Genomic DNA, 48,092 nt, shown 5'->3' with positions numbered 1-48,092 from the left:
CGAAACAAACGTAGGAGCGAGCGCAGCTCGCGATGCGCCGCGCGGGCGGCGCTCGATCTCAAAGGCGCTGCACCTCTACCGCCATCCCCCTTGCGCCACTCACCACTACCGCCCCTTAGGCCATGCACTTCTCAGCCATCTCTCGGCATATTTCTTTTCTTTTCATTCTTGAATTTTTTTATTAAGTCAAGAACCACCCTGTTCAAATCCCTCCGAGCGTGCTACAACCTGATTAAGCAATGATCTAGCTGCTTGATAACGAAGGGAAAAATATGACGAAGTCGGAGCTGATCGAACGTATTGTCACCCATCAAGGGCTGCTTTCGTCCAAGGACGTGGAGTTGGCCATCAAGACCATGCTTGAACAAATGTCCCAATGCCTGGCTACTGGCGATCGCATCGAGATCCGTGGCTTTGGCAGTTTTTCCCTGCACTATCGCGCACCGCGCGTTGGTCGCAACCCCAAGACCGGCCAGTCGGTGGAGCTCGAGGGCAAGTTCGTGCCCCACTTCAAGCCAGGTAAAGAGCTGCGTGACCGGGTCAATGAAGAAGAGCACGAGCACCCTTGAGTTATAAAAAGGAGCAATTCTGATGCGTAACCTCAAGCGCGCCCTGGCGGCGTTGTTCGTGCTGCTGTTGGCGGCTGTGGTGCTGTTCTTCGTGTTGGAGAACCAGCAACCGGTGGCGCTGGTGTTGTTTGGCTGGGCTGCACCAGAAATGCCAGTAGCAGTGCCAGTTCTGGCCGCGCTGGTGGTTGGCCTAGCGGTCGGCCCGCTGCTCGGTGCCTACGGTGTACAGCGCAGCAAGCGCAAAATTCGCGCCTCCGCTCGCCAGGCAGCATTGAGCCAGAATTGATGATTAGTCCTACAACCATGTAGGAAATCTCCTCCTAGGCGTCCGCGCTCTGAAATGAAGTAATAGGCGCTTCATTTCTGCCCTAGGCGAGCGCGCGACAGCATGCAATTTCCCGCCCTATCCCATCATGGTGGTACTCGAAGTGTCACCGGCTCGTGCCATCAGCTTCACCTAAGCCCAGCCACTAGCCTGCTTATCGACTTTGGCCTTGAACAGGGTGGCGAGGCGGCGCCTGGCGCTGAATTTGCGCCTATCGGCTTTGACATCGCCGGCATTGAGGCTCTGATCATCACCCATGTGCACATGGATCATGTGGGGCGCATCCCGGCACTGCTGGCTGCCGGCTTCCGTGGGCCCATCATCTGCAGCGTGCCGTCGGCCAAGCTTTTGCCCCTGGTGCTGGAAGATGCGTACAAGCTCGGCGTAAGCTCAGACCCCGTTCAGGTCGAGCGTTACCTGGCGCTGTTGCAGCGTCTTGTCGTGCCGCTCGCGTATGAGCAGTGGCATTGCGTGGTCGAGCAGGGCGGGCTTGCCTGTAACATTCGCCTTCAGCGTGCCGGCCACCTGCTTGGCTCTGCGTACGTAGAATGCGATGTACGCATCGATGGGGCGCAATCTGCTTCGCGTATCGTTTTCTCGGGTGACTTGGGGGCCCCGGGCAATCCCTTGTTACGCCCAGTTCAGTCACCAGAACGCGCCGATATTCTCGTGCTGGAAAGCACCTACGGCGACCGGCTGCACTCGGGGCGCAGCGACCGTCAGCAACGGCTCGAGGCGGTGATCGATCGGGCGCTGGCTGATAACGGCACCATATTGATACCGGCATTCAGCCTAGGGCGCACCCAGGAGCTGCTGTACGAAATCGAAGACATCCTTCACCGCAAGGCATTGCTCAACGATGGGCGCCAGTTGCCTGGCGACGACCCATTACAGGCGATCGACTGGTCGCGCTTGCCGGTCATCCTCGACTCGCCACTGGCGCAACGCATTACCAAGGCCTACCGCGAACTGCACGAGTTCTGGAATGACGAAGCTCGGCAGCGGCTGGGCGAGGGCAGGGGGCCGCTGGCCTTCGACCAGTTGGTGTGTGTGGACACCCATGTCAAGCATCAGGCTGTAGTCAACCACCTCAAGAGTACCGGGCGGCCGGCGATCGTGATTGCGGGTAACGGCATGTGCTCCGGTGGGCGCATCGTCAATTACCTGAAAGCGATGCTGGGGGACCCTCGGCACGAAGTGGTGTTCGTCGGGTATCAGGCCATGGGCACGCCGGGGGCAGTGATCCAGGCTAGCGAAGGGGCGGAAGGGTTTGTGCAGATTGTGCTCGATGGTGAGCTGTTTGAGATACGGTCAAAAGTAATGAGTGTGAGCGGTTATTCCGGGCATGCCGATCAGGCGGGGTTGGTAGAATTCGTTCAGGCTATGCCGAGCCCGCCTCGGCAGGTTGTATTGGTGCATGGCGAGCCGCGTGCGAAACGTGCGTTACAGCGCGCCTTGGACCAAGTACTGGTGCAAAGTAATGCATCGACGAGTGTTTTTATTGCACTTTAACGCGTACTTTGACTGAACATTGACGAACACTGTTGTCTTATTCCCGCCGGGGCGTGTCGCGGTGCAATTACACATTGCTGGCGACATGCCCACAACCCCGCTGCAAGCCCCGGTTCTTGCGCTGGCTGGGCAAGCTACAGCGAAAAAACTCTGGTATTCTACTGGCCGAAGCTTGCGTCTTGAGCCTATGGAATGGCCAGGGAATAAATACGCTGGGCGCGTACATTTAGCGCCGGCGCGATCATCGCGGCGGCGGTCAAACACAGACACATGCAGGTTCCCTGAGGTTGATGACTTCAAGTGGCCGTTAAGGACTCGATTATGGAATTGATCCCGGTAATTCTATCCGGCGGCGTTGGCAGCCGATTGTGGCCAGTATCTCGTGAGGCTCACCCCAAGCCATTCATGACCCTGCCAGACGGGCAGAATCTGATCCAGAAGACCTTCCAGCGCGCTGCGCGCCTCGAGGGCGTGGTCGAAGTGCTGACCGTCACCAACCGCGATCTGCTGTTCAAGACCGAGGACGAATACCGCAGCATCAATACCCGTGGCCACGCCCAGGGCTTCATTCTCGAGCCCTTCGGTCGCAACACTGCAGCTGCAGTGGCTGCAGCTGCGCTGCAGCTGCGCCAGACCCACGGCCCGCAAGCCTACATGCTGGTACTGGCAGCGGACCACTTGATCCAGAACGAAACCGCCTTCGCCGATGCAGTCGCTAAGGCTGTGCACCTGGCCGAGCAAGGCTGGTTGGTCACTTTCGGCATCAAGCCTCAATACCCTGAAACAGGCTTCGGTTACATCGAGGCTGCCACCGGCGGTGTACTGGCCGGCGGCTTGAAAGTCGAACGCTTCGTCGAAAAGCCTGACCTGAAAACTGCCGAGTCCTACGTGGCAGCGGGTAACTATTTCTGGAACGCCGGCATGTTCTGCTTCCAGGTTGGTGCAGTGATCGCAGAGTTCGAGGCCCATGCGCCAGATGTGCTCGAAGCCGTCACTCAAACCCTCGATGCCTCGCGCTGCTCCACCTCCAAAGGCTACAGCTGCCTGGCGCTGGACGCTGATAGCTTTGCCAAGGTACCGGACATTTCCATCGACTACGCCCTAATGGAGCGTTCACGCAAGGTTGCCACCGTGCCTTGCGACATCGGCTGGAGCGATATTGGTTCGTGGAATGCAGTCAGCGAGCTGACCTGCGCGGACGAGCAAGGCAACCGCTTCGAAGGCGAGGTAATGGCCTATAACGCCAGCAACAACTACGTCAGCACCGAGGACCGCTTGGCGGCGCTGGTTGGCGTACAGGACCTGCTGGTGGTCGATACCCCAGATGCGCTGCTGATTGCCCACAAGGACCACGCGCAAGACGTCAAGCATATCGTCAAACGCCTGAAAAGCGATGGCCACTCGGCCCACCTGCTGCATCAGACCGTGCACCGCCCTTGGGGTACCTACACCACCCTGGAAGACGGTGAGCGCTTCAAGATCAAGCGCATCGTGGTCAAGCCGAAGGCCTCGCTTTCGCTGCAAATGCACCATCACCGCAGTGAGCACTGGATCGTGGTCAGCGGTATGGCCGTTGTGGTCAACGATGATCAGGAGCTGATGCTCAACACCAACGAATCGACATTCATTCGTGCGGGCCACAAGCATCGTTTGCAGAATCCAGGTGTCATAGACCTGGTCTTGATCGAAGTGCAGAGCGGCGACTACCTCGGCGAGGATGATATCGTCCGCTTCGAGGACAAATACGGTCGTTGCGACGGCTAGATCAAGCCTTTCTCGTCGGCCCTGCGTGCTTGTGCAAAGCACCGGGCCGATCTTAATGCGGCAAACCATTCGCCGGTCATCCCCTTCCAGTCGGCGCACGCCTATGCGGCGCCGCACCGAGAGAGATGTATGTACGCTCCTATTCAGACCCGCTGCTTCAAAGCCTATGACATTCGCGGCCAAGTGCCGACCGACCTGAACGACGATATCGCCTACCGCATTGGCCGTGCCCTGGTGGCCCAACTGGGTGGGCGCAGTTATGTGGTAGGGCGTGACATGCGCCTGGAAAGCCCAGGTCTGTCCCGCGCCCTGATGAAAGGCCTGACCGAAGGCGGCGCCGATGTAATCGATATCGGCCTGTGCGGCACCGAAGAAGTGTATTTCGCTACCAGCCATTATCAGGCCGATGGCGGCATCATGGTCACCGCCAGCCATAACCCCAAGGGTTATAACGGCATGAAGCTGGTGCGTGAGCAGTCGCGCCCGATCAGCGGTGATACCGGCCTGAACGACATTCGCCAGCGTGTCGAAGCCGGCGACCTGGGCAACCAGGCCGCTCAGCCAGGCACCATCCGCGAGGCGTTCGACAAAACCGCATACATCGACCACTTGCTTACCTACATCGACCTCGCTGCGCTCAAGCCCCTGAAAGTGCTGGCCGACCCGGGTAACGGTGCAGTTGGCCCCGTGCTGGAATTGCTGAAAGCTCGCCTGCCATTGGATATCACCATCATCAATGGTGAGCCGGACGGCAATTTCCCTAATGGCATTCCCAACCCGTTGCTGCCAGAGAACCGCGACCTGACCCGTCAGGCCGTGCTCGATACGAATGCCGATATGGGCATCGCTTTCGACGGCGACTTCGACCGCTGCTTCTTCTTCGATAACCAAGGCCGCTTCATCGAAGGCTACTACGTGGTCGGCCTGTTGGCCGAAATGCTGCTGGCCAAGCACCCTGGCAGCAAGATCATCCACGACCCGCGCCTGACCTGGAATACCATCGAACAGGTCGAGGCAGCCGGCGGCGTAGCCATCCAGAGCAAGACCGGCCATGCCTTTATCAAGGAGCGCATGCGCGCCGAAGACGCCGTATATGGCGGCGAAATGAGCGCCCACCACTACTTCCGCGACTTCGCCTATTGCGACAGCGGCAATATCCCGTGGCTGTTGGTGGCCGAGCTGATGAGCGTGACCGGCAAGACCCTGGCCCAGCTGGTGGACGAGCGTATCGCCAAGTTCCCATGCAGCGGCGAGATCAACTACGAAGTGGCCGATGTGAAAGGCACGATCGACAAGATCCTGAACCATTACCTGCCGCAAAACCCCAGCGTCGACCGTACCGACGGCATCAGCGTGGCTTTCGCCGGCTGGCGTTTCAGCCTGCGCGGCTCCAACACCGAGCCGCTGCTGCGGCTGAACGTGGAGAGTCGCGGCGATGAAGCGCTGGTGGCGCAGCACGTCGCGCAAATCGCGCGCTTGATTCAAGGATAACTATGTTAGGCATGTTTCGGGGCGTCTGGGATTACCGGGGCTTCATCCTCACGTCCATCAAGAACGAGTTCATCTCGCGCTTCGCCCGTAGCAAGCTAGGCGGCCTGTGGATGATTATCCACCCTCTGGCGCAAGTGGCGATCTACGCGTTGATCCTGTCCAACGTGCTCGGCGCACGCCTGCCCGGTATCGACAACAAATACGCCTATGCGCTCTACCTGATCGCCGGCATCCTGGCCTGGAACCTGTTCGCGGAGATCGTCGGGCGATGCCTGACGGTGTTCATCGAACAGGGCAACCTGATGAAAAAGATGCGCTTTCCGCGCATTGCGCTGCCGGTGATCGTGGTGGGCTCGTGCCTGCTCAACAACCTGTTGTTGTTCATCGCAGCGATGATTATTTTCGCCTTGTTGGGCCATGCTCCCAACGCCCAGATGCTGTGGCTGCTGCCCCTGACCCTGGTTGTGGTGGCCTTCGCCGTCGGTTTGGGCCTGGTGCTCGGTGTTCTGAACGTGTTTTTGCGCGACATAGGCCAGGTTGTGCCGATTATCATGCAGGTGTGGTTCTGGTTCACGCCGATCGTGTACTCGGTCAATATCGTTCCCGACTATCTCAAAGGCACCCTGGATATCAACCCGATGTATGCCATCGTTACCGGCTATCACAACGCGTTGGTTTACAAGCTTGCCCCGAATATCGCCGAGCTGGGCGTCACGGTTGCCATAGCCTTGGGCCTGATGGGGCTGGGGCTGTTCTTGTTCCGCAGGGCTTCTGCCGAGATGGTGGACTCGCTATGACATTGATGTCCGTTACCAATGTAGGCAAGGCCTACCGTAGCTACCGCTCCGAATGGCAGCGCATCGCACGTTGGTGCTACCTGCCGGTCAAGGCCAGCAGCGAGCACTGGGTGCTCAAGCACATCAGCTTCAATATTCAAGCCGGGGAAGCCATCGGCTTGGTAGGGCAGAACGGTGCGGGCAAGTCCACCCTGTTGAAGATGATTACCGGTACCCTGCAACCAAGCGAAGGTACGGTGCGCGTCAATGGCCGCATCGCCGCCATTCTGGAGCTGGGCATGGGCTTCAACGCCGAGCTCAGCGGGCGCCAGAATGCCTATCATGCCGCGGGGTTGATGGGCTTCTCCACCGAACAGATCGATAGCGTCATTGACGACATCGAGGCGTTCGCCGAAATCGGCGAGTACTTCGACCAAACCGTGCGCACCTATTCCAGCGGCATGCAGATGCGAGTGGCGTTTGCCGTAGCCACCGCCTTCCGCCCAGAAATCCTCATCATCGACGAAGCCTTGTCGGTGGGTGACAGCTACTTCCAGCACAAGAGCTTTGGCCGTATCAAGGAATTCCAGCAGGCAGGCACCACGCTGCTGATCGTATCCCACGACCGCGCAGCCATTCAGGCCCTGTGCAACCGGGCCATATTGCTGGACGGCGGCACCGTCATCAAGGACGGTCCACCCGAAGAGGTGATGGATTACTACAACGCCCTGATCGCCCAAAAGGAAAACGCCACCGTCGCGGTACAAACGCTGGAAAACGGTGCTGTTCAGACCCGCTCGGGCAGTGGTAAGGCCAGTATCGAAGGTGTCTCGCTGTTCAACGCACAAGGCGCTGCTGCCGAATACGTGACAGTGGGTGAGGACATTTGCCTTGAGATAGATGTGGCTATCAACGCCCCGTTGCCTGAGCTGGTGGTGGGCTACGTGATCAAGGACCGCCTGGGCCAGGACGTTTACGGTACCAATACCCATCACCTGGGGTGTGCCCGCAAGGACCTGGCGCAGGGTACGCAGCTGTCGTACCGTTTCCGCTTCCCCGCCAACCTGGGCGTGGGCTCTTATTCCGTCGCCGTCGCACTGCATGCGGCCGATGCCCACGTGGTGGACAACTACGAGTGGCGCGACCTGGCATTGGTGTTCAACGTCGTCAACGTTTCGCAAAGTACGTTCGTAGGCCTTGCCTGGATACCTCCGACCGTGGAGTGCAGTAATGGATAGTCGATTCTACCGGGCGTTCGAAGACCGCCACCGCGGCTCGCGGGCGCTGATCGCCGGCCGGCTCGAAGTGTACCTGCCGTTCCTGGCGCCGCTCAAAGCCAGGTATCCTCAGGCAGCCGTGCTGGACTTGGGCTGTGGGCGCGGCGAATGGTTGGAGATGCTGGTTCGAGAAGGTTACGACGCCATCGGCGTCGACCTGGACGAGGGCATGCTCGAAGCCTGCCGCGAACTGGGCCTACCAGTGCGCACCGATGATGCCCTCAATGCGCTGCGCCAGTTGCCCGATGCCAGTCTGGTCGCCGTCAGCGGCTTCCATATCGCCGAGCACATCCCCTTTTCCGTGTTGGAAGAAGTGGTCGGCGAAGCCATGCGGGTACTGCAGCCAGGCGGCTTGCTGATTCTTGAAACGCCCAACGCCGAGAATGTGGTAGTCGGTACCAACAATTTCTTCGTCGACCCCACACACGACCGCCCGATCCCCCACCTGCTCTTGTCTTTCCTGACCGAGTTCAAGGGGTTTGCCCGCTCCAAGGTGCTGCGCCTTCAGGAAGCGCCAGACTTGCACGAGCCTGAGCGCAAGCTGGGTGTGATGGACGTACTGGCGGGCACTAGCCCAGATTACGCCGTAGTGGCGCAAAAGCAGGCGGCGGCTGATGTGCTGGCTGAGTTCGACGAACCCTTCGAGCAGGAGTATGGCGTGGCGCTGGATGAACTGGCCTCGCGTTATGACCAAGCTCTGGAAGGCCGATTAAATACTTTAGAGAACCAAATGGCTACCGAAGTACACGACTTACTCGGCGCCCTGAAAGCTGAACAGGCTGAACGCGTCCAGTTGCTCGAAGCAAGTTTTGCGCAGGAGCGCGAGCGCTTGCAGGGGCAACTGGTGAGCGAACTTGAGCGCTTGCAGACACAACTGGACAATGAGCGAGTGCGCGCGCAGTGCGAGCTGGAAAAGGCGTATGAGCAGGTCGATCAGCTACGAACCGAACTCAACACTTCGCTCGGCAACGCTCACAACTGGTACCTGCGTGCCACCGTTCTGGAGCAGCAATTAACGGAGCTTCGCAGCAGTACGGTGTGGCGCGCGACAACGCCAATGCGCCAAGTAGGTCACCTGGTCAAAAACCCGCGCAATGCAACAACGGCCGCTAAGCAAGGCCTGCGGCGTATCGCGCCCCATGCCCGGTTATGGCTAGCGCGCCGCCCTGCCATTGAACGCAGGGTCAGGTCCCTAGTGCAACGCAGCCCATGGCTCACTGGCGCTCTACGTGATCTGTTGAAAGTAGAAGCGCCTGCAATGCCTGTAGAGGCCAACGACCCACAGCACGGTTTGATCGACCATGCTCCATTGACCCCACGGGGGCGCAAGATCGAAAGCGCCCTGCGTGCTGCCGTGACGAAGGGCCAGAAGTAATGCGTATCGTAATTGACCTGCAGGGCGCGCAGACCGAGAGCCGTTTCAGAGGAATTGGTCGATATAGCATGGCGTTGGCCCAGAGCATCGTGCGCAATCGCGGCGAGCATGAAGTCTATTTGGTGCTCAACGGCATGCTGCACGACAGCATCGAGCCTATCCGGACGGCGTTCATCGGATTATTGCCGCAAAGCCATATCCGAGTGTGGTACGCCGAAGGCCCCGTTGCAGACAGCCACCCAAACAACATGGCGCGTCGTCAGACGGCGGAGTATGTCCGCCAGGCGTGCATCGATGCGCTCGAGCCGGATGTGATCCACGTGACCAGCTCCGTGGAGGGTTACATTGACGACGCGGTGATAGGTAGCGCCACATTGCATCGGGGGGCGTTGGTGAGTGCGACGCTCTATGATCTGATTCCGCTGGTAAGCCCTCAGCAATATCTCGATGGCAACCCCGCCTACAAAAGCCATTACCTGGCCAAAGTCGCGGACTTCCAGCATTACAATTTGCTGCTGTCGATTTCCGACTTCGCCCGCCAGGAAGCGCTATCCCTGCTGCCATTGGACGAGGCGAAAGTCGTCAACGTATCCACTGCTGCAGATGACGTGTTCTACCCGGTCACATTGGCGCACGAAGAGCGGTCGGCGTTGCTCGAGAAATTCGGTTTGCGCGAACCTTTCGTTCTGTATACCGGCGGTGCAGATGAGCGCAAGAACCTGCCTCGCCTGATCGAGGCTTTTGCATCGGTCAAGCCCAACATCGGTAACACGCAGTTAGTATTCGCCGGCAAAATGCCGCAGTACCATCTAGATCTTTATCGTCAGCATGCCCTGGACCAGGGATTGGACGCGGACGATCTGGTCTTCACCGGCTTCGTCACCGATGCAGAACTTCGCAGCCTGTACAGTATCTGCGAGCTCTACGTGTTCCCCTCCTGGCACGAAGGCTTCGGTCTGCCGCCGCTGGAAGCCATGAAATGTGGTGCCCCCGTGATCGGTGCCAACGCCTCCAGCATACCGGAGGTGATTGGCTGGGATGCCGCAACATTCGACCCGCACGATCTGGCGGCAATCGCCAGCAAGCTTGAGCAAGCCTTGCTGGACGATGCTTTCCGCAAAGCACTGGCCGTTCACGGGGCCGACCGGGCCGAATACTTCTCATGGGATCGTACTGGGCAGGCTGCCATCAAGGCCTTTGAATCCGCCTTGGCCGAGCGCGAAATTGGCGAAGGGGATATCGAGCCTCAGCGCGATCATCTCCAGCAATTGATCGAAACCCTGAGCGCAATTGCCCCATTGCAGAACGCAGAGGTTAGCGTAGAGCGCTTGGCCAAGGCCGTTGATTACTCGATTCAGCCCCCAACAGATGTTCCCAGCTTGTTCGTCGACATTTCAGAGCTGTGCAAACACGATGGCAAAAGCGGCATCCAACGTGTAGTGCGTAGCATCTTGCTGGAGTGGCTGGTCAACCCGCCCCCCACGTACAAGGTCGTACCGGTGTATACGAAGGCGGGAGAGCCCTTCTACCGTGAGGCATCGGTATTTACGGCCAAGTTCTTGGGCCAGCTGCCAGCCGAGACGCTGCAGGACGAAGTGATCAGCTACCGGGCCGGTGACGTCTACCTTGGCCTTGATCTGTTGATGGATGTGCTCCCGCACAAAAAGGCCTACTTCAACGCGATGCGCGACCACGGCGTCAGCATCCTGTTCGTTGTCTATGACTTGCTGATTCTGCAACTACCGCACTGTTTCGTCGAAAGCTTGCATGAACACTACGCGAAGTGGATCCAGACAGTCGCCGAATACGACGGCGCCATCTGTATTTCTCAAGCCGTAGCTGATGAGCTGAATGACTGGCACGTGGAGCACATGCCACCCCGTAAGCGACCGTTCCACATCGGTGCCTTCCACCTGGGTGCCGATCTTGACCAGTCTGTGCCTTCGCTGGGGTTCCCTGAAGACCCTGCCATGCGCCTGGAGGCATTGGAAGCCAATCCCACGTTCCTTATGGTAGGCACCCTGGAGCCCCGTAAAGGGCATGCGCAGACGCTCGATGCGTTTGAACAGCTATGGGCCGAAGACGTACGAGCCAATCTTGTCATCGTAGGTAAACATGGTTGGCTGGTCGATGAACTGGCGCAGCGGCTTACTCACCATCCAGAGCGCGGCAAGCGCCTTTTGTGGCTCTCTGGAGCAAGCGACGAGTACCTTGAACACCTGTATCAAAAGTCCGACTGCCTAGTAGCTGGCTCGTACGGAGAGGGGTTTGGCCTGCCATTGATCGAGGCCGCCCAGCACAAGCTGCCGATCATTGCCCGTGACCTTCCGGTATTCCGGGAAGTCGCTGGTGATTATGCTTGGTACTTCGAGGGCACGCATACAGAAGAAATTGCCCAGAAGATCAAACAATGGCTGGGGTTGTTCGAAAAGGGCGAGCACCCTCAGTCCACCAACATGCCATGGTTGACATGGAAGGCCAGCGCACAACAGCTGGTTGCTGCAATAGATAAGTGCGCGTTCTAACGCGCCTGTAAAACACAGACTGGGGCGTTTGCAATGGATTCAAGGTTGGGTTCCACGGGGAGGACGGGCCTGGCGTTAGCTTTGGCTATCGCTGTCTGGTTCGTGTGGCATCATTTTCCTTCAGGTTTTATCGCCGGTACATCTTCGTATTGGCAGTCGGAGGTCGACGACGTTACGCAATACATCTCTGGCTTCCATGCATTTTTCAGTGCGCCTTTCGGGTATCCGCTGCTGGCATTCGACAGCATCAACTACCCGCAGGGCACGCGCGCAACGTTCATGGATACCATTCCGCTGTATGCGCTTATTCTCAAACTGGTGGTGCCGGCGTCCTACGCACCGTTCAACCCGTATGGCGTTTGGGTGGGCCTTGCATTTATAGGCCAGGCCGTGTGCGCCTGGTGGATACTGCGCGAGCTTCAGGTCAAGTCTTGGTTGGCGTTGATTGCGCTGGTCGTCTGCTTACTGATCTTTCCGGCGTTCACTGCGCGCGTGGCGCATATTTCGCTAATGACGCACTGGATCATCTTGGCTGCGATCGCGCTTTATCTGCGCGGCCAACGCCTTGAGCGGGTACCCCTTGCAGGCTGGACTGTATTGTTGGTAGCTGGTTTCTACATAAACATCTACCTGTGCGTCATCGCGAGCGCGATCTATGTGGCGAACTGGCTCGCCAAGCCAAGGCATTACCACTGGGTGGATGTGCCTCGAGCGTTCTTGCCCTTCTTGATCATCGGCGTCAGCCTTTGGGTAACCGTGTTTCCCATGGACTCGACAAACGTAGCCAAGGAAACAGGTTTCGGCACATTTTCCATGAACTTGCTGGCACCCTTTGCAGGTGGCAAGTTCTTCCCCATCGCAAACGCAGAAATGCCAGGGCAGTACGAAGGGTTCAACTACCTGGGCCTAGGGGTGCTACTGGCATTGTTGGCAGGCCTGACATTGGGTGGTGGTAAGGCCCTGAGGTGGGCGGCCAACAACTGGCCGCTGGTTCTGGTGATGCTAGGCTTCACTCTGTATGCGCTTTCCGACACGATATACTGGGGAACCCACCAAGTACTGGTTTTGCATTACCCAGCGTTCATGGAGCCTATCACCAGCCAGTTCCGAGCATCTGGCCGGTTCTTCTGGCCGGTGGGGTATGCGCTGACCATTGCAGCCATCGTGCTGTTGTACCGCAGGTTGCCAAAACCAGTTTTCGCGTTGGCGATGCTGGTGATGATCGTGGTTCAGGTAACTGACATGTCCATAGAGCGCCACCGTTTGATCGATGACGCCAAACGCCCAGCGACGCCGATCTTGAACCAGGCTGCATGGGATGCCCAGATAAAGGACGACATCCGGTACCTGTATTTCTTCCCCAAGTTCCGCTGCGGGCGCTCTGACATGATCCTGAGTACGCTGATGCCGACAATGCGTTATGCCGTCGAGCATGGGCTCAAGATCAACACCGGCTATGTGGCACGCGCCAACTCCGACTGCGCAGTGGAAAGCACCCAAGCCGAAATAGCTAATACGGATACGCGCCACTCGCTGTATGTATTCGTCAAAGGCGATTTTCCTGAGGTGAGCCAAGCGCTGGCGCTTTTCCCCGCCGATAAGCGGCCTAATTGCATCGAGCTCGATTACGCCCATGTGTGTAAGTTTCAGGTGGACAAGGAGCGCCCATGATGAGCGAGCCCCGGCGCCTGTTGTCGCTGATTTCTCCGTTTTACAACGAAGAGCCTGGTGTTTGCGCATTCTTCGAACGTGTGGACGCGCTGTACCAAACGTTGGCGGATCGTTACGACTTCGAGGTTATCGCGATCAATGATGGCAGCAGGGATCGCACGTACGAAGAACTGCTCAAGGCCCAAGCGACTCACTCGTATGTCACAGTCGTCGACTTGTCGCGAAATTTCGGCAAAGAAGCGGCGCTTTCAGCCGGCCTGGACTTCGCCAATGGCGATGCAGTCGTGCCTATCGATTCCGACCTCCAGCACCCCCCAGAAGTAGTACTCGAACTCGTCGCCAAATGGGAGGAGGGTGCTGAAGTGGTGCTGGCCAAGCGGGTTGATCGACGTACCGATCACGCCGTGCAGAAATTCACCGCCAACGGCTTCTACAAGTTGCACAACTCCATCTCGGACATTCACATACCTGCTGATGTAGGTGATTTCCGCTTGATGGATCGTAAGGTCGTCGATGCGCTGAAACAACTTCCCGAAAACCGTCGCTTCATGAAGGGGCTGTTTGCCTGGGTAGGTTTTCGCACCGCCACCATCGAATACCATGTGGCGCCCCGCAGCACCGGCAAGACCAGCTTCAACACTTGGAAACTCTGGAACTTTGCCATCGAAGGTATCACCAGCTACAGCTCGGCACCTTTGCGAATATGGACATACCTTGGTGGTGCGGTCTCGGCCATGGCCCTGCTGTACGCAGTCTACCTTCTGATCAAAACCCTATGCTTTGGCGTGGATACGCCGGGTTATGCCTCGTTGATGATTACCATTCTGTTCGCCAGCGGCGTACAGCTCATCGGGATAGGGGTGTTGGGGGAATATGTGGGACGCATTTTCGTCGAATCGAAGCGTAGGCCCGTGTACATCGTACGCGAAGTGATCAAGCCCCACAGATGATCATTTCAGCCAAGTACTACCAGTTTCTACGTTTTGCCATGGTCGGCATAGCCAACACGGCGGTGCATGCTGGCGTTGTAATTGGGCTCATGGAAACGCTGGCGCCTCCTGCGGCAGTGGCCAATGCGTGTGCATTCATCGTGGCCAACCTCATGTCCTACTGCATCAATAGCCGGTTTACCTTCCGGGTGCCTATGAGCTGGCTGGGATACCGGCGCTTCTTGCTGGTCTCACTCGTGTCGCTGGGACTGACACTACTCATAACCTCCTGGGTGGAGTACATGGGTTGGCACTATGGCTTGGGCCTGGTGATGGTGATCTTCATCGTACCGGTGCTGAATTTCATGGTCATGAGGCTTTGGGCATTTGCCCCGGCCAGATCATGAAAACCGCCCGACAAGCATCCTTTTAAGCGCGAATTTTTCTGGAATACGTAACAGGTACTCGAACTATGACAATTGGCCAGCAAGAACACCTTTCGCCTGGCAGCGTGCAACCTAGCGAAGATCGCTCTACCAGCATTGCCGTCGTGATCCCTTCCTACAAGGTGACTGCGCATATCCTGGGGGTAATAGCCGATATCGGCCCGGAAGTTCAGCGCATCTACGTGGTGGACGACTGCTGCCCGGATGGTTCGGGTCGCTTTGTGGAAGAGCACGCCACCGACCCGCGAGTGGTGGTACTGCGCAACCCTGAAAATCAGGGCGTGGGCGGTGCTGTAATGACCGGATATCAAGCCGCTATCCAGGATGGCATGGAGATCATTGTCAAGATCGATGGTGATGGCCAGATGGACCCAGGCCTGCTGATGAACTTCGTTACGCCCATTCTTGAAGGCACGGCCGATTACACCAAGGGTAACCGGTTCTACGACCTGGAAGAGATCCGGGCAATGCCCAAGATCCGCCTATTCGGCAACGCCGTACTGTCCTTCATGACGAAGTTTTCGTCGGGTTATTGGGATCTGTTCGACCCCACCAACGGCTACACAGCTATTCACCGTGACGTTGCCCGCCACCTGCCGTTTTCAAAGATTAGCCGTCGTTACTTCTTCGAAACGGATATCCTGTTCCGGCTCAATACCCTGCGTGCGGTCGTCGTCGACGTACCCATGGACGCCAAGTACGGTGATGAAGTCAGCAATCTGAAAATTTCCAAGATCGTGGGCGAGTTTCTGGCCAAACACGTGCGCAACTTCGGCAAGCGGATCTTCTACAACTACTACCTGCGGGACATGTCGCTGGCCTCGCTTGAGCTGCCTGCGGGGCTACTGCTGCTCGTGTGGGGACTGGTCTTCGGCTTGTCTCACTGGGCCTCTTCCATTTACACCGGGGTCGCCAATTCTGCTGGCACCGTGATGTTGTCCGCCTTACCGATCTTCCTGGGTATACAACTGATTCTCGCCTTCCTGGGGCAGGACATTGCCTCGGTTCCAAGAAGGCCGTTCCACCTTTCGCGGTTGAAGTCCAAGTTCAAAGCAGGTAAACGCCCATGATGTATGCCATCGCGATTCTATGTGTCGTGGGTATTGCGACCGGTCAGATCATGTTCAAGCTCAGCGCCAGTGCGCTGCAACGCGCCGGGACAATCTTCGACCTCAAGACCCTGATGATTCTGGGCTCTGCGTTCGCGCTCTACGGTGTGACCACCATCGCTTGGGTATGGGTGCTGCAAAAGATCGAGTTGGGCAAGGCCTACCCGCTGATGGCGTTGGCTTTTGTACTCGTTCCCATTGGTAGTCATTTCATTCTGGGTGAGCGGTTTCAGGTTCAGTATTTCATTGGCGTCGCATTCATCATGTTCGGCATTGTGCTGGCCGTTAAGTCCTGATTGGAAGCAAATGCATCAGATCATGGAAATGAACAGCAGTAGAAAGGATAGGGGAGTATGAAGTTGATAGACAGGTCGCACCTCAACGCGACTATGGCGGTAGCGGCAATCATGGCACTGGCCTTCGTGCTTCTGCTGATGCGTTCAAGCGGTATTTACCCGACCGTCTTCGGCGATGAATACACGTACAGCTCAATGGCGCGTGTCTTGCCGCTTTCAAGTGCATCGATACCCAACTACCTCTATCTGAGCATCTACAAGTCGACGTTGATGTGTGGCGATGGGTTCGTCGGTTGCAGCAAGCTGCTCAATGCCCTGTTCTTCGTATGTGCCTCACCTTTTATCTTCATGGTGGCGCGCCGGTATTGCAGCGCACGGGTATCGGTATTGATCGTGGCCTTGAGCATGCTCGGGCCTATCAACGGCTATACCACGTACTTCATGCCGGAGGCGTTATTCTACCTGACGTTCTGGATAAGCACCTGGTACTTCCTGACCCTGGCCTCGAACGCGCCATGGCAACGTTGGGCGCTACTCGGTGTGATGATGGGATGCTCCTCCCTCGTCAAGCCGCATGCGCTATTCGTTATCCCTGCCTTCTGCTTGTGCATCGCATATTTTGCCTACAAAGATCAGAACCGTTGGTTCGTCGCAGCGGTAAAAAACTCAGCTGTGTTCATCGGTGTGATGTTGCTCACCAAATTCGGCTTCAGCTACTTGGTCGCCGGCAAAGCAGGATTGACACTGTTCGGCAACTTCTACGCCACCACGCTGGAGTCCAGCGCTTCCAGCCTTGATCGGTACTTGGCTATCCTGAAAGCTGCGCCAACCATCGCCGCCGGGCATCTGCTGGGCAACGCCGTAATGTTCGGCTGCGCCCTAGCCATCATTACCGCAACCGCCATAGCCACGTTGAGAACCCGGGCCATCGGCGAGGCCGGCAAGTTTGCTTTCTTCACGCTGTTCCTTCTGCTGAACCTGATTGCCGTGGTGGCATTGTTCTCGGCCTCCGTGGCAGGTACCAACGCTGTGGAAACCGCGTTGCGTCTTCATATGCGCTATTACGATTTCCTGTTCCCGCTGCTGTTCATCGCGGCAGGTGCAGAACTGGCAGGCTCCAAACTTATGGCGCATCGCTATGTGCGGTGGGGCGTGGCGATCGTGATCATGGGGGCTGTACTGTATGCAGGCATCACACGCATGCATCCCTTCACATTGAGCTTCATCGACAACCCTGAACTGCGCGGCTTTACCTTCCACAAGAAAATCTTCGTTGCATTAGCGTTGCTCTCGCTGATCAGCTTGGTGCTGTGGTGTATTAGGCCTCGTAAGAGCATGCAGCTGTTTCTGTTCATCTACCTGCCTCTCTCCATCCTTGTCAGCACGGTTTACGCCAGTATTTCCTTGCTAGAGCGCACGGATGCAGACGCGTATGACAAAGCCGGCATGTTCGCTCGCCAATATCTGCCCGTGAGCGAGCGCCCGCATCTGCTAGTGGTGGGGGATAACCCCGCCTCGATTCTGCGCGCATTGTTCTGGGTCGAGGATCTGAATGCTGGCCCAGACTTGTCATATAAGCCAGGCGAGATCTACACCGCTGCCCAGTCGCCAGCGGACAAAAAATGGATTTTGGTGGTAGGAGATGTCGAGTTCGCCGAGGGTGACTTCAAGGTCCTCAGGCTTAATGGTTTCTCTCTGGCAAAAAAACTGCCCAAGGCGAATCCGCTGCTGCTAGATTTCCGCTCAGACATCCAAGCTGAGTATGTAGACGTGCTGCGCGGCCTTTCCCATGCCGAAAGCTGGGGAGCCTGGTCTATTGCAGACACGGTGACTTTGCAATTCGCCCGGCCGCTGCCCAGAGCTTTCACACTAGAGATCAATGCCAAAGCCTTTGGTCCTAATCAGGGCCAGGCTTTTGAAGTCAATGTTGATGGCCGCCGATACCCGTTGAAACTCAGTGGTGACGTAGAGCCTTATAGCTTGAGAATCGAGAACCCCGACGAAGTCAGCAAGCTGACCATCAAGGTGCCCCAGCCGATTTCGCCCGAGCAACTAGGCATCAGCGGCGACAAGCGACCATTGGGTATTGGTATCCGACAGATTGTAATCCGGGAAGAAAAGTAGAACACCGTGACGGTACCTATGCGTTGAAATCAATAGGTACCGTCTAGGTTGGACCCAGAGCATGCTGTCAAGGGCGAGCCGTTCGATTGGCCATCCTAGCCTCCCACACTAGTAGTGAGTTCTCGTTCACCGAGTCGCTGATGGTTAGTCCATGCATGTAACCATCAGCTCGGACGCTTGAGCATCGAATGCTCCCAGTGTGCCTATCTAGCTACAGACCAGCGGGTTCGGTTTTGCTGTGTGCCTTGGGCGAACTCGGGCTTACCGCAGCGGTGAAGCCGCGAGGTTGTCAACTCTCTTTGTCGAAGCGGGTTTTTGATGAGCAACGAATGGTTGAGCGTAGCTTTGCTCGGTGGTAGCGCCAAACGAAAAGAAGCGGTGGGAGTGTGTATGAGAGTGGACTACAGAAAGCGGTAAACATCGATCCAGAGGCTGACTGGAGTGATATCCACATCTTGGGAACAACACCGCTGGCCCTTATCCACAGGCGCGCCGAACAGTGCGGCTAAGATTATTGATTTCGCATCTCAGTCGACAAGGCCAAGCCCTACAAGGCTTGGCCTTGTTTGAGAATTACTCGAACACTTCAGCGTTAGCTAACGCTCCGCCAAGTTGATCCTTGCCCGACAAGCTCGGGCTAAAATCGATCGGCCATTCGATACCGATCTCTGGGTCGTCCCACGCGATGCAACGCTCACTGGCTGGCGAATAGAAGTCCGTGGTCTTGTACAGGAATTCAGCCGTTTCGCTCAGCGTGACAAACCCGTGTGCGAACCCCGGCGGAATCCACAGCTGATTCTTGTTCTCGGCAGAAAGCACCGCGCCCACCCATTTACCAAAGGTAGGGGAGGAGCGACGGATATCGACCGCGACGTCGAACACTTCGCCTTGGACCACGCGCACCAGTTTGCCCTGGGCGCGTGGAGGCAGTTGGTAATGCAGACCTCGAAGCACACCTTTCACGGAGCGGGAATGGTTGTCTTGAACGAAGTCGGTGCGCAGGCCGGTGACTTCTTCGAAGACATTGGCATTGAAGCTCTCGTAAAAGAAGCCGCGGTCATCGCCGAAGACTTTGGGAGTGAATTGAAAGACACCGGGAATGGCCAGAGGGATCGCGTGCATCAAAAAGCCTTATCTTTAAGCAGGTTACGCAGGTACAGGCCGTAGCCATTCTTCAGCAATGGCTGTGCCAAGCGCTCGAGTTGTTCGGCATCGATCCAGCCTGCACGGAAGCAAATCTCTTCAGGGCATGCAACCTTGAGCCCTTGGCGGCGTTCCATGGTTGCGATGTACTGGCTGGCATCGAGCAGGCTGTCGTGGGTGCCTGTGTCCAGCCATGCATAGCCGCGCCCCATGATCTCGACATGCAACTGCGCTTGTTGCAGGTACAGGTTGTTGAGGTCGGTGATTTCCAGCTCGCCTCGGGCAGATGGCTTCAGGCTGCGCGCCAGCTCGACGACCTGGTTGTCGTAGAAGTAAAGGCCGGTAACCGCATAGTTCGACTTCGGCTGTTTTGGTTTTTCTTCGAGCGATAGCACCCGCCCGGCCTTGTTGAATTCGGCTACACCGTAACGTTCAGGGTCGTTGACGTGGTAAGCGAACACAGAAGCGCCTGTTTCGCGTTGCCCCGCGTTCAACAGCAGCGACTGGAAGTCATGGCCATAAAAGATGTTGTCACCCAGCACCAGCGCAGAGGTGTCGTTACCAATGAAGGCCTCACCAATAGTGAATGCCTGAGCAAGGCCGTCAGGGCTTGGCTGGACGGCGTATGTCAGATTCAGGCCCCATTGGCTACCGTCACCCAGCAACTGCTCGAAGCGAGGGGTATCTTGCGGAGTAGAGATGATCAGGATATCGCGGATCCCGGCGAGCAGCAGGGTGCTCAGCGGGTAGTAGATCATCGGTTTGTCGTATACGGGTAGCAGTTGCTTGGACACCGAGAGCGTTGCGGGGTGCAGGCGTGTGCCTGAGCCACCTGCCAGAATAATTCCTTTACGAGCCATGGGAATCCCTAGTTATGGATTTCGTCTAGCATGCGTTTGACGCCTTGCTGCCAGGACGGCATTTTCAAGTTGAACGTGCTTTCGAGCTTGCCCAGCGCGAGCCGCGAATTTCGCGGACGCGGTGCGGGTACAGGGTAAGCGTCGGTATTGATCGCAGAGACTTGATCAGCGTTCACTTTAAGCGATATCCCCCTGCTTAGGGCGTCTTTCAGCACAAATTGCGCATACTGATGCCAACAAGTTTCACCCGACGCTGCCAGATTATAGACCCCGGCAAGCTGGTCGTCCGCTGGTTGCTTGGCTAGCTGCCGAACGATATGGGCTGTAACGTCCGCAATCAATTCCGCACCGGTTGGTGCGCCGAACTGGTCCGCGACCACGTTCAACGCATCCCGCTCTTGAGCGAGGCGCAGCATGGTTTTCGCAAAGTTACTTCCGCGAGCAGCGTAGACCCAACTGGTGCGCAGGATAACGGCCTTAGCACTGCTGGCTTCGATTGCATGCTCACCTTGTATTTTGGTGAGGGCATAGACGGACAGGGGGCCCGTAGCTGCGGTTTCCTGCCAAGGTTGATCCCCGCTGCCGTCATACACGTAGCCGGTGGAGTAGTGGATCAACCAAGCACCTAGACGAGCTGCCTCTCTCCCGAGCACGGCAGGGGCTTGCGCGTTGATAAGCGTGGCGGAATGTTGGTCGTTCTGGGCTTCATCTACTGCAGTATGGGCTGCCGCGTTGATGATCACATCAGGCGCGATAAGGCGCACCGTAGTCGCCAATGCATCCAACTGGCTCAAATCGCCGCAAAGCTCTCCATCACCCTGACGATCAAGCGCGATTACTTCGCCGAGTGGTGAAAGCGCCCGCTGCAACTCCCAACCTACTTGGCCGTTTTTCCCCAGCAGCAGGATTTTCACCCTTCATTTGACCCGTACTGCTTAGCGACCCAATCACGGTACGAACCGTCCATCACACCCTGAACCCATTCCTGATTGGCAAGATACCAGGCGACAGTCTTTCGAATGCCGGTATCGAAGGTTTCTGCAGGTTTCCAGCCTAGCTCACGCTCGATCTTGCGCGCATCGATGGCATAACGGCGGTCGTGGCCGGGGCGGTCGGTCACATAGGTGATCAGCTCAGCATAGTTTTGCACGGGGGTGCCGGTTTTTTGATTGACCACATTGCGCGTTGCAGCGGGCGCCAGCTCATCAAGCAGAGCACAGACAGTGCGAACGATGTCGATGTTCGCTTTCTCGTTCCAGCCACCGATGTTGTAGGTTTCACCCGTTGTGCCCGCTTCCAGTACGCGTCGGATACCCGAGCAATGGTCCTCTACGTACAACCAGTCCCGGATTTGCTGGCCGTCACCGTAGACAGGTAGCGCTTTACCCGCGAGTGCGTTGACGATCATGAGCGGGATCAGTTTCTCAGGGAAGTGGAACGGCCCGTAGTTGTTGGAACAGTTAGTGGTGAGCACTGGCATACCGTAGGTATGGAAATAGGAGCGCACCAAGTGATCACTGGCAGCTTTACTAGCCGAGTACGGGCTATTGGGGGCGTAGGGTGTCGTTTCCGTGAAGGCCGGATCGTTTGGACCGAGTGTGCCGTACACCTCATCCGTTGAAACATGCAAGAAACGGAAAGCCTCTTTTTCCGGCCCCTCTAGGCCGTTCCAGTGCGCACGCGCGGCTTCCAGTAACCTAAAGGTGCCCATGACGTTAGTCTGGACAAATGCCTCGGGACCAGTGATGGAGCGGTCTACATGGGATTCGGCCGCGAAATGGACCACTGCCCTTGGGCGGTGCTCAGCCAACAGCTGGGTCAAGAGCGAGGCATCGCAGATATCGCCTTGGACGAAGCGGTGCTGGGTGTTGTGTTGAAGGGACTGCAGGTTGGCTAGGTTGCCTGCGTAGGTGAGGGCGTCTAGGTTGAGGACGGATTCCTCGTGGCGCGCGCACCATTGCAGAACGAAATTTGACCCGATGAAGCCGGCTCCGCCTGTTACTAGAATCATGAGTTGGACCTAAACCAAAATTTTGAGTACGGGGTTGTGTGCTTAAGATTGCATGATTGGGAGTGGACAGCCAATCATGACGTTTTCTTGTCATGTCTCGTGCTGAGTGATATGCACGAATGCGGGTATCCGCTCCTTGAGCGCCACATTCCAACCAGATTATTGATGATCGACGCTGCTATCCAAATTTCCCTCCGAACCGTCCACTATGGTGCGACCAAGCAACAAAGTCGAAAGTTCTATCTTTACCCAAACCCTGTAGATGTTCAAAAATCTTTTATTCGACTCACGCTGGTCGAGTTGGATCACAAGGACGCCTTTAAGACCGCATGCTTCGCCGACAGGGCCCGTAACCGCATCAAGCTAGTGTTTTCCGACCACACTGGCTGCCTCGTCTGGCCGAAGAGCCTGGAAGGCGAGCCTTTCAAGGCGTCGGCTAAGCTCTGTAGCGAAGACGTTGCCCTGACCGTTTTTTTTGACTCAATTGATTACTCGATGACTTCAGCTTCGAATGAAATATTCCCACCAGATTCGATATCACGCGCATCCAATACAATCAATACAATTCGGGCGGTGATTGCCCCATGATAATACTGTTGCGCTGAAGCAATTGCTGCCTAGCTTCTGGCTGAGCCACGGTTGCTGAACACCGTGTTGTGAACCTCAATATGGCGCAATTAGAGACGTTCGAGGAAATGTAAAATGCAACTCCTCTGTCAGAAGTGGATGACGTAGATCAAGTAGTGCTGACCCATTCTACGTCAAAGAAAGAGCAAATCGCTATCGTCTGATATCATAAGTTGATTAGTCAAGCATGAGTTGTCAGGGAGCTTGCTGATTTGCATCTAGGATTGCGACGAGCGTATCCTGAATGCAGTAAAGAGCGAGCCGAGCGATATCCTGCCGATTTAGCTCCGTATTCAAAAAATATGAGCAAGGTCCATTGGTGCATTAATTGCCAAATCGCTGGAGTACCTGCTAACAGGTCAGCAAGTCGCGCAAAATAGGTACCACGAAAGCCTAGTCCCGGTGTTCGAGAGCAGGGCACATTCCTAACCGTTGTTTTGAATTATTCGTGCCCGGATGCAGGTAAGTCCGATGCTGAACAGCTATAAAAACACGCGCATAGGTCTTAAATGAGCCAGACGGTTGGATCTGTTTGCAGGCCAGCACCAGCGCCCCTCTGATCGAAGTGGAGACGTCCGACTAGACCACCAATCGTGCGCAGGAGGTGCCGTTGAGCATGCGGGGCGGCTAATAGGGCTATGTAATCGCTGACGATTACGCCATCTACAACGGCCTAGCCTGGTATCGAGCAGCTGGCATGCGTGGTTGACGCGCTCCGCAGGAGTGTTGATGCGCAGAAAAGGCAGTAGCAGGCTAAGGCAGGCCCCGTCGATCTGGTGGTGACGATGATTAGCAAGCTTAAAAGTATTGAAAGAGCCCTTCGGCGTGGGCAGCGGAGCTTGCCACGGTTTTAAATTGGGTTTGGATTGCATCAAAGTTCTACGGGGACTTTTGAGGGGAGGGAGTAGAAAGTGATGGCGTAGCGAATTCTACCACTGCCTTCAACCATCCAAATCCTGGGTCCAGCACTGGCTTCTCTCCGGTTATTGATCGCGATTGGCTGCTTGCCCAAACTATGCAACCGTCTGCACCGAGATCCTTGAGCGCCTGTAACCTTTTTTTCATTTCATCGTAAGATAGCCATCTAGTATAGCCGTCCTCCCATATTTCAGGCGTTATATATGGGATAACTTTTTTGTCTTTCGAGTATTTCTTGGAGGCGGCGAGGTTGTATGCTGCTCCAGCGAGCCAAGTAGCATAGTCGTCTTTGCTATAGTTGTACAGGGAAGGGCTGAAGTAATCTACTGCTTCAGCAACTGAAGCGTATTTAGAGTTCAGCAGGTCATATTGCTTGCGTTTGCTGGATTTCCAGCTATATGTATTTTGAGGTACTGTCGCATAAAGTCCAAGCTGAGTATCTTTATTCACTTCGCGAAATGCTTGAATTGCTTCAATCAAACGGGTTGGTGTCTTCTCATCAAATCTATCCCAGCTCTCAATGTCCAGTGATACGATAGTTTTTGTATTTCGACCGTGACCCAGTGCAACTTCCTTCATCATGTCGCGATTGAGCGAGAATTTTTTTTCGCCAATATTGTCTTTTAAGACTGTTATCATTCGCCTTTCGTAAACCACGTCAATTGGTTTTACTCCTAACGCTTCAAACCATTCATTGCGGGACTTAACCTTCACAGGTTTTCCATGCTGGACGATAGATTCGTATGGGATAAAGCCATAAATACTGAAAGCGTATGAGTTGTTTGTCAGGCCAAGCAAGCCCATTATGGGCAAAGCCAATCTAATGCTCGAAAAAAACCAAAGCGGAAGAAGGAATCTAAAAATTTTGAACTCTGTTAGTCGGCACATTTATTGTACTCTGGTCGATCGATTAAGGGATGCGTGTATGGAAAGCGGCGCCTTCATGGCCCGCAGGCATCGCCGGCAGTTTCAGTGCTAAGCCTGCGCGGCAAGGAAAAGCCGCGCTCCAGTGCTTGCAGCAAGCGATATGGCTCTGATTTAGCGCACGAGGAACCAAATCATTTAGATTCAGACGCCCAAAGCTCTCATCCAAAACAGATGAGCCAATGAAGCAAGCCTGACTTTAGGGCCCTGAATCATTGCTCACAAGCCCCAATATACCAAATACCGGGTGTAGGTCGGATACACTACCTAGAACACGAAAATTCATAGATAAACCTCATAGACCTAGCTACCATTGATGGGGTAAGTTCCTGGCAGCTCTTCATGCGCTAGCTGGCGTGATAAAGCTTGGATCAACGACAAAATGTAAGGATATCTGATGACTGATTTGTCTCCTAGAGCTACCACTCCGTACCCCATGGTAGGGGTGATTTTTTTCAGTATTCTAACCAAAAAGAGTACCGGCTCGTGGATCTCTAGCCGGGAAAATGATTGGGACGACCATGTTAATAACATTCTCGAACCAAATCGTCTAAAATTTCGGTTGAAGCTTCTAAGCGAAGTGATTATTCCACAGTTTGCCGACCAAACATTAAAGCCCGATGAGTCTTGGTTTAGGTTGGTAATCATCACCTCTAATATGCTTCCTCAAGAGGTCAAGGAAGGTCTATATCTAGCAGTTGCTGAGTATCCCTGGATCGAAGTACAGGAGCGTGGGCCTGATGACTGGCTTGCCGCCGAGAAGGCTGTCGGTGATTCGGTCAAGGCCATGCCATGTCGATATGACACAGCTACCTTTCCGTTTTTCTCATTTCGCGTCGACGATGATGACTTTCTGCCCGTGAATTACTTGGAGAACACCCAAAAATACGTTAGGCATGAGAACGTCAATAAACTTGTCACTTATGAGCGTGGCGAAAAAATTTTGTGGGATATGAAAACTGCTTCTATTTGCAATATCGAACGCAATGTCAAAGCGTTCCTAGCCCTTGGGCTTGGAGCAGTATGTGAAGCGAGCACCTGTAATAAAGAAGTATTATCCGAGGTCAAGTCGGTTTATGTTGGAAAAAATCATTTTGAGCTTAGTGATGATTATGGTCACATAATTGATCATACTGATTCAATGTATATCTGGTCGCATCACGCATCGCAAGACACATTTGGTAGATTTAAATCAACATCTTTTAAAGGTTGTTGGGATTGTGCTCCGAATGATATTGAGTCGAGACTTCAGAACTACCCGCACGTATTGAAGTTTATCGCAAGGCAGTAGTCATAGTGGGGCCGAAATTGTCTCGGCCCCTTTCAGATTAAGCGCGTATTTAAAGTCTGAGTTTAGATCTTTTGAATCCCCGTAGGTTCGGTTTGTCAAGGGCGGCAAGCAGTTTAGGAATAATGAGTTATTTTCGTGATCTCAGCACTGGCTGAACTATTGGGCTATCTCTTATAAGACATAACCTGATGGTTTTCTTGTAAAGAGACCGGCTGGTTAGGTCGTTGGCATCTTCTAGAGACCCATAACAACTTACGCGCTCCAGCGCCTCTGTTGGATTGTGGGGCGCCGAGGATTTTAGGAAAGATGAGTGCTTTTTCGAACTAGAATCGGGGCGCTATCTACTGGAGCTTCACATGGTGAAATACCCCTAGAGTCACCGGGTTTTCTTTTGACTCTATGTTTATTGAAGGGGTGTCTGTGGTCGAGGGCTTATTGGTGTTTTAAACAAAGAAGCTGTCTGGAATAGATGGCCTAGTAGTATGCTAATTTGCTGTTGAGAATGCACCACTCACGGAAAACACACCATGAAATATGGAAGGCACGACATTCACGCCTACGAGGGGGTGGGCAACTACTAGTATTGTTCGTTTACCTCACCCACTCCTTGCTGAAAAGCACTGCCGGTTTTAGAAAATCTAGATACCCAGAATTCTGACGTTTGCAACTAGCATAAGGAACCTCAATCTAAGATGAGTCTTGGATAAATATCTAAGCATTTTGGTTGATCGTCCTCAATCTCTAAGCATATTAGTACTTTTGTGGTCAAGAGCCAATGGTGCGTTAACTTATTGTAGAAGTTAAACGCTATTGTCCGCCTGGGGAAGAATTTGGGTTGGATTTGGCTCTATAGAGCCGAGTACTACTGCATATGCGGCTTCGAGTTGTTTACATACACGCCTTAAATTATATCGTTTAGCATGCTTTCGTCCAGCAGTTCCAAGTGTTCGGATTTTTTTCGGGTTTCGGCACATCTGACGAACTCTATCAGCAATCGCTTTAATGTCACCATATTCCACAACATGGCCTTGCACACCGTCATCGACAAGTTCAGGTAGCGCCCCCCACCGGTAAGCGAGAACGGGGCGGCCCGCAGCCATTCCCTCCAACAGCGTCCGGCCGAATGTTTCTTGGCAGTGGGATAGATTAAGGACTATGTTCGCTTTCGAAATTGCATCTAGCGCAGTAGAAGTGTAAGGAATAAGACTGATATTCGTTGGCAGTTGTCCGCGATCTTCCAGCTTTTTTAAGGCCGCAACTGCAGGAGTGTGGGGTCCAATTAGCATTAGTTGAATGTTTGTCGTGTCGGGAGCAAGCTCCAGTGCTAACTGAAGAAAATCTTGAAGGCCTTTTTTGGGTGAATTGCTGCTAATAAGAGCAGCTGTAATTCTTTCTTTGTTCACGACGTTAGGGACATTGAACGCTTTGGCATCTATCATTCCTCCCACAACGTAAGTTGCATCGGGTTTGTTTAGATGTGTTGCAGTAAATTCTGAGTTTGCAATAAGGTAATCTGAGGCCTCAAGTATATGTGCTTTAATCTTCTCGGCACTTAATCCTATCGCCGCGCACAGCGCCGCATCATGTAGGGGAGACTCATGCGCGTGTACTATCGAAGGCACTCCAGCTTGCTTAGCAGCCATTAGCGGCTCTCTCAGCATTACGGTATTAACTTGCACCAAATCCACATCGTAATTTTGAATTATGTCTCGAAATCGCTCAATCGCAATCTTGCACGGCGGTATACTGCAGTTCCAAGGTTGTGTAAATATACAAGTTACAGCTACAGCACGTGAGCGCAAATCTTCTACATATTTTTTATTTATGAGGGACGGAACGCTTACGATTATATTAAGTTTCAATTCAATACATGCATCTAGTATATCTAAAAGACTGCGCTCAGCACCAAACAACTCTGTATCTGCGGCGTGAGCGCAGAGCAGAATCGTCGGGCTTCCTTCCCTTAGAGTTTGGCTACCCTTGAGGGTCGGATGCCGAGGATTATATCCTGAAGAGCGGCCAATCTTTTCGTAGTGTACAAGCGGTGAAATACCACTGCTAAGTGCAGCCGGACACTGTTGCTGATACCAAGGAGTGTTGAAATCTGGCCCTGGTTCTCGCCCTTCTTTGTAGCCATTATTGATGTAATGCTCTCTTGGATCGATACCCGCTTTTAAGACATCTGGGTACCTCTCCAGGTACCATTCGGCATCAAAAAAAGACTCATCCACGTTAGCATGAAGCTTGGCAGAATCATTGGTCGACGCTTTAAATTTTTCTGCACGACTATTGGACGGTTCAGGTGGTAGATAACCGGTGCCTTGTAGAGGTTGTTTGATCAGTAACGGTGTTACCGATTTCGCTGTCAGATTATCAATTAGCGATTTTAACTGTTCCTGAGAGTTGATAATGTGGCATCCCTTATAACCCTTTATCACTGGAAGATTGTCCAGGGGGTGCTCTAAGAGTTTGCTATCTATTATAGCGGCGTGCGGCGCATGTATAGTTTGCTCTGCTAGAACGATAGTTATTTTTTTATTCACTGCTAAGCTAAGAATGGTTGGGCTGATGTCCCTCGGATCTGAGTAGTCAGGCCAATGAAATAGAGCTACGCGCGCGCCGCTACTGATAAGCTCAGAAAGTAGAACTTCCTGAGTATCACTGTGAGTGGAATCTTGACTGAAGTTTCCAATCAAGAGCCAGTCGAAATTGGGTATGTCAGAGATGTATTTATTTAGCATAGAAAGGGGCACAGGAAAAGGGCGACTATCTTCGCCAGGCTTCAGTTTGAGAGAGCTTGGGTGTTCCAACGTCGAACGCCAAGACTCAGCTAACGAGGTATAAAGCTTTCTAAGGCCAAAGAGCGATGTCCGAACATGTGTGCCTGTGGCCATTGTGAGCGAGTTAGGCAACTGACGAGCAAAAACTAAAGGGATGCCGGGAAGTACATCAACTACGGCTTCTGCTCCATAGTAGTGAAGTAGTCGTCTGCTCAGCTCATAGTCCGCAGCTACACGAACTTCGTCCCACCCGCCAAGGCGTCGGATCGCATCTGTACGAAACATCATAGTGGACACACTAGGCTCGATAAGATGATTTTCAATTCGCCAAGTTTTGAAGTGTAGGTTTGGTTCGCAACGTACCCAATTCGCTATTGTCGCAACGATGCTAGTGTCTGCTTGGAGTGGACGAATCATCAGTTCCAGACGTTGGGAATGTGACCAGTCATCACTGTCATGATTTACAATAAAAATGCCTGTAGCATGCTGCAGCGCAAGATTCCTTGCAGCGTATGAGCCTTTGTTGGTGGGCTGGCGCAGTAACTTTATTCGGGTGTCAAGTTTAGCTAGATCTAATATTTTACGAACGGTATTATCCGTGCTACCGTCATCTACGATCAAGATTTCAATATTTTGCCAGGTCTGAGCGAATAAGCCACGTATTGCAGTTTGAATATAATCTTCAGAGTTATAAGCGGGCATGATGACACTAATTTTCGCGTGCTCCTCCCAGATTGGATCTGATCTTTCAGCGCATTTAACGTTATCTATAGTCAGTTCAGCAATTCGCTCAGCTTTAACTAGCGGATAGAGTTTTTCAGATTCAAATATTTGGTTTATCCAATGGAGCTTTATAGCTTCGCGAGAGTAACCATCTGCGCCGGTAGGGAGGTATACGTTCGCCGCGCTCAAGCACAGATCTGACAGGGGACCCCGGGCGTCGATTTCTAGCTGAACACATTCCTGCGCAGGCACCTGCAGTCCGCATTGTACTAAGATTTCTGATCTTAAAAGTGTGAATGCTGTTCGATTTATTAACGGAGTTAGCGGTAGGGTGATCATCTGGAGGTGATTTAAGGCACTCGCCCAATCAAGCCCACTAGCATACCACCTTGCTAAAGCCCAGCATGCGTAGGACTTTTCATGATCATCATTTGATGATTTATGCCACTTGATCAAGTCATGAATCGCTAGTTTCGAGAATCCACCCCACGTAGCTGTTTCAAGTACATGAGATTTGAGCTGACGAGGAATGCGACCCTCAGCCAAGCCGTATTTGCTGTAGTGATCTTGCGGATCCATTCCAGACGCGGCCACATCTGGATAAGTCGCAAGGTACCACTCAGGATTAACGATGGATGCTGGTTGCGATTCTGAAGCTAATTTAGACATCTATATCTACCCGAATTTCAGAGGTTTCGTTATGTTCTATCATAATATTGGTTCCATCCATACACAATTGCAGCGAGGTGCTGATACGCTGTGCTCAGGGCCCGCTGCATGCTTCCCAATTAGCAATTCTTTCGCTCGATACTCTGAAATTTGTCTGATAGATAATCACACTCAAATTTTTTCAGTTGTGACCAGGCAGTTAATGGAATCTGAATGTGATCAACGACTAACTTAATATGGATCGCAAGAGCGATCTTGTTGCAGACTAAAGATTGTTTCTGAAGCCCGATCAATCAGCTTATTTGTTGTTGCGAGCGCGGCTTCCAAAGCTACTTTGTCCTGATAGTACTGTTCAAGTTCTGACTGAACCTTTGCAAGCTCGCTCAATAATTGTTGATTCTCACTTATCACCTGTTGCTCGGAGTTTTTACTAATGATGCTTTCCTTTCGTGTATTATAAAGTTCACGGGAAAGTCGCTGGTTCTCGTTCCTCAAATTTTCTAGCTCAAAATTTAAATCAAGTGTTGCTTGATTTGATTCACCTGATTGCTCTGGCAGCCCTCTGGTTGTATGGAGCAGATCCGAGGAAATTTGGTTGAGCGTTTGATGGGAAGACTTGCTGCTGACCAAAACTGCGCTAGATGGCTGCGAATTCAGCTGTGGGGCCACGCGTGACTGCGCATGCAAAAGCTCTTCAGCTGCTCGAAGTTCTGATATGATCTGCTGTATTTTTTCAGTGATGGCCATTTTGACACCTTTTTTAGTTTTCAATAAACCTCGAGCGCGGCTCTCAGCAAGCTTCAGTCATTGCCAAATAAGTCACGAGTGTAAACTTTATACCCCACGTCACGAATGTCGTCTTCCCATCTGTTTGCTACAATCAGATCGCAGGAATCTTTGAACTCCTCAAGATTACATGTCACTTGAGAGTTGAAATACGAGGACTCCTTTAAAGTGGGCTCGTACACAATAACATTTATGCCTTTGGCTTTTATTCGTTTCATGACGCCTTGAATCGAAGCGGTTCGAAAGTTGTCAGAGCCTTTCTTCATCGTAAGTCGATAAATACCAACAGTCTTTGGCGCCTTATTGATGATGGATTCAGCGATGAAATCTTTCCGGGTTCTGTTTGCATCGACAATAGCTGCGATCAAGTTATTTGGTACATCTTTATAGTTTGCTAGTAGTTGCTTGGAGTCTTTGGGTAGGCAGTATCCGCCATATCCAAATGATGGGTTGTTATAATGCCTGCCTATTCTGGGGTCCAAACCAACGCCTTCAATTATTTGACGGGAATCCAGGTTATGTATCTCAGCGTATGTGTCAAGCTCATTTATATAAGCGACACGCATTGCTAAAAATGTGTTTGCAAATAATTTGATAGCTTCTGCTTCTGTAGAATCCGTATGTAGCACGCTTACGTCTGTTTTCAGTGCTCCGTTTAAAAGCAAATCTGCAAATTTTTTTGCTTCCTTGCTATGAGCTCCTATCACTATTCGCGAAGGGTAGAGATTGTCGTGAAGAGCTTTCCCCTCGCGCAAAAACTCTGGTGAAAAGATGATGTTTTCACATCCCAGTTCTTCCTTCAGGCGTTTTGTGAAGCCGACAGGTACTGTGGATTTAATGATAATTGTAGCAGCTGAGTTTATTTCTAAGACATCTTTGATTACAGACTCTACTGAGGAAGTATCAAAGTTGTTCGTTTGTGGGTCGTAGTCAGTGGGCGTTGCGATAACTACAAAGTCGCAGTCAGTGTAAGCTTCTTCTTTAATAAGGGTGGCGCGAAGCTTCAAATCTTTATTCTGTAAATAATCTTTAAGGCAGGCGTCATCAAGGTGCGAAAGCCTGTCATTGATGGCACTGACTTTTTCCGGTTTGACGTCTAGCGCTACAACTTCATTGTGTTGAGCTAGCAGTACGGCGTTGGACATGCCAACATAGCCTGTTCCCACTACAGCAATTTTCATGATTTGACCTGTCCCGAGTATTTGGCCATTTTAAGTCAGTCCTTTAAGCCGTAAATATCAAATTCTCATTGATTGTATTTAGTTGTTTGGTTTTAAGTGTAAGGGCTGCTTGGCGAAAGATTTGCATGTTGCAGACCTGTTGACCAAGCAACCACACCCCGCCGCGGTACCCTAAAGTTTTTTGTAGCCATGAGAGTAACGTTCATCGTTGCTCTTCCAGAGTATTAATATCCATTGATGTATACACTAGTTGTGAAGCATCTTCTTTTTCCAGGCTTGCTTGTAGATTAATCCCAAGTCTACGCATTGATGAGTTAACTACGATCGCCGTATTTTTCATTTGTTCGCCGTAGTTTACTAAAGATGTATTCTGACCATGCAGTCGACGACGATATCCCACAATATTCAGATGTTCGGCGTCTGAAACTTCGCATATCTTAAGATACATGTCGTAGTCTACAGCGTTCCGGATGCGTTCGTTAAAGCCTGTGGTTCTACACCAATAACGTTTTTTGAAAATCCTAAAATGATGAGCGATCATCGCCGTTAGCATTTTTTCACGAGTGAAAACAGGATAGTTGTAGCCCTGTTCAATACGCCCATCGGGATATTCGTTTTCATAAGTGGTATAAACTAGTCCAATACTAGGTTTTTTGTCCAAAATAGCTACGCATTTTTCCACGACATCTGTAGCTAGATAATCATCACTGTCTAGTTGTCCTATATAAATGCCACGACATAAACTTAGAGCAGTATTTGATGCTTTCCCGATCCCGCCATTCTCCTGTCGCACCCAACGGACGCGTGGATTATTTGAAAAGTATCGCTCTAAAATTTTAGGAGTGTCATCAGTAGATCCGTCATCACAGATGCATACTTCAAGGTCTGTGTATGTTTGATTTAGGGCGCTGTGAATAGCGTCACATATTGTGTCTGCACAATTGTAGGCAGGGATGTATATCGAGACCCGAGGGACATAGTGAAAGTCTTTCTCGGTTTTACTTAGATGTCTGTAATATGGGCAAATAGTGCTGAATAGTTCCCCGCTAACCTCTTTACCTGCATCTCGATCAGTCTCATTTTGCCCCCCCTCTGGCTCTTGGTGATATGCAAGAGCATCCATCACGGGGACGAAATATTTACCTTCATTGAAGAATCTATAGCCTAGCTCTGTGTCTTCAAAGCCCCAGGAGGTAAACCGCTCATCAAAGCCCCCAATTCTGCTTACGCTATTCTTCGAGAACGCGACGTTTCCACTAGCAAAAGTCCGGAAAGGCAACGATTCCGTACGAAGGTTTTGAGTGCGTTCAAAGATCTCAAGCCGCCAGTCAACTGAATGCGACCCTTGGATTTTTCCCGCTACAGTATTATTTGTTACAATTTCAGTAAAATCGTTTTCTAGCTCAGGGTCTTGAAGAATTTCATGTACATCAACGTCGTTCATGTCGACATACTTTCTAGGGCCAATTAATATGGCTTTGTCAAGAACTTTCCACCATTTAGCGTAGCTCATAATAAGATGTTTTGATGGGAACATATCCACATCTAATAATATGATCAAATCATTTCGAGCGATTTGTATACCATTATTTCTTGCGGCAGCAGCTGTGAATCCAACATCTTTGTGCCATGAGTACCGGATGTTGAGCAGGCGGTCAAACTCGCGAATAACTCTCATTGTATCTTGAGAGCTGCCGTCATCTGTAACAATAACCTCTATGAGGTGTCCAGGGTAGGTTTGTCTTGCTAGGCCAGCTAGAGTCCTTCTCAGAGGCTCAATCCTGTTGTAAGTCAGTATTACTACTGAAACTTTTACCTCGCTTGCGGTCGGATCGCAATCAAGCTCTGGGACAAGGTGTGAGTAATCATTCGCAATGCCTTTGATTGGAGGAATGGGGCTAGCAACTGGGAGATTTTTTGGCGTTTTTTTAAACTTGCTTAAGTCTTCATCCACAGGGACAGGCTTACAGTTGAATGGTACATAGTTTATTGAATAAGCTGTGCCATTCTGTTTTTTTCTTTGGTAATCAATCAAAAAATCTAGTGCACCTATCGCCCCTAGGCGCGCTCTACGCTCTTCAAGTGCATTAAGATCGAGTGAACTAGGCATCGTACTTATCCGCTTCATTTCTGGCTTTGTGCGTTTGGGATGTATTTGTATGAGCTGCTAAAATGGCTGATTCTAGTCTTTTAACAGACCGCCGATGAGCTACTAATGCTGACTCCGTGCTCTTGCTCCCGGTGTGTCGGATTTCCTCAGCAATCAAGCTGTCTAGTTGCGAATTCGCATATACACTGTTTGGGTGGGACATTAGTACTTGGAACAGCAAGTCTATAGCTTTTGCTTGATCTTGCCCGGCCTTTAGACGGTCTACCTTATAAGGTAGTAGCTCTAGGTACGCTTTGTGCAAATGCCCCGCTATCTTACCAGCTCGAGGAAGAGCCATTGCAAGTGCTAGAGCCTCTTCCGCACTAGCCTCATCTCCCAGAAGTCTTTGGCACAAGCTCATGCCTAAGTGCGACCAACTGAAATTCAAGTTTAACCCTGCTGCCCGTTGATACAAATCTAGAGCAATACTTACATTGCCTTCTAAGAGATAGCTTTCAGCTAGTTTGCATGTGCAGTATGCGTTTTCACCGAGTACCTTGGCTAATGCTTCCCATGCATACCGCGCATCATCATACTCTTCCGTTTCCTGCAGAAGGCTTGCAATACGATAAGCTTGAATTATTTTGGCTTTCTCGGACTGAGGCGTTTTTCTTGCGCTTGCCTGATAGAGCTCAGAAATGAGGCGCTCGCCGTCTGTTCTGGGTATTACTGGATAAGTTACCCTGGGCGGATGGGGAGGTAATACGACGTCGGAGCCTGTAAGAAAAACGTTGTTGCTAGTGTTCCGTGCCTGTAGTGTGTGAGCTTCACCATCGTAAATCTCATAAGACAGTTTTATCCGGAAAAGATGGTAGCCATCACCCAGCCCTGCCTCCTTTAGGTCCTGGCGATATTCATTTGCCTTACCACGTCCTACGACGTTGCCATTGCAAAGTATTTCCACAGTCACACGATCAAGCGAGTTTCTAGGATCCACAGCCCATCCGTATGCATAGCCCTCATCGACATAGTCGAAGTGGCCGACAATTTGGAGCTTCTTGGAAGATTGTTTCGGCATAACTCCATCCGAGTGTATAAGGTGATCTTACGGACTTTTTAATTCAGCCCTTCAGAGGTACTAATTAAGTGGATCCATATTTCCTATTACTTGTGTAACACCGAGGGTACATATCTCGTGGCGGCATAGCGAGGCCCCCGTACGGGCCGCTTAGGTAATCATGGCTCAAGCCAGGGTGGTAGCACGTGTCCACTTCGCAATCCAATGACCATTTGGCCATAAAGTTGATCTGCTCGCGCTTGGCTCTGGATTGCTTCTCGCCGTTCGAATCTTTACCTCTGCTGGCTGACTCGGCGTGGATAAGCTTGACGAAAGGCGACCATATCAGGCGATGGCCTGTGGCTTTTATTTTGAGGCATAGGTCCACGTCGTTAAAGGCAACAGGGAATGCTAACTCGTCCAAGCCATTGACGACGTCGAATAGATCCTTGTGGACTATCATGCAAGCTGCAGTAACTGCACTTTGTTGTGAGGCTATTAGGTTTCTCGCCAAATATCCTGGATCTTTATCTTGACTTGCATTGCCACAGTGAGCTGCTAATCCGTTGATTCCCACTACTACGCCGCCGTGTTGAACCATACCGTTTGGCCATAAAAGCTTAGCGCCCACAGCTCCCACACCAGGCTTCAATGCCAGCGCTACTAGCTCCTTCAACCAGTCAGATTCGAGTACTTCGATATCGTTGTTAACCAGGCCAATCAATTCGCCCGTCGCAACGCATGCAGCGCGGTTGTTTATAGTCGAATAATTGAAAGGATAGGGATGGGACAACACCCTGACACCGCGCGCGCTGAGCTCGGTGAGGTAAGCTAGAGTCAGTGGATCGCTGGATTGATTATCGACAACAATGATTTCAAGATTTGGGTAGTCAGTATCGTTAAGGAGCCCTTCAATGCATGTTTTCAAAAGTTTGTACTGGTCGCGAGTTGGCACGATGAGGCTCACGCGAGGTAGCTCCGCCGGCAGTGGCCAATGAGCTCTGAAAAGCGCTGGATAATCGGTCACTTGGCTGACTGTGGCGCCGGAAGCCATTTGTTGGCATAGCCAAGCAAGAGCTTGCTGCCTTTGAGGGCATGGTTGAGCTTGCTCGGGACTCCCCGGACGGTGGGAAGCTCGGTGGTACAGCACACGAGGCAGATGGGTAACTCGCGCATTCGAGTTTTCGGTCGCCAATGCAACTCCCATCGTCAAATCGTGCCAGTTAATGATTGGGTGTGCTCCATCTGCGGTGAGCAACATCACTGCTACTTTCAGAATACTGGCGCTATATATTGCCCCTGGCGAAAATATATCAGCGCCAATGAATAGATCGATATCCCACACCGGTTTCAACCATGGCAAGCTGCGTTCACCCTGCGGGCCGTCACGGTCGCAGTCCGAAAATGCCCACGCGCTGCCATCGTCAAGCAGAGCGCTAAGGTGGGCCAACGCCAAAGGTGCCAGACGATCGCCCGCCCATATTGGCAAGATGCGATCGCAACCTCCATCTAGCAGTTTGTTCAAGGCTGGCAGTAGATCGGCGGGCGAGCAGGTGGCTATTTTGTGAATGCCGGTGTTGCAGTGACCTAAGCTGCTAAGACTCTGTCGTTCAAGCAGGTCATCGCCATCGCTCAATACCAGCAAGCCCAGCGTACCTTGATAGTCCGGCGTCGATTTAGTGTCCAATCTTTGAAACGCGTCGAACCACTGGGGATAGTGCTGCCAACTAGCGCTTTTGGGAAGGCGCTGAGTTTGCTCCTTGGCAACTTGAGTAAGCAGGGCCAGCGTCGCACTATTCTCTCCAGCATTCAGTTGCTGGAGCAGTCCTTCTAACCCCTCCGGCCTGCAGCACAGGCGTATAGGGCTTCCTGCCAGCGCCTGGCCGAGATCGTTCACGATGTCTAACACATGCAACTTCCCATCGGCCAATTCCCAAGGCAGATCTACCGAGAAGCCGTGTTCGCTCGACGCGCGATAGGCCAACGCTTGATTGTGTTCATTACAAGTGACTTTACTGATCACTTGGTCGCCTTCTCGCACTGTCACTTCAACGTGGCGACTAGGTGATTTCGGGTCCCAGCACCAGCCGACCATACGCAGGCCGCCGGTGTGCCAAACCTGGGAAGCGATGCCTGCGCTGTCCTCGCCGGGGTTGACTGGCAGTGTGAGCTGTCCTTCCAACACAAACGGCTGATTAGCAATTTGAGCGGTAATCAACCGTCCCTCATCAAGCCAGCGTTGGCGTAGTTGCACTGCAAAACCATGGAACTGGTCGCCTCCCGGCGCACTTGGCTCATATTGGTCAGCCCGCACCAGCGCCACGCTTACTCCATCAATGAATACCTCCACGACCGGACGGTGTTCTTGCTGCGTGTTATCCATCGCCCAGCCGTGCAGCACATCGCCTTGCAGACCGAGTATCGCCCCGCTGAAGTCAGGATGAGTGACGGGCGCTGCCGTCTGCGGTTGTTCCATAACGTGTTCGGTCATTGAGCCAGACTCAGGGTGAAAGGCAAATTTTCAAGGGCGATAGCCCCGGTGTCACTGGTCAGCGGGGTAGGGCGTGCGAACAGCGGCACACCCAGTTCGGCAGCCATTCGAGGTGCCAGCCAATCGCTGTCGGGTGCTTCAGCCAGGCTTAGCACACCATCACAGCCAGCGGCTTGAGCACGTTCGGCCAGGCTGAACCCCTCGGGCTCCGGCAGAATTTGCACACTCCCGGTGGCTTGCAACTGATTCAGCCAAGGGCTATCGCTGTGCGCAAGCAACTGAATGGGTAACCCGGCTTGACTGATATGACGGGCGAGCCCGAGCCAGGATCGGGCAGCTCCCGAATTGCGCAAGCTGTCACCGATCATAAGCAATTGAGGTGCATGCGAGGCGTGAGCGGCGTTCATCGGGAGTGCATCGGCTAATACCGTTGCATCTGGCAACGCTTCGCTATAGCGGGACTCTAGCCCTGGCCAAGGGACTTGAACGCTAGCGGCTTCGCGGGCGAACCGCTGCCAGTCATAGTCGCCCTGCTGATCTAGCAAGCGATCGTCATGGCAGTGGATGCGATAGGGAATGTCCAGTATTGCCGGCAAATCGCACAAGCCCAGCGGGCAACGCGCCAAGTTGTGGAACACGATCGCCTGCAGCGGTAGATGGCGCATGCACGCGACAAGACGAGTGAAATCACCTGGCAGCTCGAACTCCAGGTTCAATGGCAGAGGGCATAGCGGAGCAGTCAAGCGTACCCACGTACTGTGGCTGCTTTGGTGATAACTCAAGCTGAAGTCGTCGCCTTGCATGGAGCCGTCGTGCACATGGAGCGTAGGGTCTGCATCCTTTTGCCAACTTGCATTGCGTTGGTTAACCGGTTTGCGCGCCAGGTTGTCGAGGCGCGCCTGCTGTAGGGCTTGCCGTGCGGGTTTTATAGGGTCACGCAGACAAAAGGCTTTGTAGCGAGCTGATGCGTCTGGGTAGCGCTTGCGCAAGATGGCATTGTTCATCGCAACACGCAGCACCTTCTCGGCACCAAACGAAATGCCGCCCTGGTGCGCGACGAACACATTGGACGCGCCCATATGCCGCCAGCCTTTGCTATGGGCGCGTAGGCACCAGTCGGTTTCTTCACCGTAGCCACGCGCAAGGTGGAGCTCGTCGAGGTAACCCACCTCGTCGAGTGCCGCTCGTTTGATATACAGGCAAAAGCCACAGCCTGTTTCGATCTCAACGGGTGGGCTGGCGACCTGGCGGGCCTGCTCATCGAGTTCGGCCTGGGCCTTGGCGCTAGGCATGTCGTGGCAGACCTGGCCGCGGGGAAAGCTCATCAGCTCGCCGTTGTTTGTAAATGGCGTCACCGAGGCAATGCGCTCGTCGCTGTAGGCTACTTCACGCAAGCGATCCAGCCAGGCACCGTGCACACGGGTGTCGGCGTTGAGCCACACTACATCTTTGTTTGGGCTCAGGGCCATCGCACGGTTCATGGTGCGGATGAAGCCGAGGTTTACCGCGTTTTGGACCAGGCTGATCTTGCCCTTTGCGGCCAGTACCTTGAGCGCCTTGGCCAACGCCGGAACGGGCGTTTTGTCTTCGATGACGACCAGGCGGTGCGCAGTGCGGTTCAGCTTGCGCGCGTCCAGCGCGCTATTGATGCACTCCAGTGTTTCTTCGAGCCCGTCGTAAACCGGGATCAGAACATCCACTGAGTTGTTTGCGCCTGCGCCCACGCTTGCGGGGGGCACAAAGACCGGCATTGCATAAACCGGGCTACCGAGCAACGGGGTGCCATTGGCAAAATGCATATGCACGGCAGGGGTAGGGCTGGGCACGCTCACCCGCAGCCCTCCATGACTTGCAGGCAGGCCGGCAGCAGTGAGTAGCGGATGGCTGACGCTGGCGGTTGCATTGATGCGAGCGCCATTGGCCTCGATTTGCACGACCGCCGGCACTTGCAGGTTGTGCAGGTCGATCGCCCAGCCTTGGATTTCCTTCTTTTCCGGCAGGTAGCGCACAACGCCGACAGTGCCGGGAGCGTCGCCCTGTGCAGCCAAAAGCTTCAGGACTACCGCAAGCTCCTTGCCGGCATGAATGTCAGGCAGGTGGGCCCGAACCATGCGCCGTAGGTCTGCAGGCGTTTCTGATTGGCTGCGGGCCTCCCACAAGGTCAGCCGCAGGGCCAGGTCGTTGGGTTGAAGTTTCCAGGCATCGGTCAGGTAGCGCGTGGCCAGTGCAGGCTGGCCTTGCGCCAACAGGCTACGCCCCACTAACGCGTGGATATCTGCCCGGTCGGGCATAGCCTTGGCGGCATTGGCAAAAAATAAAAAAGCCAGCTGGGGCTTCTGCGGCATGGCCGCGATGCCTTTCCATACGAGTGCTTCGGCCCGGTACTCGGGAATCTGCAACGCACGTTCGAGTGCAGTTGCCGCCGCGTCGTGCTCATTGGCCTGACGGTGGCGGTGGAAGATGTCCATGAGCGTTTCTCGCCCATGGTCGAGTTGTCTGGACATAAGCTTGGCTTGGCTACAAAAAATAAAAAGAAGGGCGACTCGAGAGCCGCCCCCTTTGCCATACGCCCGGCCTTGCGGCCGGGTGTACGTTGCGCTACGGCAGGGCTAGTTACACCTGGCCGTGCAGTACAACGACGTTGTCGATGTGCGCGATGGCTTCGTTGGAGCCAACGATGCCCAGGGCCACGTCGGCGTGAGTGCCGCCGTTTTCCAGAACAGCTTCCCAAGCTGCTTTGCCAGTTGCATCGGCTTCGCGGCCCAGTGCGGACTGGTACAGGGAGTCGATGAAGTCGCTGTTGGACTTCTGAGCAGCTTCAGCCGAGCCAACGATGCCAGCGGCCACTTCGGCGCGGCTGGTGCCGTTGAACAGCTGGGATACCCAAGCATCCAGGCCTTCTTGCTCAACTTCACGGCCCAGTACGTTTTCGTACAGTTCGCGGACGAAGTCACCGTTGGACTGATCCAGCTGGATGGCTTCGTTGGACAGGGCGATGCCAGCAGCCACGTCGTTCAGGTTGCCACCGTTGGCCAGCACGGCTTGCCATGCAGTTGTGCCTTCTTCATCAGCAGCACGGCCCAGGATAGCCTGGTACAGCTCGTTGATGTCTTGGGCCGAAGCAGCGCCAGCGAACTCAGCGGAGTCCAGGAACTGGTTGGCGATATCGGTCAGCGAAGTGCCTTCGTTTACCAGGGCGGTGAAGTCTTTGGCGCCGGTAGCGTCAGCGTCACGACCCAGGATGCCTTGGTACAGGCGCAGGGCAGCTGCTTCTTCGTCGCTGTGAGCCAGGGCTACAGTTTCGGTGGTGTCACCGTTAACGAAGGTCAGGAACTCAGCGTCAGTGATGGCGGCAGTTTGGTTGCCGGTCAGGTTGACGTTGAAGTTGTTGCCGACGGTGAAGGTGTAGTCGTCGCGCGAACCGTCCAGCTGGACGACGTCGTAGCCAGCACCGGCGTTGACGATGTCAGCGTGGTTGCTACCGCTCAGGATGATGGTGTCATCGCCCGAACCGGTGGTCACGTTGTTGTTGCCCAGGCCAGCGATGACGGTGTTGTTGCCGTTGCCGGTCACGATGGTGTCGTTGCCGTCGCCAGCGTCGATCAGGGTGTTCTGGTCGCCTTTGACAGTGATGACGTCGTCACCGTTGCCAGTTGCAACTACCAGCTCGATGGCCGAAGTATCAACGGCAGCTGGAGCGATGGCAGCAGCGAAGGTTTGAACGTCGCCAGCAGCTGCTTGACCTTGCAGGTCAACAACCAGGTTGGCATCGCTCTGCAGCACGTAGGCGCTAACGCCAGCGGCTTCGGCAGCAGCCAGGTCAACGACGACTTGGTCACCTTTAGCGCCTTCGACTTCGCCGATAACGACGTCAGCTTGGCCGGAAGTCGGCAGCTGAACAACGTTGCCTTCGATACCAGCGATGTTTACGGTTTCAACGGTGTCCAGGTTCAGCAGGCTGCTGATGGCAGCGATGGTGTTTTCGGACAGGTTGGCGCTTTCGGCGGTCAGGGTGTCTTGCAGATCGCTGCTCGACTGAGGGCTATCGTATTGCATGATGTATTCCTGTTACTTCAGGCCAATTGGCCCGCTGCAATAGTATTCTGCTGAGACGCAGAGTTTTCCCACGGAGACTTAAGGCGGGCAGCGTTCATCTTCGTTACGGGTGTTAGGGCGAGGTGCAAGGCCACCAACGGCTCGTTGCCGGTGGGGCCGTGCATCATCTGATTTGCGACCAGGCGTTGTGGTTCCGTATTTTTGAAAACAACAAGGCCAGTCAATTCGTAATGCTTGCGCAGCGGGCCTACCAGGCTGAAACCAACACAGATCAGCGGTAGCCCCTGGCCACGGGCACCGACCACGGTGCCTGTCGATACATTGCGGCATGGCCCGGAGCCGGCCACCATGCAGGTGTAAAGAAGGTCGACACCCACAGGCTTTTCCGCCCAGTCGATGGCGAAGGAGTCGATGAATTCATCAGCACCGGGCTCGCCTACCCAGCCTTCGCTGGACGCGACTTCACCGCTCTGGCTCAGGTGAGCGGTGAGGGTGATGGGCAGTGGCTTGCTGCTGGCAGCAATGGCTTGCGAAGGGTCGCTGCTGGCCACTACTGCGAAAGTACGCATGATGGCGGGGGAGGTGTCGATGCGATCGATGCGCAGGTCCACAGGTTCGATCACTTCATCGAACATGTGGTACTCGGTGATCAGTACGGTTGCTACCCCGGCTTTCACCCTGGCGACGATAGTGTCCCCAAGCTTGGTCAGCATGTTTTTGCTGACACCCTCTGCGGGGAAGAAATCAATCGAGCCTTTGCCTAGGGGGGCTTGCTGTAGCGCGATGCATACAGGCTTGTCAGCTGGGGGCTGAGAGGCGTACCTGAAGATATACATGCCCGGTTCGAGCAGCGTGACCCGTGAGCTGATTTTCAGGCCGTCAAGGGTCTGCGAAGGGATAGACATGGCGTTGTTAAGCTCCTTTTAAACAAAAACACTGGCAGCTAACGTGCTCAAACCCGTGCATACACTGAACGGCCATCGATGGCTCCTTGCGAGTGGCGAAGATGCCGCCGGAGGGGGAGGATGTCAACCAAGAAATCTAAAAAAAAATTCATGTCTGTAGGGAACTTAGCTATAGGGAACGGGATCTTTGAACGTTTTTTTTTCTTAACTGAGTGCCATGCTAGGACTCTTTAGGAGTCAAAAAACATCAGTAAATTCATAAGGTTATGTTTTTTTTGCGCTTTTCAGTCTCGCGACGGTGGTTTTGTGGCGCCCGTTTTTCGGCACATTTGCGAGTCTCTGCCGTTGGTCGATCTGACCTCCAGCGCACATGGCCGTTTCCAATTCCGCACAAACAATTCATGAAATACTGCTGTTCGTCGCTGAACGAAGGCGTTCTAGGAGCAATCTGACACTCCGCCCTCTTTGGTGGGTGTTACACTGCCCGCCGCTTTCGCCACTCTTCAGTACGGACACCATGAGTTATCAATCCGAAAACAATCTGCAAGCCGCCCTCAGAGCCTGCAAAAGCAGCTTCCTTTCGGTAGGCTTCTTCAGTTTCTTCGTCAACGCACTCATGCTGGTGCCCACCTTCTTCATGATTCAGATATCAGGGCGGGTCGTCCCGTCAAGCAGCTCTTCGACGCTGCTCATGCTGACGTTGATAATGACGATGCTTGTGATAACAATGGGTGCGCTGGAGTGGGTGCGCTCTCGAATAATGGTCCGCATCAGTAATCGTCTCGATGTGATACTCAGTCGAGATGTGTACCGAGCAAGCTTCAAGCGTGCGCTCACTAGCGGTGGATCGGATGCCACGGCTCAGCCGCTGAGCGATCTCACTTCCCTTCGGCAGTTCTTTACTGGCCCTGGACTATTTGCTTTTTTCGATGCTCCTTGGTTCCCGATCTACACGACCGTGATGTTTTTCTTCCACCCATGGTTCGGATGGATGACCTTGGTGTGCGGTGCAGTATTGACCACGCTTGCGGTAGTCAACCATCGGGTAACCGGGAAAGCGCTCGCTAGCGCCAACAAGCAAAACGTGGCTTCCACCGTAGTGACCACCAAAACTCTGCGCAATGCTGAGGTCATCGAGTCCATGGGAATGCTGGAAACTCTGATGAACCGCTGGGGCAAGCGTCAACGTGAAATCCTGAAGCTCCAGTCCGATGCGAGTGATAAAGGCGGTGTGGTCAGCGCTACTTCGAAAACTTTCCGTATATGGTCTCAGTCAGTCATGCTGGCGATCGGGGCTTATCTCGTGATCAGTCACGAAATTAATCCTGGGCTGCTGATGGCTGGCTCTCTGCTACTGGGCCGGGCGCTGTCCCCCATCGACCAAATGATCGGGAGCTGGAAGGGCTTCGTCGCCGCCAAAGTCCAATACGACCGCCTCAGCAAGGTAATGGACGACCTGAAAAACGAACCCGAGCGCATGCCGCTCCCTGCGCCAGAAGGGCACATTCAGGTCGAAAACCTGATCGTCGCCCCACCGGGTGCGAAGGCACCGGTCATTCGCAGTATCAGCTTCGTGGCCCCGGCTGGTTCCATCGTCGGCATCGTCGGCCCAAGCGCCGCTGGTAAATCCACGCTGGTACGGGCCTTGATGGGCATTTGGCCCCCGCAGCACGGCGTGGTCCGCCTCGATGGGGCCGACATCGCCAGTTGGGACAAGCAGGCCCTAGGCCCTTACGTGGGCTACCTGCCGCAAGACATCGAACTGTTCGAAGGCAGCATCAGCGAGAACATCGCCCGCTTCGACAAGATAGACCCGGAAAAGGTAGTGGAAGCGGCCCAGATGGCCGGCGTACACGAGATGATCCTCATGCTGCCCGATGGCTACGACACGGTGATCGGCAGCGATGGCGTCAACCTGTCCGGGGGCCAGCGTCAGCGTATTGGTCTGGCCCGTGCTATTTATGGCAACCCGCGTCTGGTTGTGCTCGACGAGCCCAACTCCAACCTCGACGACGTCGGTGAGCGGGCCTTGGGCGTTGCTCTGCAAAAGCTCAAGGCGACCGGTGCTACGGTATTCATCGTTTCGCACCGCCCGAATATCCTGACCCGCCTGGACCGCATCCTGGTCATGTCCGGCGGCACCATTTCGCTGTACGGCGAGCGCGACCGCGTCATCGCCGAGCTGGCAGCGCAACAGGCCAAGACTCAGCAGCGGGTCGCTCAGCCTGCGCCTGGCCAGCCTCCTGCCTCGCCGCCCGCGGCACCCAACGCCGCGCCGCCTGCCGCCCCCGCTGCGGCGCCTGCCGCCTCCACCAGCACCGGCGTTTGAAAGGATTTCTAGATGAGCAGTAAAGCGATCACCACTTTCGATCACAACTTCGACGACATGCCTACGTCCGATCGCGGCATCCGTCGCATCGGCCTGACCATCGTCTTCGTCACCTTCGGCATTTTCGGCAGCTGGGCGGCGTTTGCACCGCTCAGCAACGCTGTGCACGGCTCCGGCGTGGTCACCGTGCAGAACTACCGTAAGACCGTGCAACACCTGGAGGGCGGCATCGTCAAGGAGCTGCTGGCCCGTGACGGTGACCTGGTCAAGAAGGGTGACCCGCTGATCGTGCTGGACGAGTCTCAGCTCAGCGCCGAGTACGAGTCCACCCGTAACCAGCTGATCGTGGCGCGCTATAAAGAAGCACGCTTGCGCGCTGAGCGCGACGGGCTGGACCAAATCCCGCCTGTGAAGATGGACGGCACCGATTCGGCCCGGGCCCAGGAGGCCATGGCGGGTGAGTTGCAGGTGTTCAATGCGCGGCGCAATTCGTTGCAGGGTGAAATCTCGGTGAACCGTGAGCGCATCCAGCAGATGAAGCAGCAGATTGCCGGCCTGAACGACATGATCGGCACCAAGAGCGGCCTGGAAAAGTCTTACACCGGCGAAATCAAGCAGCTCAAGGAGTTGCTGGCCGAGGGCTTCGTGGATAACCAGCGCTTGCTCGAGCAGGAGCGCAAGTTGGACATGCTCAAGACCGAAGTCGCCGACCACCGGTCGAGCATCACCAAGACCAACCTGCAGATAGGCGAGACCGAATTGCAGATTGTGCAGTTGAAGAAGAAATTCGACGCCGACGTGGCCAACGAGCTTTCAGACGTTCAGGCCCAAGTCTTCGACCTTCAGGAAAAAGAAGCAGCGCTGCGTGACCGCCTTTCGCGTGTGGTGATCCGCGCACCCGAAAGCGGCATGGTGCTGGACATGAAGGTCCATACCATTGGCGGTGTGATCAGTGCGGCCACGCCGATTCTGGATATCGTGCCTGCACAGTCGGAGTTGGTGGTGGAGGCCAAGGTGGCCACCCGCGACATCGACCGTCTGGAGTTGGGTAAAACCGCAGATATTCGTTTCAGCGCCTTCAACCAGGCCACCACGCCGGTCATCGAGGGCAAGCTGGTGCGCATTTCCGCAGACAGCCTGACCGACGAGCGCAGCGGCGACAGCTATTACCTGGTGCGTGTGAAGGTGACCGAGGATGGCATGAAGAAACTTGGCGACCGCAAGCTGCACCCCGGCATGCCTGCCGAAGTGCTAATCAACGCCGGCGACCGCACCATGCTGCAGTACCTGCTCAAACCGGCCCGCAACATGTTCGCCGAATCGCTGATCGAGGAATGATTGTGCTGCGTTTGCTACCTGGAATGCTGATGTGCATGGTCGCCTGCCAGGCGGTGGCCGTGGAAGGGAAGGGCGCGCCGGCTGACATGCCCAAGGCGGTATCGGCCTCTACCTACACGCTGGACCTGGCTGGCCTGTATCGTGAGGCGCGTCTGGAAGACCCGCGGGTGCTGGCAGCTTATGCTCGTGCGCGAACTGCCGAGGCCCAACAGCGTGAAGCCTTGGGCGGGCTGCTGCCGCAGGTGTCGGCCAACGCCAACACCAGCCGCGTACTGCGCAAGAATGAAATCGACCGCGACATCTACAACAACGAAACCTATTCGTTGAGCCTGACCCAATACCTGTACAACAAGCCGGCCTGGGAGCGCTACCAGAAGTCCAAAAGCGTCAAGGACCAGAAGGGCCAGCAGGCCGAGGACACTCTGGCCGAAGCCACGGTAGACCTGGCCAAACGCTACTTCGTGGCCCTGGCGGCCGACGACGAGCTGGCGCTGGTGCAGGCCGAGCGCCGTGCTACGCAAAAGAACCTGGACCGGGTCACTAGCATGTTCGACCGGCAGATGGCCAAGATCACCGACAAGCTGGACATGCAGGCACGTGTGGACTTTCTCGCCGCCCAAGAGGTGGAAGCCCGCAATCAGGTGCTGGTCAGCCGTGAGGCATTGGCCGAGATCGTCGGCCGGCCGATCACCGAGCCTTTGAGCCGGGTGCGTAACGATGTGGCATTGCAGGCACCTGCTCGGCCTCTGCAGGAGTGGTTGGCTCAAGCCGTTGAAGCCAACCCGCAGCTCAAGGCCTCCCGTAGTGGTGCCGAGGCTGCCATGGCCGCCGTGCGTGAAGGGAAGGGCGAGCACTATCCGCAACTGTCCCTGAGCCTGAGTGCCCAGCAGAGTGACCAGGGGTACGACAACACCCAGGCCCCGCGCAGCGACAGCTATGTGGCAAGCCTTGGGGTGAAGATCCCGATCTACAGCGGTGGCTCGACGTCGGCGCGGGTACGCGGGTTGTATGACGAGCAGGTCGCTGCCGAGGAACAGCTCGAAGGCATCCGCCGGCAGGTAGTGAAGGAAACCACCACAGCCTTTCTCACAGCCCAGGCGGCGGTCGAAAAGATTCGCGCCAACCGCAACGCGCTGTCCTCGGCTCAGCAGTCCAGCTTGGCTGCGCAGAAGGCGTTCAGTTACGGTGTGGTCAATGCGGTCGATGTACTGACCAGCGTGCAGAACGAGTTCAAGGCTCGTCGAGACTTGCTCAAGACTCAGTACGACTTCATCACTAACCTGTTTCTGCTTAACCGGTGGGCGGGCCAGCTCAACCAGGACAGTGTGGACAATGTGAACGTGTGGCTGAGCCCTGTGCCTGAGCCTACCTTGCCGGGTGGTGATGTGGCGCGACTGGATGCGCGCCGCTGATCGGGCTTGGTGATGCGCAGCGGCCCTGGGGTTTCAGCGTCTTAGCTGAGGGCGCCGGGTCTGCTGCGCAGTCCACCGCCGCCTGTTCACGGCCCCGGCAAGGCCGCCGATACACGAATAATCGCTAGCCCTCAGCTACGCCGCAACGCAGTCGCCCGTCCCCAGAATTCGCAAACTTCAGACTTTTCCTACAAGCCAATCACTGGCCATCTCCCACCCTGGAACTTATTCTCCCGCGCCGGTTACTAATCCGTTCAATAAGGCCTGACCGGCACCTGGCGGCGCGCCAGTATTTTGTGAGTCGAGTACTCCC

The 48,092-nt window shown here is 54.3% G+C and carries 34 protein-coding genes; 20 read left to right on the top strand and 14 right to left on the bottom strand.

The window, feature by feature from the left end:
- Positions 1-272: 272 nt before the first annotated feature.
- The 15 genes from ihfB (at position 273) to ACK59H_RS07755 (ending at position 18,189) form a co-directional block, all read left to right on the top strand.
- Positions 273-569 carry an integration host factor subunit beta gene (gene ihfB / locus ACK59H_RS07825; protein WP_012313292.1) on the top strand — a complete coding sequence of 99 codons (297 nt, stop codon included), beginning with the start codon at positions 273-275 and terminating at the stop codon, positions 567-569.
- 22 nt (positions 570-591) lie between these two features.
- Positions 592-855, top strand: coding sequence for a LapA family protein (locus tag ACK59H_RS07820; protein WP_060480353.1), 264 nt, complete (start codon positions 592-594; stop codon positions 853-855).
- Positions 856-957: 102 nt separating this feature from the next.
- Complete coding sequence (locus tag ACK59H_RS07815) at positions 958-2,406, top strand: MBL fold metallo-hydrolase RNA specificity domain-containing protein (RefSeq protein ID WP_409264379.1); 1,449 nt, start codon at positions 958-960, stop codon at positions 2,404-2,406.
- A gap of 321 nt (positions 2,407-2,727) precedes the next feature.
- The gene (locus ACK59H_RS07810) at positions 2,728-4,170 is read left to right on the top strand and encodes a mannose-1-phosphate guanylyltransferase/mannose-6-phosphate isomerase (RefSeq protein ID WP_060480351.1); all 1,443 of its coding nucleotides are present in this window, start codon (positions 2,728-2,730) and stop codon (positions 4,168-4,170) included.
- Positions 4,171-4,299: 129 nt separating this feature from the next.
- The gene (locus ACK59H_RS07805) at positions 4,300-5,661 is read left to right on the top strand and encodes a phosphomannomutase (protein ID WP_409264378.1); all 1,362 of its coding nucleotides are present in this window, start codon (positions 4,300-4,302) and stop codon (positions 5,659-5,661) included.
- A 2-nt stretch (positions 5,662-5,663) separates the two neighbouring features.
- Positions 5,664-6,458 carry an ABC transporter permease gene (locus ACK59H_RS07800; RefSeq protein WP_060480349.1) on the top strand — a complete coding sequence of 265 codons (795 nt, stop codon included), beginning with the start codon at positions 5,664-5,666 and terminating at the stop codon, positions 6,456-6,458.
- The gene (locus ACK59H_RS07795; RefSeq protein WP_409264377.1) at positions 6,455-7,675 is read left to right on the top strand and encodes an ABC transporter ATP-binding protein; all 1,221 of its coding nucleotides are present in this window, start codon (positions 6,455-6,457) and stop codon (positions 7,673-7,675) included. The genes ACK59H_RS07800 and ACK59H_RS07795 overlap by 4 nt, the downstream gene beginning before the upstream one ends.
- Positions 7,668-9,089, top strand: a complete 1,422-nt coding sequence (locus tag ACK59H_RS07790; protein ID WP_409264376.1) for a methyltransferase domain-containing protein — start codon at positions 7,668-7,670, stop codon at positions 9,087-9,089. Before ACK59H_RS07795 ends, ACK59H_RS07790 begins: the two co-directional genes overlap by 8 nt.
- Positions 9,089-11,614: a glycosyltransferase family 4 protein gene (locus tag ACK59H_RS07785; RefSeq protein WP_409264375.1), complete on the top strand. Its 2,526-nt coding sequence runs from the start codon at positions 9,089-9,091 to the stop codon at positions 11,612-11,614. The genes ACK59H_RS07790 and ACK59H_RS07785 overlap by 1 nt, the downstream gene beginning before the upstream one ends.
- An 81-nt stretch (positions 11,615-11,695) precedes the next feature.
- Complete coding sequence (locus tag ACK59H_RS07780) at positions 11,696-13,285, top strand: DUF6311 domain-containing protein (RefSeq protein ID WP_397468284.1); 1,590 nt, start codon at positions 11,696-11,698, stop codon at positions 13,283-13,285.
- Positions 13,282-14,235: a glycosyltransferase family 2 protein gene (locus ACK59H_RS07775; RefSeq protein WP_397468285.1), complete on the top strand. Its 954-nt coding sequence runs from the start codon at positions 13,282-13,284 to the stop codon at positions 14,233-14,235. Before ACK59H_RS07780 ends, ACK59H_RS07775 begins: the two co-directional genes overlap by 4 nt.
- The gene (locus tag ACK59H_RS07770) at positions 14,232-14,621 is read left to right on the top strand and encodes a GtrA family protein (protein WP_060480343.1); all 390 of its coding nucleotides are present in this window, start codon (positions 14,232-14,234) and stop codon (positions 14,619-14,621) included. The genes ACK59H_RS07775 and ACK59H_RS07770 overlap by 4 nt, the downstream gene beginning before the upstream one ends.
- A gap of 65 nt (positions 14,622-14,686) precedes the next feature.
- Positions 14,687-15,730, top strand: a complete 1,044-nt coding sequence (locus ACK59H_RS07765; protein ID WP_409264374.1) for a glycosyltransferase family 2 protein — start codon at positions 14,687-14,689, stop codon at positions 15,728-15,730.
- Positions 15,727-16,065, top strand: coding sequence for an EamA family transporter (locus ACK59H_RS07760; RefSeq protein WP_023536240.1), 339 nt, complete (start codon positions 15,727-15,729; stop codon positions 16,063-16,065). Before ACK59H_RS07765 ends, ACK59H_RS07760 begins: the two co-directional genes overlap by 4 nt.
- Before the next feature lie 57 nt (positions 16,066-16,122).
- The gene (locus tag ACK59H_RS07755; RefSeq protein WP_409264373.1) at positions 16,123-18,189 is read left to right on the top strand and encodes a DUF7024 domain-containing protein; all 2,067 of its coding nucleotides are present in this window, start codon (positions 16,123-16,125) and stop codon (positions 18,187-18,189) included.
- A 573-nt stretch (positions 18,190-18,762) separates the two neighbouring features.
- Here ACK59H_RS07755 and rfbC read toward each other — a convergent pair.
- From rfbC to rfbB, 4 genes are read right to left on the bottom strand one after another with little or no spacing between them, the layout of a single operon-like run.
- Positions 18,763-19,311, bottom strand: a complete 549-nt coding sequence (gene rfbC, locus ACK59H_RS07750) for a dTDP-4-dehydrorhamnose 3,5-epimerase (protein WP_409264372.1) — start codon at positions 19,309-19,311, stop codon at positions 18,763-18,765.
- Entirely contained in the window at positions 19,311-20,192 is an 882-nt protein-coding gene (rfbA, locus tag ACK59H_RS07745; protein WP_060480633.1) for a glucose-1-phosphate thymidylyltransferase RfbA, read from the bottom strand. The genes rfbC and rfbA overlap by 1 nt, the downstream gene beginning before the upstream one ends.
- A gap of 8 nt (positions 20,193-20,200) precedes the next feature.
- Positions 20,201-21,106 (bottom strand): dTDP-4-dehydrorhamnose reductase, encoded by a 906-nt coding sequence (gene rfbD, locus ACK59H_RS07740; RefSeq protein ID WP_409264371.1) that lies wholly within the window; start codon positions 21,104-21,106, stop codon positions 20,201-20,203.
- A complete protein-coding gene (gene rfbB, locus ACK59H_RS07735; protein ID WP_409264370.1) occupies positions 21,103-22,203 on the bottom strand; it encodes a dTDP-glucose 4,6-dehydratase in 1,101 nt (366 codons plus the stop codon). Before rfbB ends, rfbD begins: the two co-directional genes overlap by 4 nt.
- 165 nt (positions 22,204-22,368) lie before the next feature.
- Here rfbB and tnpB point away from each other — a divergent pair, with 165 nt between their 5' ends.
- Entirely contained in the window at positions 22,369-22,791 is a 423-nt protein-coding gene (gene tnpB / locus ACK59H_RS07730; RefSeq protein WP_409264369.1) for an IS66 family insertion sequence element accessory protein TnpB, read from the top strand.
- Positions 22,792-23,709: 918 nt separating this feature from the next.
- On the opposite strand, the gene ACK59H_RS07725 is transcribed toward tnpB, so the two are convergent.
- Entirely contained in the window at positions 23,710-24,567 is an 858-nt protein-coding gene (locus tag ACK59H_RS07725; protein ID WP_409264368.1) for a hypothetical protein, read from the bottom strand.
- Positions 24,568-25,069: 502 nt separating this feature from the next.
- Between ACK59H_RS07725 and ACK59H_RS07720 the strand changes: the two genes are divergently transcribed.
- Positions 25,070-25,963: a glycosyltransferase gene (locus tag ACK59H_RS07720; RefSeq protein ID WP_409264367.1), complete on the top strand. Its 894-nt coding sequence runs from the start codon at positions 25,070-25,072 to the stop codon at positions 25,961-25,963.
- Between the two features lie 800 nt (positions 25,964-26,763).
- Here ACK59H_RS07720 and ACK59H_RS07715 read toward each other — a convergent pair.
- From ACK59H_RS07715 to ACK59H_RS07675, 9 genes are all read right to left on the bottom strand, one after another.
- Positions 26,764-30,135 (bottom strand): glycosyltransferase, encoded by a 3,372-nt coding sequence (locus ACK59H_RS07715; protein ID WP_409264366.1) that lies wholly within the window; start codon positions 30,133-30,135, stop codon positions 26,764-26,766.
- Between the two features lie 231 nt (positions 30,136-30,366).
- On the bottom strand, positions 30,367-30,882 hold the full coding sequence (locus tag ACK59H_RS07710; RefSeq protein ID WP_409264365.1) for a hypothetical protein: 516 nt from the start codon (positions 30,880-30,882) through the stop codon (positions 30,367-30,369).
- 53 nt (positions 30,883-30,935) lie between these two features.
- Positions 30,936-32,102, bottom strand: a complete 1,167-nt coding sequence (locus ACK59H_RS07705) for a nucleotide sugar dehydrogenase (protein WP_409264364.1) — start codon at positions 32,100-32,102, stop codon at positions 30,936-30,938.
- Between the two features lie 202 nt (positions 32,103-32,304).
- Positions 32,305-34,212 carry a glycosyltransferase family 2 protein gene (locus ACK59H_RS07700; protein WP_409264363.1) on the bottom strand — a complete coding sequence of 636 codons (1,908 nt, stop codon included), beginning with the start codon at positions 34,210-34,212 and terminating at the stop codon, positions 32,305-32,307.
- Complete coding sequence (locus tag ACK59H_RS07695; RefSeq protein ID WP_409264362.1) at positions 34,205-35,269, bottom strand: tetratricopeptide repeat protein; 1,065 nt, start codon at positions 35,267-35,269, stop codon at positions 34,205-34,207. The genes ACK59H_RS07700 and ACK59H_RS07695 overlap by 8 nt, the downstream gene beginning before the upstream one ends.
- A gap of 64 nt (positions 35,270-35,333) precedes the next feature.
- The gene (locus ACK59H_RS07690; protein ID WP_409264361.1) at positions 35,334-37,739 is read right to left on the bottom strand and encodes a glycosyltransferase family 2 protein; all 2,406 of its coding nucleotides are present in this window, start codon (positions 37,737-37,739) and stop codon (positions 35,334-35,336) included.
- The gene (locus ACK59H_RS07685) at positions 37,736-40,207 is read right to left on the bottom strand and encodes a glycosyltransferase (RefSeq protein WP_409264383.1); all 2,472 of its coding nucleotides are present in this window, start codon (positions 40,205-40,207) and stop codon (positions 37,736-37,738) included. Before ACK59H_RS07685 ends, ACK59H_RS07690 begins: the two co-directional genes overlap by 4 nt.
- A gap of 145 nt (positions 40,208-40,352) precedes the next feature.
- The gene (locus ACK59H_RS07680; RefSeq protein WP_409264360.1) at positions 40,353-41,795 is read right to left on the bottom strand and encodes a DUF4214 domain-containing protein; all 1,443 of its coding nucleotides are present in this window, start codon (positions 41,793-41,795) and stop codon (positions 40,353-40,355) included.
- Positions 41,796-41,812: 17 nt separating this feature from the next.
- The gene (locus ACK59H_RS07675; RefSeq protein WP_060479722.1) at positions 41,813-42,694 is read right to left on the bottom strand and encodes a hypothetical protein; all 882 of its coding nucleotides are present in this window, start codon (positions 42,692-42,694) and stop codon (positions 41,813-41,815) included.
- Between the two features lie 523 nt (positions 42,695-43,217).
- Here ACK59H_RS07675 and ACK59H_RS07670 point away from each other — a divergent pair.
- Genes ACK59H_RS07670 through ACK59H_RS07660 form a run of 3 tightly spaced genes read left to right on the top strand, consistent with a single transcriptional unit; the run spans position 43,218 to position 47,779 of the window.
- Positions 43,218-45,029 carry a type I secretion system permease/ATPase gene (locus ACK59H_RS07670; RefSeq protein WP_409264382.1) on the top strand — a complete coding sequence of 604 codons (1,812 nt, stop codon included), beginning with the start codon at positions 43,218-43,220 and terminating at the stop codon, positions 45,027-45,029.
- 12 nt (positions 45,030-45,041) lie between these two features.
- Positions 45,042-46,367, top strand: coding sequence for an HlyD family type I secretion periplasmic adaptor subunit (locus tag ACK59H_RS07665; RefSeq protein WP_060479712.1), 1,326 nt, complete (start codon positions 45,042-45,044; stop codon positions 46,365-46,367).
- On the top strand, positions 46,364-47,779 hold the full coding sequence (locus ACK59H_RS07660) for a TolC family outer membrane protein (protein ID WP_060479711.1): 1,416 nt from the start codon (positions 46,364-46,366) through the stop codon (positions 47,777-47,779). Before ACK59H_RS07665 ends, ACK59H_RS07660 begins: the two co-directional genes overlap by 4 nt.
- Positions 47,780-48,092: the final 313 nt, after the last annotated feature.

The sequence above is a fragment of the Pseudomonas sp. KCJK9000 genome, from assembly GCF_046230725.1.
Taxonomy (GTDB): domain Bacteria; phylum Pseudomonadota; class Gammaproteobacteria; order Pseudomonadales; family Pseudomonadaceae; genus Aquipseudomonas; species Aquipseudomonas promysalinigenes.
Note: the sequence above shows the minus strand (reverse complement) of the source record. Positions and strands in the feature narration are given on the sequence as shown.

Excerpts from the sequence above, each read along its gene's own strand:
- ihfB (WP_012313292.1), top strand. The coding sequence starts at position 273 with ATGACGAAGTCGGAGCTGATCGAACGTATTGTCACCCATCAAGGGCTG.
- ACK59H_RS07820 (WP_060480353.1), top strand. The coding sequence starts at position 592 with ATGCGTAACCTCAAGCGCGCCCTGGCGGCGTTGTTCGTGCTGCTGTTG.
- ACK59H_RS07815 (WP_409264379.1), top strand. The coding sequence starts at position 958 with ATGCAATTTCCCGCCCTATCCCATCATGGTGGTACTCGAAGTGTCACC.
- ACK59H_RS07810 (WP_060480351.1), top strand. The coding sequence starts at position 2,728 with ATGGAATTGATCCCGGTAATTCTATCCGGCGGCGTTGGCAGCCGATTG.
- ACK59H_RS07805 (WP_409264378.1), top strand. The coding sequence starts at position 4,300 with ATGTACGCTCCTATTCAGACCCGCTGCTTCAAAGCCTATGACATTCGC.
- ACK59H_RS07800 (WP_060480349.1), top strand. The coding sequence starts at position 5,664 with ATGTTAGGCATGTTTCGGGGCGTCTGGGATTACCGGGGCTTCATCCTC.
- ACK59H_RS07795 (WP_409264377.1), top strand. The coding sequence starts at position 6,455 with ATGACATTGATGTCCGTTACCAATGTAGGCAAGGCCTACCGTAGCTAC.
- ACK59H_RS07790 (WP_409264376.1), top strand. The coding sequence starts at position 7,668 with ATGGATAGTCGATTCTACCGGGCGTTCGAAGACCGCCACCGCGGCTCG.
- ACK59H_RS07785 (WP_409264375.1), top strand. The coding sequence starts at position 9,089 with ATGCGTATCGTAATTGACCTGCAGGGCGCGCAGACCGAGAGCCGTTTC.
- ACK59H_RS07775 (WP_397468285.1), top strand. The coding sequence starts at position 13,282 with ATGATGAGCGAGCCCCGGCGCCTGTTGTCGCTGATTTCTCCGTTTTAC.
- ACK59H_RS07770 (WP_060480343.1), top strand. The coding sequence starts at position 14,232 with ATGATCATTTCAGCCAAGTACTACCAGTTTCTACGTTTTGCCATGGTC.
- ACK59H_RS07765 (WP_409264374.1), top strand. The coding sequence starts at position 14,687 with ATGACAATTGGCCAGCAAGAACACCTTTCGCCTGGCAGCGTGCAACCT.
- ACK59H_RS07760 (WP_023536240.1), top strand. The coding sequence starts at position 15,727 with ATGATGTATGCCATCGCGATTCTATGTGTCGTGGGTATTGCGACCGGT.
- ACK59H_RS07755 (WP_409264373.1), top strand. The coding sequence starts at position 16,123 with ATGAAGTTGATAGACAGGTCGCACCTCAACGCGACTATGGCGGTAGCG.
- rfbC (WP_409264372.1), bottom strand. The coding sequence starts at position 19,311 with ATGCACGCGATCCCTCTGGCCATTCCCGGTGTCTTTCAATTCACTCCC.
- rfbA (WP_060480633.1), bottom strand. The coding sequence starts at position 20,192 with ATGGCTCGTAAAGGAATTATTCTGGCAGGTGGCTCAGGCACACGCCTG.
- rfbB (WP_409264370.1), bottom strand. The coding sequence starts at position 22,203 with ATGATTCTAGTAACAGGCGGAGCCGGCTTCATCGGGTCAAATTTCGTT.
- tnpB (WP_409264369.1), top strand. The coding sequence starts at position 22,369 with ATGATCGACGCTGCTATCCAAATTTCCCTCCGAACCGTCCACTATGGT.
- ACK59H_RS07720 (WP_409264367.1), top strand. The coding sequence starts at position 25,070 with ATGACTGATTTGTCTCCTAGAGCTACCACTCCGTACCCCATGGTAGGG.
- ACK59H_RS07715 (WP_409264366.1), bottom strand. The coding sequence starts at position 30,135 with ATGTCTAAATTAGCTTCAGAATCGCAACCAGCATCCATCGTTAATCCT.
- ACK59H_RS07710 (WP_409264365.1), bottom strand. The coding sequence starts at position 30,882 with ATGGCCATCACTGAAAAAATACAGCAGATCATATCAGAACTTCGAGCA.
- ACK59H_RS07705 (WP_409264364.1), bottom strand. The coding sequence starts at position 32,102 with ATGAAAATTGCTGTAGTGGGAACAGGCTATGTTGGCATGTCCAACGCC.
- ACK59H_RS07700 (WP_409264363.1), bottom strand. The coding sequence starts at position 34,212 with ATGCCTAGTTCACTCGATCTTAATGCACTTGAAGAGCGTAGAGCGCGC.
- ACK59H_RS07695 (WP_409264362.1), bottom strand. The coding sequence starts at position 35,269 with ATGCCGAAACAATCTTCCAAGAAGCTCCAAATTGTCGGCCACTTCGAC.
- ACK59H_RS07690 (WP_409264361.1), bottom strand. The coding sequence starts at position 37,739 with ATGACCGAACACGTTATGGAACAACCGCAGACGGCAGCGCCCGTCACT.
- ACK59H_RS07685 (WP_409264383.1), bottom strand. The coding sequence starts at position 40,207 with ATGGACATCTTCCACCGCCACCGTCAGGCCAATGAGCACGACGCGGCG.
- ACK59H_RS07680 (WP_409264360.1), bottom strand. The coding sequence starts at position 41,795 with ATGCAATACGATAGCCCTCAGTCGAGCAGCGATCTGCAAGACACCCTG.
- ACK59H_RS07670 (WP_409264382.1), top strand. The coding sequence starts at position 43,218 with ATGAGTTATCAATCCGAAAACAATCTGCAAGCCGCCCTCAGAGCCTGC.
- ACK59H_RS07665 (WP_060479712.1), top strand. The coding sequence starts at position 45,042 with ATGAGCAGTAAAGCGATCACCACTTTCGATCACAACTTCGACGACATG.
- ACK59H_RS07660 (WP_060479711.1), top strand. The coding sequence starts at position 46,364 with ATGATTGTGCTGCGTTTGCTACCTGGAATGCTGATGTGCATGGTCGCC.